Source organism: Bacteroides sp. 214 (assembly GCF_010501015.1).
In the GTDB taxonomy this organism is placed as follows: domain Bacteria; phylum Bacteroidota; class Bacteroidia; order Bacteroidales; family Bacteroidaceae; genus Bacteroides.
The window spans coordinates 403,699-461,369 of sequence record NZ_QVML01000002.1 but is presented as its reverse complement, the minus strand read 5'-3'; the positions used below and the strand labels follow the sequence as shown (position 1 = coordinate 461,369).

Sequence of the window (57,671 nt, the reverse complement as noted above, 5' to 3'; positions counted from 1 at the left end):
TCTTTTGCGCCTTTAGGGTAATACTCATTGAAATCCGTTGAGTGATTAAATTCGCACTTAACAACGAACTGCTTAATATCTCCGCTCATTTGAAGATTAGTAGCAAAACTGCCTTTGGGTGTCGCCCCGGTTACAGCATCCGGTAGCGGTTCGTTTTTAGTCGGAAGATAAAGCCCGTCAGCATACTGCTTACCTTGTGAATAACTCCAACAGGGGAGCGACTCTTTACGCCTGTTTCCTCCGGCAGCAGTCCATGACTGCTTTGCCAACTTCTCGCTAACATAGATTGTGGAAAGGAAATTTCCTTCCAAATCCTCTGTCCATATAGCTATCTGTGGGGCATTCTTCTTTTTGATAAACCAGAAGATAGGAAAGTCATGTAACCACTCGTTCCCTTGTTCTATGGCGACTTTAATATTACCGTTGCCAAATTCCGAATGAATAGTATTCTGTCCGCTGCAACCCAATGTCGTTATTGCTAAAGCCATACTTAAAATTGCTTTTTTCATTGTTGGTTATTTTATCATTATATCTATCAATACATCAATTCCTTTAGCTATCTGATCCCAACCTTTATCACTTTGAATATCAATGCCGTTATACATCTTACAGTTTTCTGCGAACATGGCTAAATAGACAATTCCTGCATCCATAAGAGCAGATATAGCTTGTAATTGCTCCTTATCTACCTTTGCGAATCCGGACATCACTTCCATAAATTGCACTCCGTTTTTTTCTCTTTGGGCGCGGATTTCTACTACGAAATCTTTATCGGAAGAAAGTTCCCACCTTTTTAATCTTTTAAGCGCAATATTATCCCTGTATTCAGCTATTTCCCTGCGATAAAACATTTTCAAATAGACTTTAATATCCGAAACATCCGGTCGCTCCAATGGTGTATTAAGCCAAAAATCATGCTTCTTCATGTAAGCATAGATTAAACCATCGAGAGATTCAAAATAGCGGTAAATGAGAGTTTTGTTTACTCCCGCTTGCTCTGCCACTTTCCTTACTCCAAGCGATTCAAAACCTTCCCCTACAATAAGTTCTCCAACCGCATTAATCAGTTTTTCTTCGGTCATATCCCGATCTCGTTCTATTTTCGTCATTTTGATTCAATTTTGTATCCAGCTGGATACAAAATTAAGTAACCATTTGGACACAACCAAATTTTTTTGCAATTATTTTAAAAAATAACTTGTGTTTTATTGAAAGGAGTGCTTTATAGCTGATAAGCTAAAAGCATACAAATGATGTTTACTTCCTTTCAAATCAGAGTTCCGCTCTTGTTCAAGGTATTATTGTGTATGACAAAAGGATTGGAGTTTGACCAAGTAATCATCCCACAAGTAACTGACAGGAAATGCAATTCGGATATTGACCGGAGTATGTTTTATGTTTCAGCAACAAGGGCGATGCACAAGTTGACATTGACTTTTGTTGGAATGAAAAGTAAACAGTTTTAATGGCTTTAAATATATTTGAGAATATTGGCAATATGGGGATAATTTCGTACCTTTGTATTCATTAAGCGTTCTTAATGTATTGTTGAAAACGAAGCTAATCAGCGAATAATGATAGCTGGTTTCTAAATCGTTACCTGTTTGCAATATCAATCTTGCAACACGCTGAAATACATTCGATTGGAAGACTTTACATGTCTTGCTGTGTGAAATGTCAGATTTTTAGTGATTCCACACAAATCTCCGATTTCTTTCAAGTAGGAATTTGTCTTTTGGTTGCTCAAAACAGGTAAGATTCTCCCCTCCGGCAGTTTTCCTTTATATTTTTCTAAAATCATCTGAGGAATTTTAAGCAGAGGGACATTTACAGAAGTGTTGGTTTTTTGACGTTTAGTCATTATCCACAGATTCCCATCAAAAGAAGTACGGATATTATCCTGTGTCAGATTCTTTACGTCAATATAAGCCAAACCGGTGTAGCATGAAAAAATGAAAATATCACGAACCTGCTCCAAACGCTTAGTGGAGAATTTTTTGCTCATAATGGTTTCCAGTTCCTCCTGCGTCAAATACCCTCTATCGACTTTCATTATACGGATTTTGAAATTCGCAAAAGGGTCTGTATGAATCCAACCGTTATTTTTTGCCGTAATGATAATTGATTTGAATCTCTGGATGAACTTTGCCGTAGTATTGGCATTGCACTTACAGGTAGTAAGTAAATACACCTCAAAATCGGATAAAAACATGTGATTAACCTCTTTCAAAGAAATGTCAGAAAGGTTGTATCGCTCTTTTATGAAGTCTGAAACATGCTTCAATGTGCGTTCGTACTTTTGGTAAGTCGCTTTAGTCTTGCTTATCCCGATGAGCTTAAATACATCTTCATTCTGCCGTTTGAATAACTCCAACAGCATTTGATGTTTGATTTCAACTCCGAAGAAAGTGTTTTTGATTTTTTCGGGGGTAACATTAAGTTCTTTCTCTTGCAGGTCGCGATAGATTTTTGTCATCGTGGTTTTAATGCTATCGAGAATAGCATTTACTTCCTGCACTTCATTTGATTTGCCGATGGCTTTTCCGGCTTTCACATTCCAATAGTCGGGCTTGACCTCGACCTTTGCCCCAAATTGGACTGCTTGACCATTGACGGTAATCCGCCCCATAATCGGCATGTTGCCGTTTGCTTTTTGCCCATTCCTTTTCAGATAAAAAAGGATGCTGAATGTACTTTTCATATACCTAATAATTTATGTTGCAAAGTTACTTGCAACGAGTTAAACATTAAGTACATACACACCGCCAATACTGGACAACACACTGCCAATTTCGGACAAATCGTAACCTATTCTTAAATCGTCGGAGTAGGTTACGAATTAGCAACACAACTCTGTCTGTTTTTGGCAAAATGTTGGCTTTCTGCCCAGACACCTAAAAAAAGAAAAAAGCCCTACAACCTTTAAGTTTGTAGGGCTTGTCTTACCTTTGTCGCCTCTTTTCCGAGGCTTCTGGCGGTCCGGACGAGAAGCGAACATCGCTATCTTATGCACTACAAATCAGTATTTTAGTAGGTACATCTTCTTCGCAGGTTACGATTTAGCGAAAGACTTTTTCGTTAATTTCGAGCAATGAAAAAAGTCATGTAACTAACTGAATATGTAGCATTTGTCCTGCCAGTGGCAGCTCTTGGCTTACCTTTCTGCGGAGGGTGCGATATATGAACACCACGCCTTTATCTACTGTAATTCAGCAATTTATAAAACCGTTTTGCATTGCAGGTTACGATTTAGCGAAACTTTTGGCTAATTCTATGTAATGAAAAAAGTCCCACAATCTATTGATTGTAGGACTTGTCTTAGCTTTGTCGCCCGTTGTCTGGGCTTCTCAGCGGAGAGAGAGGCTCATCGAACCTTGTTCTAACTGCTTTATAAGCAAGACTTATAAAGTCGTAAATCTTTGATGTTAGCGATTTTCCACTTTCTGCTTTTCAGCGTTTTTCGTTGAAATTCACACTCCACAAAGATAGAAATTCAACTCGATATCTCAAGTATATTTTTTTCTTTTTTATCTGATAAACATCCCACCTATGGAAAGAACGAATAAGGCAACACTTTTACGGAAAATACTACCCGGAGCGTAGCAGAGGTGTGGAGATTTTCCGTAAAACCCGCAGGGCTTGGTGTTGACGTTTCGTTCTTGGAATATACCTTTGTGTTCAGATAAATTAGAAAAAGTCTGCATACGATAATCCGTTTTTTGGATAAGTTGCTTTTCTCTTGTATGCTAAAGACATAAGTGTATCGGACATAGAGCCAGAATTTCCGAGATTTATGGTATAAATCTCTACATTTTAGCAATATTACTAGTAATAAGCATTTCAACACAAGTTGCATTGAAATGCTTCAAAAATCTTTATCTGATTATTTGCTTTGATAGCACGGTGTTTTCTTTTTTCTGCATATTCAAGCAATACTTGAGAACAATCTTACGGACAAGGATCAACTTCTTATTAGCAATCGATTCGATAACACTTTTATTCTCATTGCAAAATTCTTCACATACATATATGCCCACTATAAAAAAATACAGTTCGTTGTCGTTTTATCGATGAACTTTTGTATTTTTGCAAAATAACAAATTAGAAATATCATGTTGATAGAATTTAGAGGTTCGAACTTCCGTTCTTTAGGCGACGAGCAAGTCTTAAGCCTAGTGCCCTCATCCAAGCATTCAGAATGTGTTGATTCAACTATTTTTACAAAAGAAAAATATGAAGCACTAAGTGTTGTTTCTATCTATGGCGCTAATGCTTCGGGAAAAAGCAATTTAATAAAAGCAATGAAGCTTTTTGATAGAATAGTTCATTTATCTGCGCGTTCTTCTTCTACCACAGTATTACCTTATGACCCATTCCTTTTAAGAGAAGGATATAACCTCAAACCAACAGAATTTGAAATAACATTTATTACAGAGAATAATATTCGTTATAGATATGGCTTTTCATTTAATCAAAAAGACATTTTATCAGAATGGTTATATCGGAAAAAAATTGGACGAGAAGTTTCTCTATTTGTTAGAGAAAATGACATTATAGACGTTTCATCAGGGTTCAATGGAGCTTCCAAACTTATAGAAGCATCTATTGAAGCCACACGAAATAATGCATTGTTTTTATCTACATGTGATATGCTGAATGTTGAAGAAGCTAAAAATATATTTCAATGGTTCAAATATTTCAATGTGGTCGATGGGCTTGAAACTGAAATAGAAGAAATTACAACGGTAAATTTATGGGAACAAGAAGAGTATAGAGCTAAAATAAAAAACTATTTATTGGCTCTTAATCTCGGATTTAAAGATATAAATATAGCAACTAAGAAATTTGAAGAAAAAGATTTGCCTGAGAATATAGACAAATCAACAAGACAATCTCTTATAGGGCAATTAGAGGGATCGACTGGGTTCTTGGTTAAAACAATTCATCAATTATATAATGAATTTGGAAAACAATCAATGCAAACTATTGAATGGGATATGGATAAACGCGAATCGTCGGGAACTAAAAAAGCATTTCACTTAAGTGGTCCTATCCTATGGGCTTTGACAAATGGTGGAATATTAATCATTGATGAAATCGAAGCCAAAATGCACCCCATAATGACTTTAGACACAATAAATCTGTTTCTATCTGCTGAAACCAATCCGAATAAGGCACAGCTGATTTACACTACTCATGATACAAATTTGATGACTTATTTGAACATAGGAAGAGATCAGATATATCTCACAGAAAAGAATAATTGGGAGTCAACAGAATTATATTCTCTCTCTGATATTCAATACAAAGACCCAAAAAAAGAACACCCCGATACAGATAGAGAAAAACGATATTTAGAAGGTCGCTATGGAGCGATTCCAGTGTTTGGCTCTTTTCTATCTATCCTTAACAAATAAAAAAATGGCAAGAAGAGGAAAGATAACGAACAAGCAAGAGCGTGACGTGATAGAAAGACCTGTGCGATATAAAAAATATTTGCAGTTTTTCTTAATAGTTTGCGAAGATCAAAATACAGAACCTACGTATTTTAAGCAGTTTATCTCTCTATTTCCCGAAAATACCTTGTTCTTAAAAACAGTAGGAACCGGTCTTTCCCCTAAAGGAGTGGTTGAACGAGCGATAATAGAACGCGATAATTTTGAAAAGGTAACATTAAAAGAAATTGATTTTGTTTGGGCTGTTTTTGATAAAGATGATGCTGACCTTGTTGGTGCTAATGGAAGTATGGCTAAGAAAGAAAACTTTGAAGAAGCTTTTACGGTTGCAGCAAAGGAGAGTATTGAAATAGCATATAGTAATGAAGTATTTGAACTTTGGCTTTTGTTACATTTGAAAAATGTTAGTGCTTCTGTGGCAATTCCAAGGCAAGATATCTATGCTGAATTGGAACAATCAGTAAAGAAAACTACTCCCTATCAAAATTTTGTTTATCAGCATGGCAATTCGGATATTATAGATATAATTGCAAAAATAGGAAATGAAGATGCGGCTTTAAAACGAGCCGCAAAAATACTTGAACAGCAAAAAGATAAAGAACCAATAGACGCAAATCCAAGCACTAAAGTTCATTTATTGGTAAAAGAATTACGAGATTGGATAGGTTATTATAATTATAAGCCTTCATAATTACATCTTAACTCCCTTATTTTCATACACATCCGACTTGATGCCGGGTCTTTTATAGTAAGTTGTAGCCTGCTTTACTTCTTGATATTTCTGCCTGAACCAGTCAAGAATATTTTGTCCGTTGATGGATAGTTTCAGCCTGTCGGAATCCTTACTCTCCTTAAATAGCTGCAATTTCGCATTCTGCACGCTAAATGGTTGGTCGTGTTCGGGCGAATGGAGTTTGCCCGTAACTGTAATTACATCTCCCTTAAACAGCTGCTTAATTGCATCTATTGTCAATCCAACCGCTTTACATAGCTGTGCAATCCGTAAACGTTCGCTTAAATGCGGGAATACATTAAATAACAGGTTTATGTCGCCTTGTGCTTTATACGGCTCATAATCCTGCTTTAGTTGCTCTATGCGGGTTTGGAGGTCTGTTATTTCCTCTTCTTTTTGTTGGGTATATTCGTGCATATTCAAGAACTTCTCCCGTGCTTCGTCCTTGCGGTCGTACATATCCCGGACTTTCTCGTAAACCTCTTGCTTTTGATCTTGGAGATATTCGATATCTTCTTTCAACTCTTCGTTTATGGCAAATAAATCTCGATAGTATTGTGGAGTGGTAATATGGCGGGCTTCAGAGCCTTTGATTCCCCGCCCTAATCCGTATTTCTGCATCTTCTCAGCATAGGTGTCCTGAAATCGTTCGAGATTTTCACGGGTCATCACATCATCGGCGCATAGTCGGACGGTATTGGTAGGCTTCTTACGGTATTTTCGCTTGCCGGATTGCTCTTGTTCCTGCACTTCGGTCTTTTTCTTTTCACGGATTTTTCTTCTTTCACCGGTAACAATAGGAACTACGGTAGCGTGAATATGTGGTGTTTTCTCATCCATGTGCAAAACAGCGGACACGAGGTTATCTTTCCCGAACGTTTCTTGTAGCCATTCGATATTATCTTTACACCATTCATCGAGCTTTCCCATGTTTTGTATGCGCTGCATATCTTCAGGAGTGCCCGACAGCATAATTTGTAAGGCACGCACCTGATTATGGCTAATCTTGCGCTTTATCCCAGCATTCTCGATACGATGCTGTATCGCTTGGGTGCGATTATCTACTCCGTCCGGAAACTCGATAAACTCTTTATTCAGGTGAGTTCTTTCCGGATTGGCATTTGCCGGACTAACCGTCCTCTCAATGTGGGCGGTTGTTCCGCTGTCATTGCCTTTCGGCTTTTGAATATGTAAGACGACGAATCCCATAATTCTGATGGATTAGGAGGTGATGCCGAAAGGTGCGGTTTGCAAAACCGCCGGGGTGTCCAGAGGGTTTTCCTTTGGCTTATTGGGGCATTTTTAGCAGTAGTGAAACGAATGCGTAACGAAAATGCCCTAATAAGCTACGGCTTTTTAAAAAGCCCATTGGAGTAGCTGCGGTTAAACTGTTAGCAGCCTTTCGACATCGCCGGATGATTACTGTCCCGTGGCGATAGTTTGTTCAGTAAATTTGCTATTGACCAGAGCCATATCCCGTTTGATGCTTTTGTCGAGAACACGAGCGTAATGGCGGGTCATATTCGTATTGGAATGGCCGAGCATTTTGGCTACGTTTTCTATTGAAACACCGTTGGCAAGAGCGATTGAAGTCGCGAAACTGTGTCTTCCGGTGTGTGCGCTGACCTCCTTATTGATCCCGCATATCGTAGCCAATTCTTTCAAGTATGCGTTATACTTCTGATTACAAAGCATTGGAAGCAGTACGCCCTTATTAACACATTCCGGATAATCTTTATATTTTTCCAATATTAATCGAGCAGGGTCAAGCAAGGGGATATTACACATATTCTTTGTCTTTTGGCGAGCCTTACGTATCCACATATCGCCATTATTGTCACGGACAAGATGTTCTGCCCGTAAACCTTTCAAGTCCGAAAATGCCAATCCGGTGAAAACAGAAAAGATAAAAACATCCCGTACTTGTGCCAATCGGGGAATGGTAATAACTTTGTCTATCATCGCCTTTATTTCGTGATCTTCGAGAAAATCTCGCTCAACTTCTTCTAATTTGAAGCGGATATTAACAAACGGATCTTTGGTGATGTAGTCGTTCGCTAAAGCTATACGGATAATCTTCTTGAAATTCTTTAGGTATTTAATAGCTGTATTATGACAGCACTTGCGTTCCGTTCGTAAGTAGAATTCGTAATCTGTAATGAATTTGTGGTCTACATCAGCAATAGGAACATCCTTCTTATTGTATACCAAGTCGATAAACTCTGCTGTATGTTTATAGGAAGTTTCATAACGTTCTACTGTGGCGGGCGACATTCCGTTGCCTGCCAATTTATGGCATCGTTCGTTATGTTCACGGAAAACATCAAGGAGCATAATAATAGGCTTGTTATTACGACCGAGATACTTGTCAATAATCTTTTGGGCTGTAATCTCTTCTCTGTCGATTTCCATTTCACGGTATATCTGCATCAGGCGCAGACGAATAGTGTCAAGCCGGGCATTAAGCTCGTCATCCATACGGCTGTTAGCGATTGACCGCCCGGCAACAGCACTCCAATTTTTTGGATTTACTTTGAGGTTTACGGATAGGACAACACGCTGCCCATTAACAGTAACACGCAATAAGATAGGCGCTTGCCCGTCTTTTGCAATCCTTGTTTTCTGAATGTAATACAGGATTTTGAAGGTTGTTCTTCTCATACTTTTTACGTTTTTAATTTGATTGTAAAAGTATGAACTCCGAACGAAACGTACGCTATGCAAAATGCAGCAGATCAGCGAATAAGAACCCAATCGCTAACACTTTGAGTCGTTCTGATTGTGTTAGCTATTTTGCAGGTTTAAGATGCTCAAATTCGCTCTTTTTTGCTAACTGCCGGAAAAGAAAAAACACCGTAATCGTTTGATTTACGGTGCTTTGCTTGATTTTGCCTTTCGGCTTAGCGGAGAGAGAGGGACTTGAACGTTTTATAAAACACATTAAAATTATTGATGCAATTGCATTGCAAATGCACGTAAAACACAGTGATAAACAGATATTTAGTAAAAATAGATATTTTTTGATTTAAACGGATTAAATTTGATTAAACTAAAAATTGTATGTACTTTTGTATGCAGCAACAACAATATAAATATCGTATCGTATGGAAAAGTACAAGTATGGAATCAAATTTCGCTTGGAAAAAAGGCGAGAAAACCCCAAGGACAAGGAAAGTAAGTTGATAACAACTAATTTGCCAATCAATGCAGACATTACATTTAATGGCATGCGAATATTCTATTTTACGGGACACCGAATTGATGCCGAAAAATGGATTGATAAAGTTGTGGATGGTGTACGTGTCCAACAAGTCAAGAAAAATAATTTCAATCTAAAAGGTGAAAGCGCATCGGAAATAAATGCACGGTTGCGCCGAATTAAAATAGCTGTTGAAGACGTGTTTAATCGTTTGGACGTGAATGGCATTCCACCAACAAAGAACAATGTCCGGGATGAACTAAAAAAAGAATTAGACGAAGAAACAATGTCCCGTAAAACATTGCTTGAATATTACCAGATGCTTGTTGATTTGCGTGAAAAGGAACTTAAAGACACCCCAAACCGGGCGCAATGGAAGAAAGGAACATTGACCAAACACAAAACTATGATTCGACATTTAGAGGGCTTCAAACGTCAATTATACTTTGAAGATGTTACGGAAGAACTCTTATCAAAGTTTGAATCATATTTGATTGGGAAAAACCTTTCAAATTCTTACGTTCACAAGTCGATGAAAGACATTAAGACATTCTTAAATTGGGCAACACAAATGGGTTATAACCGGGTTTTGACATACCAGAACTACCAACAAAAATTCAAAGACGAATCCGCAAGCAACAATACCAATTTATTTGCCTTGACAAACGAAGAATTGAAGACCTTGCAACGTTTGGAGATTTCACGCCGTGCGCTTGACCGTACACGTGATATGTTTTTATTTTGCTGTTTTACAGGACTAAGATTTTCCGATGTATACAAGTTGGAATGGAAAGACATTGCAGATGGTCGCATTGATATTGTTACCCAAAAGACCAATCAGCATATAAAAATCCCAATGAATAAGACACTTCAAAAGATTGTTGCTAAATATCCCAAATTAGAAAAACGGGTTTTCCCAAGCATTTCAAATCAAAAATACAATGACCAATTAAAAGAACTGGGCAAAATAGCCGGATTTAATGAAGAATGGGTAAAAGTGAAACAATGTGGAAATACAGTAACAAGGGAAAAATCACCCAAATATGAATTTATGTCATCACATGTTGCAAGAAGAACTTTTGTAACTTATGCTTTGCGTAGCGGATGGCAGCCGGAAGTTATTAGAGCTATCACGGGACACACGACATCAAAAATGATGATGAATTATGTTAAGATGGATATGGATGCCAAACAAGAATTTATGAATCTTCTTGACCATGATGAAATCGAAGAAACCGTTTTTGATTATGACATAACGGATGAAGAACGAAAAACACTTGACATTCCGGTCAAGGATGAATACTTAGAGAACATAAGCCATAATAGAGAATTGGCAATATCTCATTTAGGAATGTTATTTCAACGGCGCGGTGATATTGAAAAATCCGTTGATTGTATGAATCAACTTCCAAAGTCCGAACAAGTCAAGTTCATGCAAGCATTAATTTCTATGAAATTTCAAGGTTTGAAGGATGGAAAAAGTAAATAAAAGCGATTACACAAAGTTGAGCGGTGAAGCGTTGTTTTATTACTTCACCACCGACCATCCGGACAAGGAATATTCAAGTATAATATCCCTACTGCCAATTGCAATAGGGGATATTAAAAAGGTTTACAACTTACTTGAACAATCAGTCAAGGAAAACAAGGTCTTTGTCGCCGTATATCCGGGAGTGCCGGAACTAATGAAAGGAATTGATATTTCCAAGATGGAATATATCGGGTCAATTATTGATGGTGCTTTGTACTTAAAACAACGATGAAATGAAAATATACATATCCGGGAATACAAGTGGGGTTGCTATTGACGTGGAACAACGATTCCACAAGGCAGAAGAACTTTTATCAGCAACCACACAATGCGAAGTCTTCAATTCTTATGAATTGGGGTTCTTAGATATATCGGAGTTGCCAAAAGAAGATGTTGTCGAATGGTTCAAACTCTTACTGTCATGTGATGCCATCTATTTGATAGATGGTTGGTTTCAGTCTTCCGATTGCATTACAGAAAGGGGAATCATGCAAACAATGCAAAAGATGGTTCTATACGAAAACCCATCACCCGTTTATGACAGCTTTGATAAAACAGAGGAATTACGGAATTGCTTACATGTTCGCTTGGGATATGGGTTTGATTTCTACCGAAATAAGGGACGTACAAATGAAGAATTTTTTGCAAAAAGTTTGTTTTGTCATTATTGCTTTGAGCATCTAAAAATCAAAAAGAACCATATAGCAAAAATCTTAAATCAAAGCCACAGTAACATATTGCATGCCCTAAAGCTGCATGATGATTTGTTGTGTTGTTCTCAATATGTAGAAATGAAAAATGAACTCGAAAGCGTTTATTTGAAACAATAGATAAAATCCGAAACAAAAAAATGTGTCCGCCACAAGGGTAATGCCATGTGAGCGGATTTTTTTATGGTTCAAATTTGAATGTTTATCTCCGGTCAAAGTAGTTGTTCTATTTAGTAAACTTATTAAATCGCCCCTTGGCTTGTATGGTAATTGCTTGAAAATCTGAACCCAAGTGTGAATAACTCAAACGTATCTTCATTGTTCAATATTAAATAGTTTGATATAAGCGACCTAAATTTGCATCAAACAAATAGTTTATCAATATGAATTTAGAAGCAACAATAAAGGAGTATGTGAACGAAGTTGTAAATGACGTTGTGAAAGCAACTTTGGCAGAACGTGAAACACATGAAGCCAAAAAGCAAGAACAAGAAACAACTTTGATTCGTGGAATTAGTGGCTTAGCCAAGTTCTTAGATGTTTCAGTGCCTACCGCGCAGAAAATAAAGAATCAAAAACTATTTCCTTGTACACAGTGGGGGCGGATTCTGATTTTCAAGTCGGATGAAGTTCTTGCGGGTATGGCTAATAGAAAAGGTAAACGTTAATTTTCAAATTCAATTCGTATGGAATCAGAAAAAAACAATCAAGTTCATCTTTCGGCAACGGAAGCGTTGCCGGGAACACAAGCGGGTTCAGACCTACAATGTGTTTATGAAGCCCTTGCATCGGGGCAAATTCTCACAACATTGGATGCGGTGTTCTCAAACCACACGGTTTGTTTAACGAAGTACATCAGTTTATTACGGAACAAGTATGGGATTCCCGTGAAAGACCGATGGGTAAAGGTAAGCAAACGAAAGCGGGTTAAGGAATTTTGGATTGACCAATAAGCGTTCATGGCAACCTTAATTCGGACACGCAACACCGGATTATGCAATAAAAGGGTTTCGCAACAATGTTTTTTTGAATTATTCATCTTAAAAATAATTGTTGCCATGAGAGCAAAAAAATCAAACAAATTAAGGACGGCAGCTTGTTGGTGGGTGCTACAAGCAATTCATTTCCATTGCGATAATTTGCAAGGGTTGGTTGTATACACCTTAAACACAAGCAATGCCAAGGAAGTATGATGGACGGTTGGATTAGCTTACATAGAAAGATTATGGACAATCCCATGTATTTGTCTGAACCATTCACCCGGACACAAGCATGGATTGACTTGCTATTGCTTGCAAATCACAAGCAAGGATATTTCTATGTAAGGGGCAACAAGGTGATTGTGGAACGTGGACAGCTTGGAACAAGTTCCCGGACGTTGGCTTCTCGTTGGCAATGGTCAAGGGGTAAAGTTGAACGGTTCTTGGTTGAACTTGAAAAAGAGGGGCAAATAAAGCCACAAAAAAACAATGTAACTTCCTTAATTACAATATGTAATTATGAAGAATACCAAAAAACAGAACCACAGAACAAGCCACAGACAGACCGCAAACAGTCCACGGAAAAGCCACAGACAGACCCAAACAATAAAGGAAATAAGAATAATAATGAAAATAACAATTCATATTCTTATAAGAATATGTCCGAAAATGACTTTTCGGATGATTTCGATTCTTCCTTTGAAAATATAGAGAATGATGATTTAAGTAATGGTTTTGGTTCATCTGAACCAAGTACCCACGAATACCAAGAAAGTTTGCCACGAGGCAAAAAAGAGGGCAAAAACATAGATTTCAAAGCAATCATTGAATTGTACCATACAAATTGCCCGTCTTATCCGCGAATTATCAAGTTATCGGATACCAGAAAACAGAAAATCAGAATTAGACTTGAAGAAATGAAGTTTGATTTGGCTTTGCTTGAAAACATTTTCAAGTCAATGGAAAAGTCGAAATTTTTGCGTGGCGACAACAAGAACGGATGGAAAGCAACTTTTGATTGGGTATTCGAGAATCCAAAGAATTGGGTGAAGATTGCAGAGGGCAACTATAATGACAAAGCCCCGGCGGGCGGTTCGCCCAAAAGCGTGAATGATATATGGGACGAATAAATATAAAATCAACAAAAATGGAAAATGAAAGCAAATTGCCGATATATGAATATGTCGGAACTCCACAAAAATTTGTGGAATGGATTAGAACAAATATCCATGAAATTTCTAAAAAATGCGGTTGGGGTAAAGTAACCGGCATTTATCAAAAAGATTTAGAACTAAAAGGGCAAGAAAATCTTGTGATAGTCCACACAGTTGTACATGAAGATGATGTTGAAACACATTTAATGTGTGAAGTGTGTACACCTGAAAATGATGGATTGCCTTTTTCGGCGGTTTTAGAATCGTTCACGGCTATGGGTGCAATACAAAAGTTCAATCGGCGCGATGGTCGAATTGTAATTGTTTCACCCTCAATTTCTGAAAGGATGGTGAACGAAGTACATGCGCGGAATATTCCCGTAAATTTTCTGATGATAGATAGTGAACATTGTGTGTATTGGTCAATGAAAAAATAACAACTAAAAATAATTTCAAGATGAAAAAAGGAAAAGAACAAGAAGTGTATACGATTGAAAACGAATCAGATGTTACGTTTTATGTGCAAAAAGCACCCGTAAAAACGATAGATGCCAAAACACAAAAAGTCGTAAAGAAAGAAGAAAAAATATTCTTCTTAATAGGCTCAATCGAAGATAAAGAACCACATGAATTTGGCAGTTTGAACGGCTATATTGATGTTGGGATAACAAAGAATGAAGCTGAAAAGCTGATTGAAACATTGCAAATGTTATGCAAATCAATCAAGGGATAACTTTACAAAAACTGACGATATGGCAAAAAAACGACTTTCAGATAAAGAATTTTGGACTGTACTTCGAGAGAATGCCGGATTGTATGCCAGAACGGCAAGGGCAATCACAAAGATTTTTGGTATTCCATACACAAGACAGTCCGTAAAAGCACGTGCCGAAAAAAAACCTGAATTGTTGGATGACATCTTGGAAGAGAATTTCGACATCGCAGAAGAGGGATTGCATTCCTTGATGCGTTCCAAGAATGAAAGTGTCCGCTTCCGGGCGGTTGAATTTTTCTTGAAGACAAAAGGCAAGGAAAGGGGGTATGTTGAACGAACTGAATTGACCGGGAAAGATAGCAAAGATTTATTCGGGCAATTATCCGATGATGAATTGGACGCGCGTATTGTGGAACTTGAAAGAAGACTTGAAAAGTAATGAATACGGTTTCAAAATAGGGGTTGTTGTCGGTGTAGGATTTGAACTTTCATTTGTAATCCGCTGATTTACACACGACATATTCAAAATTGACAGAGTTAAACAACATAATAACATACAATAATTGATATGAACTTAAAAAATATTTTCCAAAGAAAGGCGACCGTCCATTATAAAGTTGACATGGACAAAGTAATTGAATTTGTTACCAAGGGTTATAAATTGGGCGATTTACACGGTCTTCCACATTGGCAAAGAGTGGAACGAAATGGTTCTATTTTGGCACAACCGGGCGTGAACCCATACGTTGTCAAATTATTCGCCTATTTCCATGATGCTTGTAGGGAAAGCGATGGACGGGACATTGAACATGGTATTCGTGCCGCTAAAATGATTGAAAGTTTACGAAGTACGTTGCTTAAAAACTTGACCAATAATGAGTTTTTGCAATTGATGGCAGCATGTGAACTTCATACAACGACAATTCGCGTTGGCGACTTGACGATTGACACTTGTTTTGATGCCGATAGATTGGATTTAGGGCGTTGCGGGATTGTGATTGCCCCTAATAGAATGGCAACATCCAAAGGGCGATTTTTTGCCGAAAACATTGATTTATTCAATACCACATATCACAATGATGGTCTTTAAAAATAAACACTTCTTTATACATCCAGAAAACAGGCGGTTTGTTATTCGTATTTCAAATACAAATCCAAACGAAATGTTTTGTGTGAGCAATTGGGATTTCAAGGCACATAGTGTCCAAGAAACAAGTCCCAACGGGATATATGGGATTTATTTGCCATTATTCACACAGGGATTTGATTGGTTTTTGCGATTGCTTATATCGTGTTGTACTGATGCCAACAACATTCGCTTCATTCTATTGGAAATAGACAAAAATGATGTGATTTACAGCAATTTGAATGAAATATCATTCCGAAAAGCCAATATTCTTAAAGTGCTTACCATTGAATCTTTATTATCTCTAACTCAAAAGGTTCATTTGTTTGACTATAAGCATATAAAAGGAATGATTGATATTAGTGTACAGGCATCAAAATACTATGCAAATAATGACATGGATATGTGGATTGCACAAATGAATCTATCATATAAACAGATGTATAGGAAGTTGGAATCAGAACATCAACAACAAAAAGCAATGATTGAAAATGCAAAAAAAGAAGATAACACGAAGCGTTTTGAATTACTGTATCAGAACATGAAGCAAATTCAACTTGAACGTAGATTGATAAATTCATTGAATGATTGCATTCCACAATAAATAAAAAATATGGAGCAAATTATAATCACAAGACCAGATGGTTCACTTGTTCCCATGCAGAACAAGCGAACCGCAACAAAAATCAAGTCGGCAAAGCAAAATATGGCTTTGCTTGCGGAAGATGTTGTGAACATCAATGTCGAATCACCTTTCAAACAAGAATACGGCATTGGTGATTCCATTACCATATTCGGGCGTATCTACAAGATGAACCGATTGCCCAAGGTGAAGAAAACAGGAAACTTTGGATTTTCATACGACCTTGAATTTGAGGGTATCCAATACGACTTGATGCGTGCAACGTATGACTTGACCATTGACACAACCAACAATCAGTTGCAAGACGTACAAGCGGACACCCTGATTGGTGATTTGCGCCGATTTGCAACCGTCCTTGTTTCAAATGCTAACAGGGTGATGCCGGGCAAGTGGCGGTTGGGTGATTGTCCTGATACGATTGAAGACGTGAACTTGGTGTTTGGTGAATCGGACAATTGCTTGTCGGTTCTTCAAATGCTGTGTGAACAATTCGGTTATGAATTTGAAATCGAGCAATCAAACGGTGTTTATATCATCCATTTCAGAAAGTCCGGGCAAACATTCCCATTCACGTTTGAGTATGGGAAAGGCAAAGGACTTTATGCACTTGACCGTCAAAACGTATCATCGGCAAACATAGTTACACGATTGAAAGTGTATGGTTCAAGTAAGAACATCACAAACAAGTACCGTGCGCAACGCCTTTGTCTTCCGGGAAAGACGAAAGCACAATCATACATTGAAAAGGCTGATGCCGTTGCAAAATATGGCATTTGGGAAGATAAAAAGTATTTTGAAGATGTGTTTCCAAGACGAACCGGAACGGTTACAGCTTTGGGCGATTCAGTATTGAAGTTCGTTGACAATTCCATGTTTGACTTGAATGCCAAAGAAGCGGACGGCGTTACAACCAAATACTTGTTGAACGGCGTGTCGGCAAAAGTTCACTTCAATACGGGAAACCTTGCCGGATATGACTTTGATGTGCATGAATACGACCATGCAACAAAGACATTCACATTGGTAAAGTTTACCGATGAACGTGGTGATGTATTCCCAAGCGAAAGTTCAGCCGCATTTCAATTCGGTGTTGGAAACGAATACAAGTTGTTAGACGTTGCCTTGCCGGAAGAATACGAAGTTGAAGCGGAAAACGACTTGGCAAACAAGGGTGAAACGTATTACGACCAGAATTGCCAACCAAAAGTGCAATATGGCTTATCAATCACCGAAACTTTCCTTGAAAAGATGGTCGGAGGTGGAACAACCGGCAATCTTATCATGGTCGGCGACTACATACCGGTGAAAGATGATGATATTGACGTGGACAAATCGGTTCGTGTTCGTGCGTTTTCCCGCGACTTGTTGCATGAATATAGTTACACCCTTACAATATCAGATACGGTTGAAAAAAGCGTAACAAATAGGGTTATTTCGGAACTTATCGACATTGATAAGATTATAACCATAAACAACCTGAAAGACCCGACACAAGCGCGTGCAAATTGGCGTTCTTCACGTGAATTGATGAATATGGTATTTGACCCAGAGGGCGACTATTACACCGAAAAAATCAAGCCAAATTCAATTGATACGCTCGCATTATCGGTCGGTGCAAAGTCCATGCAGTTCGGACTGACAAATACGGTGTTGCAACCCAACTACAACGGAAATAAGAATCTTATCCGTGTTCAAGGCGGTGTCTTGACACATTACACTATTGATGAAGATTCGGCGCGTTCGTGGATATTGGCAGACAACCAAACCACATTGACGGGCGACACAACACCGTACTACATTTATGCAAAATGTCAACGCTCAGGTGATGCCGGTTCAATCATCTTTTCGACCGAACAAATCCAAGTTGAACAAGATGCCAATTTTTATCATTTCTGGATTGGCGTGGTCAATTCGGTTGATATTGAATTGGGTGTCCGTTCAATCGCCTTGTCGTATGGGTTCACCATGATAAACGGTCGGTTCATCAAGACCGGGCGCATTGAATCGGCTGATGGAACTACTTACTTTGATTTGGACAATTCCGAAATCGGCGGTCGAATTGTATTCACGTCAAATGGTCAAGAAAAGACACTTGAAGAATTGGGGCAAGAATCACTTGAATCAAAGGATTTTATCAACAACACATTGCCCGGTATTCTTTCGGAAATTCAAGCGCAATTGGATGGTCAAATTGAACAATTCTTTGAAACATACGACCCGACCACAAGCAATGCACCGGCGAATACATGGACAACCACAGCCGACAAAGAAAATCATCTTGGCGACTTGTTTTATAACACGGCAACCGGAAAGGTTTGGCGATGGGTTAAAGAGGGCAACACGTACAAGTGGCAAGAATTGCAGGATTCAGAATTGGCACAAGCACTTGCATTGGCAAACGAAGCACTTGCATTGGCAAAGGACAAGAACCGTATATTCACCACCACCCCAACAACCCCTTATGAAGTTGGCGACCTTTGGGTTCAGGGGGCAAGCGGTGGAATATACCGATGCAAAACCACCAGATTGACAGGGTCTTATTCTTCCGGCGATTGGGAACTTGCTTCAAAATATACGGATGATTCAGGTTTGAACACTTTTATCAATGGAACGTATAACACCCAAATAAACAATTTGGTTACTCAAATTGATGGAAAAATTGAAACGTGGTTTCAAACATCCGACCCGTCAACATCTTGGACAACGACAGCCGTAAGGGATAAGCATGTTGGCGATATGTGGTATTCAAGTAGTACAAAGTTGTTGAAGCGATATTCTAAAAGTGGAACAACATTTTCATGGACAACAATTGAAGACCAAAAGGCAATTGATGCGTATGCTGCGGCAAGTACCGCCCAAGACACCGCTGATGGCAAGCGGCGTGTGTTTGTTTCAACACCATATCCACCTTATGATATTGGCGACCTTTGGGTGAATGGAGTGGATTTGCGCCGATGTGCGACAAAAAGAACGTCCGGCAGTTACAACGCAAATGATTGGGTAATTGCCGTGCATTATGATAACACAAAGACAACCATTGATGGCGGAATTGTAACGTCCGGGACGGTTCAATTGGCGGGTTCTTCTGGTTCTATCTTGGCGGGTATCACAGGACAAGGAACGGCAGCAACATCCATAAGAATTTGGGCGGGTGCTTCGTTTGAAAATAGAGCGACCGCACCTTTCAGGGTGTTGCAAGATGGTTCGGTTATTGCTTCAAAAGCTACAATTGAGGGCATTATAAACGCCTTATCTGGATACATTGGCGGTTTTCAAATTGCTTCCGGGCGAATTGGTGTTGCCGAATCTGATGCGGGCGGTTCAAATGCTGGTCTTTCAATACTATCTTCATTGTTGAAGTTCTCGGATGCTTATTCTTGGACAGGGATAGGAACAAACGTTTTCCCGGCATCAAGTGGAATGCGGTGTTTGGCAAGACATGAATTGAACATGGAAAACAATTCCTATTCATCCGGGACGGCACTTTATACACGTGCAAAATTTCCGAATGATAACATGGATTATTGGTACACAAGACGTTCTCTTTGGAATAGCGGCAACATGTTTAGTGTCGGCGGACATGCTTTGTTTGATGATAAGTACATTGGGCAAGCATACAATGATATATTGGAAGTGTCTTTCGATAGAACACATTCTTTCGTGTTTACATCAATTCCATCGGCTACGTTTACGGTTCGTTTACCAACAAAAACGCAAGTAACCAATAAGGTCGGGAATATCGCCGTGTCATTCTTGGTTCACATCACCATTCCGACCGGTGTAAGTAATAAAATCCGCGTAACAAGCCAAACGGGTGGACAGATATACAACAACAATGGTGGTACGGTTTCATACATCGAAATGGCAACCGGCGACACCCTTGTTTTGCGCTATTACAATGGCGGTTGGTATCAAATATCACATAGAAATTAATTGGATGGTTCAAGTCCTTATCCGTCTATGGCAAAAAGATATATCGGGTTAAATATCAGATGTTTATAAAAAGATAGGACTTGATTACATACATTTTCACAAACAATTTTAAATTTTTAATTATGGTACAAGAAAATTATTTCGACAGAGAGCAGCGCAGAAAAGAACAAATTCAATCTGCAAAGAATGAAGTTATATTATTGGAAAGCCAATTGAAAGAACTTCAAGAAAAGCGTGAAGAATTGAGAGCAAAACGATTCAATTCGGGTGATGACATTCATGTTTGCAAAGAATTTATGGATGCCAACCGTGCCGCTACTTACAAAGAAGCGGAATTAAGGAGAGCAATTGAAAACGTTAATGCAGCAAGTCTTTTGCCCGATGAACTTGATGAAGTAATGTCAAAAATGAACATCTAATTTAAGCAAGACACGGCATTGTTGAAAATACTTTGCCGTGTCCCTTTTATACAATTATGGGAATAAAACCAAATTTCACACGTCAAGATATTCAAAAGTCTTTTGAAAAACTTTTGGATGAAATCGAAAGAAAGCAAATTCGGTGTTTGCAGATGCTTGGTGAAAAGTGCTTAACCGAAGCACGGTTGAATGGTAGTTATCAAGACCAAACGGGAAACTTGCGGTCTTCAATCGGATACATGGTTTTCCATAACGGGATGGCAATACATTCGGTTTATGACCAAGTGAAAACGGGTTCAGAGGGTGTAAAAGCCGGTGAAGCATTAGCGAAAAAGATAGGAAGCGAGAATCCACAAGGCGTTTGCCTTGTAGTTACCGCCGGAATGAATTACGCCTTGTATGTGGAAGCAAAAGGGTTCAATGTTATAACATCCGCCGAACACCTTGCTGAACGTGAATTGCCAAGAATGCTTGAAAAACTGATTGGAAGTACATCTAAGTGGTAGAAATATGCAAGAAAAGATTTTATATGCAAAAATGTTGCATGAACGTTTGCTTCGAGAAAGCCGAAAGGACTTGTTGCGCTTCACTCTTTCCACCATGCCGACTTTTAGTCCGGCAGACTTTCATGTTCGTTATTACTCTAAATTGACCGATTTTGCACATGGTAAGATAAAGAAACTTATGGTGTTCATGCCACCACAACATGGCAAATCAGAGGGTTCAACAAGACGTTTACCGGCATTCATTGTCGGCGACCGACCAGACACCAAGGTTGCCATTGTATCATACAACGCACCAAAGGCGCGTAAATTCAACCGTGAAATCCAACGCATCATTGATTCACCTGAATACCATGAGATATTCCCAAATACGTGTCTAAATACAAACAATATCATAAATGTTTCTGGGGCGTGGTTGCGAAACGCCGATGAATGTGAGATTGTCGGTTATCGTGGTGGCTTCAAGACGGTTGGTGTTGGCGGCGCATTGACAGGTGAACCGGTCGATGTGTTGATAATGGATGATATTTACAAAGATGCTAAAACGGCATGGTCGCCGGTTGTCCGTGAAACCGTTTCCGATTGGTATGACACAGTTGCGGAAACACGCTTGCATAATGACAGCCAACAACTTATTGTCTTCACACGTTGGCATGAAGATGATTTGGCGGGTACTCTATTGCGCCAACAAGGAATTTACGACCCTATTGAAAACCCAAATGGATGGGTTGTTGTCATTTATAGGGCAATCAAAGAGGGTGCGCCGACAGAATACGACCCAAGAAACGAGGGTGAAGCACTTTGGGCGGAAAGGCATTCACTTGAAAAGCTGCAATCCATACGATTGAGAAACCCACATGTGTTTGATTCACTATACCAACAAGACCCCAAGCCGGTCGAGGGGCTTATGTATGAATGTGGATTTGTAGAATATGGTATCAGACCGGCAACCAAGTATTGCATCCGAAAAGCGTATGTGGATACCGCCGACACGGGCGCCGACTACTTGTGTGCAATCATCTACGATGAAACAGAGGTCGGAAACTACATTGTGGATGTCATGTACACCCAAAAGCCAATGGAATACACCGAACCAGAACTTGCACGGTTGCTTACAAGACACACGGTTGAAGAATGTATTGTTGAATCAAACAACGGTGGTCGTGGATTTTCACGGGCGGTTGAAAAACAATGCCGACTTATGGAAAACATGAAAACCAAGTTCAAGTGGTTTCACCAGACAGACAACAAGGATATTCGCATTTATTCCAATTCGGCAGCCGTTCAAAATCTTACTTTCATGCCACAAGGTTGGGTGAAGTTATTTCCAGACTTTGCCAAAGCAATCAATGGTTATTTGAAGATAGGAAAGAACAAGCACGATGATGCGCCGGATGCACTCACGGGAACGGTCGAGAAACGAAAGAAACGAGCCAAACAGGACGTTGCAGGTCTTTTTGGCTACTAAAATGTATTATCATAACACAAAAAAATATGAAAATAGAAAATGTTTTTAAATTAAAGGGAGCAAATGAAGTTATCAAAGAACTCAAATTGCACCGTTATAATCCACACCCAAATGTTGCAAGTGCAAAAAAGGTGCTTGACCCGGAACAACATAAAATCAATAATAAAGTGTTCCGCCCGGACAAGCGTGTGAAGATTGACGGTGAAGACGTATGCGAAAATCATCAGTCATTACCCAATGGATATATTGGCGGAAAGAAAGAAACAGCATACCGAATCGAAAAGGTTGCACGTATCAGTTTGGCAATTCAAAAGTTGGTTATCAAAAGGGCGATTGCCTTTCTGTTTGGAAATCCGGTTGTCTATGATGCCGAAACACAAAACGACAACCAAGAATTGGTGATGAAAGCCTTGAAGCGCATATTGCATGATGTAAAGTCAAACAGCTTGAACCGAAAGATAGCACGTGCCATGTTTGGGTTTAAGGAATGCGCGGAATTATGGTATCCAACTGAAAAACCAAATTCAAACTATGGGTTCAAGTCGCAATTCAAGTTACGTTGTGCCTTGTTTTCACCCGCTTTTGGTGATACGCTTTACCCCTACTTTGACGAAACGGGCGACATGACAGCCTTTTCACGTGAATTTTCACGCAAGGATGTTGAGAAAAAGCCAATCACCTATTTTGAAACCTATACAGACACCGAACATTGGATGTGGGTTCAGGGTGGAAACGGCTTTGAAGTGGTTGACGGATACCCGAAGCCAATTGCCATCGGAAAGATACCAGTTGTTTATGGCTATCAAGACGAATATGAAACACAAGACATTGATTCATTGATTGACCGCCTTGAAGTGTTACTTTCAAACTTTGCCGATACGAATGACTACCATGCAGCACCCAAAATCTTCATCAAGGGTGAATTGAAAGGCTTTTCCAAGAAAGGCGAATCGGGTGCAATTATCGAGGGTGAAGATGGTTCGGATGCCAAGTATCTTTCTTGGGCAAATGCACCGGAAGCCGTCAAGTTGGAAATTGAAACGCTTTTGCGCATGATATACACCATCACCCAGACACCGGACATTTCGTTTGAATCGGTCAAGGGATTGGGCGCAATATCTGGAATTGCCTTGAAATTGCTTTTCATGGATGCGCATTTGAAAGTGCAAGACAAGCGTGAAATCTTTGACGAATACTTGCAACGCCGTACCAACGTGATTAAAGCATTCATTGGTCAATTCAATACATCCTTGGAAGCTGATTGCGATGAATTGGAGATTGAACCCGAAATCATCCCTTACATGCTTACAAGTGAGATTGACGAATTGAATTATTGGCTTACTGCAAACGGAAACAAGCCGGTTATTTCCCAAGAAGAAACAGTCGAAAAAGTTGGTCTTACCAAGAACCCGCAAGCGACATTTGCCAAGATTCAGGAAGAAACGAGCAATGAAAACACCTTTTCGATAGGTGAATTTACGGAAGCATGATGAAAAACATGACGGCACAAAATTGCACCGTTGGAAAATGGTTCTATGAATTGACATACCAAATTTTTATGGTGTGCTCAATTTTGAGCCACGAACCCGAATCATATCGTATTATGTGGTAAAATACCAAAATAGTGTACATTTTCGTGTACAATTTATATAATGTGCTGATTGTAAATATCAAATGTGGAGAAACGGGTTCTAAGACCCTCTTGAAAATTGTCTTTGGTGTATTATGATAATACACTAATTGATTGATTATCAGAACAAAGATAAAACAAATTTCTGAAACAACGTTGATTTTTTAGAAAGATTGTTGGAACTTTGCCCATGAATTAAAACAAAAATCAACATGAAAACGAATATCGATTTGAACAAGCCTTTGTGGCAACTTACAGTTGGCGAATTTTTGGAACTAATGAATCAAACGCCAATAGTTGCAACTGATAATACACCGAAAGAAAAACGCCTTGTGTATGGAATTTCGGGCATTGCCCAATTGTTTAATTGTAGTATGACAACGGCAAATCGGATAAAGTCAAGCGGAAGAATAGACCGTGCAATATCCCAACATGGTAGAATGATAACGGTTGATGCTGAACTTGCATTGGAACTAATGAAATCAAATAATTTATAAAATGAAAAAAGAGAATTTAACAATCAGCCCCGAAACCCATGCTTTTGTCGAATGTATGCACACATTAAACAATCATTGGCAACAAACAATGGATGCTTTGCGGAAAACTTATACCGAAGAAACATCTTGCGAATTAATAAAAAACGAATATAATCCAGCATTTGAACAATTGAAAAGCGTACTTCAAAAATTTCTTCTACAGTCTATTGAGCATAATATGGGGGTAATTGGATTCAATGAAATATAATTCAACTAACGTTTTATATTATTCAGTTAGTAATCTAAAAAAAACAGCTTATGAAAACACAACAAGCGATTGATGGCATTTTATCCGACTATGGTTCACAAGAAATCGAAGAAAGATTGAATGAAATCTTCAATGGTTATTTAGGTTCTGACAACGGGCATCTACCGCAAGAACTGCAATTGAATCATCTTTTAATTCGTTCAATCATCAACATGTTTAGAGCATGCTGCAAAGAATGTGAAGATGAATAAAATTGTTCCGCTATCAGATTAAAGCCATCAACCCAATAGGTTGGTGGCTTTATTCTTTATCATCCTTATTCAGTACCTTTGCCCGTCAAATTTTAAATAATATAAGTATGTTAAGAAAAACATTTATCTTGATGGCGACTTTGGTCGCCTTTTGCTCATGCAGTAATGAAAACGGCATTGAAGACATGCCAGATACCGAAATGGTACAAGTAAATTTCAACGTGAAAGCATTGGATGTGGATGTGCAACCGATGAACTCACCAATGTTAAGGAGTTCCAGCACACGGGCGGATGCAAGTTCAGTATTGACAATTATCAATTACTACTTGAAAAACACCGTTACGGGAAAAATCTATTCAGGCGAACAAAGGATTTCAGATGTCGGAAGTTCTGAATTTGGGAACATTTCTTTGTGGATACCCACCGGAACTTATCAATTGGTATTCTTTGGCTATGGAACGGACAATTCGGCAGGTACAGCAACCATGTATGTTGAAAAGGACTATAACAGGGCGATGATAAATCTAAAAAACAAAGATTCGTTTTATTTGAAGACAGAAAAGACCATTGGAGCGGAAAACGACCGAGTCGAAATAAACCTTTCTCGCTTGAATAGTAAGTTGGTTGTGAAGCTAAATGATGCCGTTCCATCGGACATAAAAAAAGTAAAAGTCAAGATGTCATACTATCCGGTTTTTAATACTCAAAACGAAACCGTTACCCATGAGGGTTCTTCCGGGATTGCATCCGTTATGGAATCATATCTAACAATAGAAAATGGAAACGTGAATGAATTTGGATTTTATTTGTTACCACAAAGTGGGCGCACTCTTACATTGTCAGTTTATGACGAAAGCAACAATGAATTAGGGGCTTGCTCCATAACAGTTTCATTTTATCGTAATAAAAAGACCATCGTTGAGGGTAATTTATTTGATGTGATTACACAAAAGCCATTTGTTGTTACCGTTTCGGATGAATGGGATGAAGATGTGATTGTCCCAATCCAATAATCGCTTTTTTTTGTTACCTTTGCCAAAGAATGGTATTTCTGCCATTCCATACGAAAATACTTCAATTGTTGTTGCGACAAAAAGAAGTACGAAAGCCCGGCATTGTTCGGGCTTTTGCCTTTCTTAAATAAAAGGAAGATTAACGGTGATTTTGTATGTAAGATTGTATGTTAAAAGAAAAAATCCCTTGTAATCGTTTGATTTACAAGGGATTTACTTTATTTGCTTGCGGAGAGAGAGGGATTCGAACCCCCGGTACCTCGCAGTACAACGGTTTTCAAGACCGCCGCAATCGACCACTCTGCCATCTCTCCAAAACTCTCAAATTAAGAGTGCTTTTCGTCAAAAGCGATGCAAAGGTACAAAGGTTTTTTAATTAAGCAAACTTTCTCAATAAAATTTCAACTATAAATTGTATTTTTGCCAGCGAAACCGATAAGGTATAAGCAAATGATATACCCACACAATTTTGAACAGAAGATAGGGTTTGACCAAGTCAGACAGCTATTAAAAGATAAATGCCTTAGTTCTTTAGGAAAGGAACGCGTAGAGAACATGAACTTCCTTGTACAATACGATGACATTGATGAACGACTCAACCAAATAGCCGAATTCGTACGTGTTATACAGGAAGAGGACAATTTCCCTGACCAATATTTTTTTGACGTACGACCTTCACTAAAGCGTATACGTGTGGAAGGAATGTATCTTGATGAGCAGGAACTTTTTGATTTAAGGCGCTCGCTAGAGACTATACGTAACATCGTTCGGTTTCTGCAAAAAACGGAGGAAGAAGATGGCGACACCCCCTACCCTAGCCTGAAAAAATTGGCAGGAGAGGTGGAAGTTTTCCCACAACTCATCATCCAAATTGACCGCATCCTCGATAAATATGGTAAGATAAAAGATAATGCATCGCCCGAGTTAGCTCGTATCCGTAAGGAGTTGATGACCACCATGAGTGGTATTTCTCGTTCTTTACATAACATTCTTCGCCATGCACAAGCCGAAGGTATTGTTGACAAAGATGTAACTCCTACCATGCGAGATGGCCGGTTAGTAATACCTGTTGCCCCCGGACTGAAGCGAAAAATCAAGGGAATTGTACACGATGAATCCGCAAGTGGGAAAACAGTTTTCATTGAACCATCAGAAGTGGTGGAGGCAAACAACCGTATTCGCGAACTGGAAGCTGATGAACGACGAGAGATTATTCGCATCTTGACTGCTTTTACCGACAGCGTTCGTCCGACAACACCAGAAATATTGCAATCGTATGAGTTCCTTGCCGAAATTGATTTCATTCGTGCAAAAAGTCGCTTCGCTATACAAACCACAAGCATTAAGCCGATACTGGAAAATAAACAGCTGGTAGATTGGACAATGGCTGTACACCCATTATTGCAAATGTCTCTTGCACGTCATGGGAAAAAAGTGGTTCCGCTGGACATTGAATTGAATACAGAACAACGTATTCTTGTCATATCAGGACCCAATGCCGGGGGTAAATCCGTTTGCCTTAAAACAGTGGGGCTATTGCAATATATGCTACAATGCGGTATGCTCATTCCACTGCACGAACGTAGCCATGCAGGTATATTTCAACACATTTTCATGGACATAGGCGATGAGCAATCCATAGAAGACGATCTCAGTACTTACTCCTCTCACCTCACCAACATGAAGATGATGATGAAGAACTGCAATGAGCAAAGTCTTATCCTCATAGATGAATTTGGTGGCGGTACCGAACCGCAAATTGGAGCAGCTATTGCCGAATCGGTACTGAAACGTTATAATACAAAGGGCACGTATGGTGTGATTACCACACACTACCAAAACCTTAAGCACTATGCCGAAGACCATGAAGGCATAATCAACGGAGCTATGCTTTACGACCGCCACTTGATGCAGCCACTCTTTCAGCTGCAAATCGGCAATCCCGGAAGTTCATTTGCAGTAGAGATAGCACGTAAGATTGGGCTACCCGAAGAAGTCATTGCCGATGCTTCGGAAATTGTTGGAAGCGAGTACATCAATGCCGACAAATACTTGCAAGACATTGTACGCGACAAGCGCTACTGGGAAAACAAACGCCAGAATATTCGTCAGCGTGAAAAACAGATGGAAGAAGCCATTGCCAAGTACGAAGCCGAGAGCAAAGAACTGAAGGAAGCAAAAAAAGAAATTATCAGACAGGCAAAAGAACAGGCTGAACAACTGTTGCAAGAGTCTAATGCCAAGATAGAAAATACCATTCGCTCCATTAAAGAAGCACAAGCGGATAAAGAAAAAACCCGCATGGCAAGACAAGAACTTGTCGACTTTCGCCAAGCTATCGAGAAACTCTCTGCTGATGAAAAGGAAGAGAAGATATCTCGAAAAATGGAGAAATTAGAAGAAAAGCAAAACCGCAAAAAAGAAAAAAAACAAGCACCTACTCAAGCCAAAGAGCAAACTGTTAAGATACCGCCTATTAGTGTTGGTACACTGGTAAAACTCAAGGGGCAATCATCTACCGGAGAAGTCCTTGAAGTGAGCGGAAAGAATGCAACGGTAGTATTCGGCAACATCAAAACAAACGTAAAACTGGACAGGCTGGAACACTCTGCTGCTGTTCCTAAGAAAATGGGAACAGTAAAAAGCACCTTTGTTAGCAGCGAAACACATGACCAAATGTACGAAAAGAAGTTATCATTCAAACAAGATATCGACGTACGCGGCATGCGCGGTGATGTAGCTTTGCAAGCTGTAACATACTTTATAGATGATGCCATACTAGTTGGTATGGATAGGGTGCGCATCCTACATGGAACAGGGACAGGTATTCTCCGTGTGCTTATTCGCCAATATCTGCAAACCGTTCCGGGCATCAAACACTTTGCCGACGAGCATGTGCAGTTTGGTGGCGCGGGCATAACAGTGGTAGACTTGGCGTAGACCGCAAACATTTGGCCTCCTGTTTTTGTTGTATGTGTATCAACACATAACAGCATTATGGGGAAATCAAAAAACAATCTACTTTTAGAGAAGCTGGTTTACACCGGAACAAGTGAAATAGAGCCACATCTGACACTGGTTAGCTACAACGAGCACGAATTGCAAGAAGCCAAAGGGAAAAACATCAAAAGCATTATTGACTCAATCAAGTGCGACTGTGTCAACTGGCTTACCACTTGTGGAATGAAGGATACAGAAGTAGTGCGAGAAGTATGCGAGCATTTCGAAATAGACTTCCTCGTATTACAAGATATTCTAAATGCCAATCATCTCACAAAAATAGAGGAACACGATAAGTATATCGTATTTATCACAAAAATATTCCGACCAAACGAAAATATAGAAGAAGAACTTACGCAACAACAAGTAGCAATTATTTTAGGAAGCAACTTTGTGCTTACGTTTTTAGAGAAAGAGACGCAACTGTTTGATGATATCTCCACAGCCATCAAAAGCAACACATTACGCATCCGCCAAAAGCAAAGCGACTATCTGTTTAGCGTTGTAATAAATAGTGTTGTAGGAAACTATATAAATATTGTTTCTACTATCGACGATTCGTTGGAAGATCTGGAAGAAGAATTGCTCAAAATCACCAACGCCAAAGACATTGGTATACAAATACAAAGTCTGCGTCGCCAATATATGCAGATTAAGCGTGCTGTTCTGCCACTAAAAGAGCAATATAGCAAACTACTACGCTCTACCAGTACATTAATACACAAGGTAAATCATCCTTTCTTTGACGACGTAAACGACCATTTACAATTCGTGCTACAAACCATCGAAATCTGTAGAGAAACACTCTCTTCGTTAGTAGACCTTTATATTTCCAACAATGACTTAAAGATGAATGAAATAATGAAGCGGCTTACAGTTGTATCTACAATTTTTATTCCGCTGACCTTCCTTGTTGGGGTATGGGGGATGAATTTTGAATTTATGCCCGAACTATCGTGGAAACATGGATACTTATTTGCTTGGGGATTAATGTTACTTGTAGGAGTAGGTGGTTATTTGTTTTTCAAACGCAAAAAATGGTATTAGGACAGAATCCATACACGGCTTCATCAATAAGCAATGAAAAAGGTCAACCTAGTTTATAACTAAAGATAAACCGAGTCAACCAACTCTATTAATAAGACTGAAAGTAGTCAACTAAAAACATTAACAGATACACGGTAGGTTGTGCCAAAGCGTTGGCACTGTTGTGCCACTGTTGATGCACTGTTGTGCCAATGCGTTGGCACTGCTGTGCCAATACAATGGCACAACCTACCTGGCTGTATGGCAAAACCAATACAGCATAGTCACACTAAACGTTACGTTATTTCAGAAAAACTATTGGATTGTTTCTATTTTATCTATTCGCCCTTGCTTATAAGTGCCTTGTCGAAGTAGTTTTCCGTCTTTGTCTGTTTCTTTAAAATCCCCATCTCTTTGTCCTTTCACAAAAGAGCCTTCAAAGCGATTTCCGTCTTTGTCAATAAGCACACCTTTGCCTTCTTCAAACCCGGCAAAGAAACCGCCTTTGTATTTTGTTCCGTTGGCAAGGGTTAACGTACCTTGTCCATGCGGTTGATTTTCTTTCCATTCGCCCTCGTACACATCGCCATTGCTCCAACGATAAATGCCGTATCCTTCGCGCTGATCGTTTTCCCAATAACCATCATACTCTGTGCCGGTAGCACTGGTCATGGTTCCTTTACCGTCGCGCATGCCTTTTTTGAATTGTCCTACATATTTATCGCCGTTTACCTCATAGAAGATTCCTTCGCCGGTACGTTCTCCATCAACATAAGAACCTTCGTAGCGTTCGCCCGAATGAAAGACATAAATTCCCTTGCCATGCTGTATGTCATTTTTCCAATCGCCTGTATAAGTATCACCATTTACATAATCGAATGTTCCTTTGCCGCTGCGCAAGTCTTCTTTCCAAGTTCCTTGGTACTTAGAACCATCATCCCAGATAAAAGTTCCTTCGCCTTCTTTTTTATCAGCTTTCCACGAACCGGTATAGCGAGCGCCATTACGCCATGAATAAATTCCATATCCTTCGCGTTTATCATCTACCCATTCTCCTTCGTATTTATCGCTATTGTGGTAGTACATAATACCATGACCTTGTTTTGCATCGTCTAACCAAAGCCCATCGTAGCGGTTATTGTCCAGCATATAGAACACGCCTTTTCCATTTTTCTTACCTCGTGCCCAGTTTCCTTCGTATCGTTCACCTTCGGTTCGTGAAAAAACGCCATAACCTTCGCGCATACCTTTCGCGTATTCGCCTTCGTATATGTCTCCATTTTTAAAGATGGTTTTCCCTTTGCCATTCGGTTTACGGCTTTTAAGTTCACCGGTATAGACAGCACCGTTTTTGAAGGTATATGTACCGATTTTGCTTTGCGCAAAAGTAGCTGAGTTTACTGTAAGCAGGCAGACTATTAGGATATATATGTATTTCATTCTGTTCTTTTTAATTGAGAAGTAAATGTTTAGAACACAAAAATACAATTTATCGCTAATTTGTAATCAATTCTTGTGGTTTTTAGTTAGACTTTTTTCCTACGACAACCTCTTTTAAGCTCTCTTTACATAAATACCGACAGGCCAAATCGCGCAGTTCTTCAGGGGTTACATCCTTTATCGCATTGACAGACGAAGAGAAATAATCGGCTTGCAAACGGGTTGTTTGAATAAACATCCACGCATCCGACAACGAGAAAGGCGACTCATAACTGCGGCACGTATCACCCAGCATATAGTTCTTAACGACAGACAGTTCTTGTTTACTTACCAAGTCGTTTTGCAATCTATCTATCTCCGCATAAACTTCGCGAATGAGTGGTTCCACATAATCATTATCTGTTTCGGTCGCTATAACAACAATTCCTGTACCGGGATAAAAATACTGTCCGGCAGAAATACCATAAGTGTAGCCCTTTTCTTCGCGAATATTCGACATCAGCCTACTTCCGAAGTAACCGCCCAGAATAGTAACCAGCACACGCAGCTTCAAGTAGTCGGGATGCGAGCGTGTTATCGAAAGTAGCCCCAGCTTCACGGAACTTTGCAATGCTTCTGGCTGTTCGGTAAATATTCGCTTCTCTTTTATTGTAAATAAAGGAGAAGAGGGTTCTTCAGAAAGAGAGTGTCCCGAAACAAATGGCATGCTTCCAAAAGCATCTTCTACACGCTTTATAATTTCATCCGTAACCTTACCCGATATGTAAACGGAACAATATTCCGCCCGATAAGTTTCTTGATAAAAACTACGTAAAACAGCAGGTGTTATTCTTCTGAAATCATCTTCGGTTGCAAATGTTCCGCAAGGGTGCTGATCACCAAATAATGAATGCAAGATACTGCGATGCGAAAGAAAATCAACCTTTGTTTGGTTTATCAAATATTGCTGCACATTGCTTTCAACTACTGTATTCAATTCCTTTTCCGGAAAGAGTGGTTCTTTCACTATAGATTCTACCACCGCCAATGTTTCCTCAAAACACTTATTTAGGGAGTAAAGTGTAACATAAGAGAATTCCGCCGAAGTTGCCAGTTCAAGCCAAGCGCCATAATAATCCAATTTCTCGGCTATTTCAGCCGCAGTAAGTTGTTTTGTCCCTTCGCGCAACATTCTATTTGTAAAGAGTGCCTGCAGTTTCTGCGTTTGCTGCCAGCTACCACCTTCAAACAACAAGTCAAGGCGCACAACGTCCTGACTACCTGCTTGCAATACATTCAGAGGAATACCATTGGATAGGAATAATCTTTCGGGACGTATTATCTCAAAGTTATCGAGTTGCCTAATGAGTGGTTGTCTTGTGCGGTCTAAGTTCATTTATTCCTTTAATTATATAAGTTCTATTCATCTCTTCGGACTTCAGCACCTTATCGTCAAAAAGCAACAAGTCTATATCGAGTATAACCTTGCCTTGTGCCTTGTCTTCGGGAGTCCTTCCCGCTTTAATTTCCATGCTTTTTAATATAGAAACGACCGTATCCTTATCAAGCTGAGTGCGAAACTCAACCAACTGATTGAAGAACAAAGCACTATTCGCTATTCCTATCGGTTCGGTCTCTTGTACAGAGCCAAACGTCATCTTACAAAACGCTTCTCTGAGCCACTTGGCAGCAAGAGCCAGGTTTTCTTTTCTATTGTAGTTGCTACCTATGCAGATAAGGCAAGTATGCATAGAAATTAATTAAACAAGTCGTCTAATTCTGTTCCTTGATATTGTTGCACTTCGGAAACATCTTCTTCGCACGGCTTAAAGTCCTCAGGCACCTGGAACTCCTCTGCCTGACTATATCCCAAGGTTTCATCTCCATATACTTTTTGCATATATAGTCCCCAGATAGGCAATGCCATAGCTGCCCCTTGTCCGTATGTCATGTTATCAAAGTGAATATCACGATCTTCGCCACCTACCCATACGCCCGACACAAGCGATGGTGTAAATCCCATAAACCAAGCATCGGAGTGGTTGTTGGTAGTCCCGGTTTTACCCCCCATTTGTACTGTTAGCCCATAGTTGCGACGGGCACGCCCTCCTGTACCTTCGTTTATAACCGAACGAAGCATATCAAGCATCTTATAAGAACTGTTGGCGCTCATCACCTCTTCCATTTCGGGTGTAAAGTTAGCTATGATATTCCCTTCATTGTCCTCAATACGTGTAACAAACAGTGGCGCTACTCGTATACCTCTATTGGCAAAAGCAGTGTATGCACTAACCATTTCGCCCACAGATATATCGCAAGGTCCTAAACAAAGCGAAAGAGTAGGCTGTATATCGCGATTCAATATGCCGAAGTTGTGAATTAGCTTTACTAGCGCATAAGGATTTAGCTTATTCATCAGGTATACCGAAATCCAGTTGCTAGAGCGTGATAGGCCCCATTTCAGTGTTACCATTTCACCATATCTATCACGCATGGAGTTACGTGGTGTGTATGGTTCACCTGTTTCGGTAATAAAAGTATATTCTACATGGCGTACTTCATCGCATGGAGTAAAACCATTTTCCATAGCTTGCGTATAAAGGAATGGTTTTATTGTTGAGCCTACCTGCCTACGCCCCACCATTGCCATATCATATTGGAAGTAGGGATAATCGGGTCCTCCCACATACGCCTTTACATGTCCGTTTACCGGATTCATCGACATAAAGCCTGTACGCAGGAAGTGTTTGTAATAACGAATGGAATCCATAGGTGTCATAATAGTATCCTTAGCTCCATTCCACGAAAACACCGACATTTCTATGGGTGTATTGAAGGCCTCTTCTATTTCTTTTTCTGTAGCGCCCGATGTCTTCATTACGTTATAGCGTTCGCTTTGACGAACAGAACGTTGTAAAATAGCATTTACCTCCTCTGTAGAAATATCTTTAGAGAAAGGAGCAGTCTTGCTACGTCGCTTTTCGCGAAAGAAATGTGGTTGTAGGTATCCGGCAAGATGTTCTTTTACAGCCTCCTCAGCATATTGTTGCATACGCGAATCAATCGTGGTGTATATTTTCAATCCATCCGTATAAACGCTGTAATTCTTTCCGTCTTTCTTTTTATTCTTAGCGCACCAGCCATAGAGCGGATTGGTTTCCCAAGCCAAAGAATCTTCATAATATTTCTGCATTTGCCAGCCACGGTATTTCTTCTTATCAGGCTCTTTGGCAGTCATTACACCACGCAAGTATTCGCGAAAATAAGTTGCAACACCTTCTTTATGGTCAACAGGATTATATTTTAGTTCCAGTGGAAGTGCTTGTAGGGAGTCGCATTCTTGCTCGGTTATGTAACCAGCTTTGCGCATTTGGTCGAGCACCACATTTCTACGTCCTTTGGAACGTTCGTTAAATCGACGCGGATTATAGAGCGAAGGGTTTTTGCACATACCAATCAGTGTAGCAGCTTCTTCTATTTTTAATTCTTTGGGAGTAGTGTTGAAGTAAGTATAAGCAGCGGTCTTGATTCCCACTGCATTATTCAGGAAGTCAAATTTATTGAGATACATCGTTAGTATTTCTTCCTTGGTATAATAGCGTTCCAGATTTACGGCGATTACCCATTCGTTTGGCTTTTGCAGCAGACGTTCGCTCAGATCGGTAGCTACTTCTTCTGTATAAAGCTGTTTGGCTAGCTGCTGACTAATGGTACTTCCACCACCGGCATTCTTTTGCATCAAGATACCACGTTTAATAACCGCGCGGGCAAATGCTTTTAAGTCGATACCCGAATGGTTGGCAAAGCGCACATCTTCGGTAGCAATCAGCGCATTGATTAAGCCCGGTGATAATTCATTATATGTCGTATTGAGTCTGTTTTCTTTACTGATAGACCAAGAACCAAGTACTTTTCCGTCTTCCGAAAAGAGCTGTGTAGCATATTTATACGTTGGATTCTCTATTTCTTCTATAGAAGGCATGTAGCCAATCCATCCTTTGGATATACCCATAAACATCAATACAACAGAAAGGACTATCAACAAAAAGAGTATCCAAAGCCCGATTACTACTTTCTTTATCATTATACAGGAGTTTTTAGTGTGTTCGCAATGAGCGCATTGCGCACAAAATTAGCACAAAACTTCATAACACACAATAAAATGAGAAATGGAAGTGATTCTTAACCGAAATTAAAAACTGTTTTGAATTTAGAAGCTGTTTTGAATTTCCACAGAATAATTACTATAAGATGCTTTGGCTTCGCCGACCGTTGGTTCGTTTTTTCTTTAGCACTCTTTTTGTCTGTTTCTTCTCTTTTTGCGGCTCAAATAGCCCGCTATTATCGCCTTAAAAAGAAAACAAACAACCTAAAAATAGCACCAAATAAAAGAACGAGCAAATTCAAAACAGCTTCTTATTTGAGAAGATAAATTGCAATTAATTTGCGACTGTTTTTTGATTAACTTCTGACTGTTTTTTGAACTGTTTCTGACTGTTTTATGATGAAGAAAACACTGGGAAAATACAAGAGGTATTCTATCTAATTTTACGCTTTGTGTAATAAGGATAAGCTAAAGCAATAAAAAAGAACAATGAAAGTGCGGCAAGCAACATACAATAGTGAAATGTAGCACCCAATGAAGCATGTTCTCGTAAGTAGCAAGCCAGCCCCACACCCACAGAAATGCCTATTTTCCAGGAAAGCAGATAGGTATAATTAGCCGTTGCACGCTCGCAATGACTGGACATATTAATAAACATCAACAGAAAATCGGTGGTAACAAATCCTAACCCCGCCCCAAATAACACAGCAGAAACAACTAACCCTGCCAAGGTATTGAAGATAATAAAAAGCGAAACTGCTATTACAATCAACAGCAACCCAATGAGGATTCGCTTACGCAATTCCTGCCCAACAAAAACTTTTTTAGCAAAGAGCATTGATAACACAAAACCAATACCTACCAATAAGAAATAAGGTACACTCCACGTATCAAGTAAAAACACATCACGTACCTTGAAGTGTATTAATGGGAAGAGCATGGCGGGAATTATTGTAATTAGTATCATATTGAGCACCAACAACCACGTCTTGGGAAGAAAGAAGCGATCCATAGAGAGTAATTTCACACCAATAGGCGCACGAAAAGGAACGTGTGTCATTTCCAGAAAAAAGAATCCTAATACTCCGATAATCAGTGCTCCTAATAGCAACCAATCAAAGCCATAATTCAAGTAAACGGCACTACCTACCGCAATGCCCATAATCATGCCAAGACGAGCATACCAGGCAAGAATTAAGTTTCCTCCACTACGGTTTTCCGAAGGAAGAAGATCAATGCCAAGGGTAATAAATGTGGAGGATGTAACACCGAAAGCTACTCCCTGAATCAGTGCCAGGAAAGAAATTCCCTCTATGCTATCTATAACATAGTAAATGGCAGTAGTGACCAACAATGTAAAAAAAGCAAAAAGAGCTAGCTTTTTACGACGAAACACATCTTGCAGGTAATTCAGTAGCGGACTTATAAGTAGCACTCCTGACAAAAGCAATAAGAAAACAACACCTGTATATGCTAGCGGACCATTCAACCTCTCGGTTATTACCACAGGTATAGTGGGCAGCAGCATGTATTGAGAGATATACATCAGCATATTGCCAAAGCATATCCGCTTAAAATTACCAGCAAGAAGTGTCATGTCAATAGCGAAATGTGTTTCGCGAATATCAATATTGTTCCTTTTCGTTAGGGAAATCGGCACTTTTCACATCAGCCACATACTGACTGACTGCATCTGTCATTACTGTATGTAGGTCTGCATAGCGTCTTAAGAATCGAGGACTAAATCCTTTGGTCATACCTAACATATCCTGAATAACAAGTACCTGACCATCTACCTGACCTCCTGCACCAATACCAATGATAGGAATTCTTACTTTAGATGCTACCTCCGCAGCTACAGTAGCCGGTATTTTCTCTAGAACAATGGCAAAACATCCCAGTTCTTCCATCAGCAAGCAATCATCAATTAACTTCTTTGCCTCACCATCTTCTTTGGCGCGCACTGTGTAAGTTCCATATTTATTAATTGATTGCGGCATCAATCCCAAGTGAGACATTACGGGAATTCCGGCATCGATTATTTTCTTTACGTCGGCTTCTATTTCCTTGCCACCTTCTATTTTGAGAGCATCACATCCTGTTTTTTTCATGATGGAGATAGCTGCTTCAAGAGATTTAATAGGATTACCCGAGCATGTCCCGAAAGGCATATCCACCACTACCATTGCTCTGCTCACCGCGCGAACAACCGATTCGGCATGATATATCATCTGATCCAGAGTCATAGGAAGTGTGGTTACATTTCCTGCCATTACGTTAGAGGCGGAGTCGCCCACCAAAATTACATCGATTCCAGCTCCATCAACAATGGATGCCATGGTATAATCGTAAGAAGTAAGCATGGAGATTTTCTCACCACGTTGTTTCATTTCAATAAGGCGATGCGTAGTTACTTTGCGCTTGTCGTCAGAAAGATATCCTGTCATATTCTTATTATTAATTTGAAAATAGGCTGCAAATATAGCTTATATTTCAACACAAGGTAAGAAACCTTGTTTATTTTTCATAATAAGGCAGTTATGGCATCAGTTATCTCTTTGTCGGTTCTCTCTTTGCTATACCCAAAGACAACTTTTCGCACAACACGTTGCTCGTCTAAAATAAAGAAGAAAGGAGCACCACCACCTGTGCGATACTGCTTAATAACCTCGTCGGTTGCACCCAGAAAAGTATAATTCAAGTTATTTTTGGCTGTGTAGTTTTGGTAAGAATGAGACTTACGAACCCATGTTTCAATGGCTACCAGGTCGAACTCTTCAGGGCTAAAGTGCTCCTTCAATTGCTTCAAGAAGGGAATAGAGGCTTGACACGGACCACAACCTATCCCTGTAAAATTAATAAGCAACACCTTACTCTTAAAATCAGAAAGTGACACAGGTTGTTCGTGCATATTGTTCAGCGTCCAGTCGGGTGCTTGCTTGCCAGTAAGGTCTTCTTTGGTTGAAGTAACACGTTTTTTTCCGCGTAATCTAATTTCATAATCTTGCGGATAATAATGATCAATATGCAAGTCTTCAATAGATAATTTATTGAACTCCACATTCGAACAAATAGTAACAGATATATCGTGCGACATTTCCCGCCTTGTTTTGTAGGGTAAGTTATCTTTCTTACTTATCCACAATTCATAAATCGAAGTAGGGTCGAGCACATATGGAACATCAGTCATGCGATAGGCTTTTCCAAAAAACTCTATTTGTTCGTCTTCATAAACCGTTAATTTAACGTAGTATTCATCACCGATATCTTCCATCTCTAATGTAATACTATCTTCGGTAGTAAGCGCATAGTCAATAATGCTTCGGGCATAGTTAAAAAACGGTGGGGTTAGTGGCCTGTAAGGAAAATGCGCTTTGGTTGTAAAGTCATCAATTAGCACTTCTTTATCATCATGAAACAGGCTTACCCTTATAGTGCCATCATAGCCAAAAAATAGTTTTGTCGTGTCGGCACAATCGAAACTTACATAAGAGGAGCCAATAGTTGTGTCTTGCGGATTGCTATACTCTTTCACATATAGGCAACGATTCATCATGGCAACCGTATCACCAGGTTGCCAAGTTTCAGATGTTTTGCAATATGTAGCAGTCTTTATTTTTTCAAGATTACTAAGAACTTCTCGTAAATAATCGTTTTTGTCTTTAGTGCCTTTACAGCCTGCTATTGCTATAGAAAGTAAAAGAAAAAGGAGAACTGGTTGTCTTGTTTTCATGGCAGAGTTTTTTTAATGATTAATATAACTTTACCACAAAACTACGAACAGCTCGTACTTAAACAAGTAGTAGCGAGTTAAATATTGTGAAGAGAGATCAACTTTTGGTATGTCATGCCCAGAAAGCTATCCAATACATAGTCTGCTTTATCTTCTATACCCTCTCTTGAATTGGTAGTAGCCATTCCTATTACAGTAGCACCCGATGCACGTCCGGCAGCTAAGCCATGAAAAGAATCTTCTATTACAAAAGAGTTAGCAGAAGTTACATTCAATTGCTTCATTGCCAACAAGAAGCATTCCGGATGAGGTTTGGAGCGGGTGAAGCTACCGGCGGAAAGAATCAAATCAAATAGTTCTTTCATTTCGGGATGAGCACGATATACGCAAGCCATCTTCGCTTCGTCCGAAGAGGTTACAAGCGCCAGTTTAACACCATTAGCTCGCAAATCGTTAATAAAGTCTACTACACCGGGAAAGTAATTGTAGGTCATTTCGGCTTCCCAAGCTCTGTTGGCTTCTACTATCCGGGCAAACTCTTCTTCACGACCCTGAAAATACTTTTCTCCTATTTGTGTATTGGTTGTTCCTTTTATCAGCGAATCGAAATGCTCAATGCCCAATGCTTCGCGCCCGGTCTTATCCCAGAAGACAGAATATTGCGATTCTGTATCGAGTACCACGCCGTCCATATCGAAGAGAACGGCTGTTTGTATTTCAAGTTTCATGATTCCTCCTTTTACTATTTATATATGGTTGCAAAGTTCCGAATTATCGCCCGAAGCTGCAAATATTTAATAACTTTGCACCGTTTAATTAGTAAATACCAGTACATGTCTCGGCAAGACACCCCCCACATACTAGGCACAGAGAGTATCGGCAAGCTATTGCTACAATACTCCATTCCGGCTATCATAGGCATGACGGTTACATCTCTGTATCATATTATCGACAGTATCTTCATCGGGCATGGTGTGGGGGCAATGGCCATATCGGGACTGGCTATAACGTTCCCTTTGATGAATCTTGTGATAGCTTTCAGCACATTGGTAGGATCGGGGGCATCTACCATCTCTTCTATACGACTGGGACAGAAAGACCTAAAAGGAGCAACAGAGGTACTGGGAAATACATTGATGCTTTGTCTTACCAACTCAATTCTATGCGGAAGCCTGTTCTTCATCTTCCTCGACGAGATTCTGGTATTCTTTGGTGCCAGCGAAGCTACTCTGCCTTACGCTCGCGACTTTATGCAGGTTATCTTGTTGGGAACCCCCATTTCCTATACCATGATAAGTTTGAATAATGTGATGCGTGCAACCGGATATCCGAAGAAAGCCATGCTCACCTCTATGCTATCTGTTCTTTGCAATATTGTTCTTGCTCCTTTATTTATCTTTCATTTCGATTGGGGCATACGCGGAGCAGCTACTGCAACCGTGCTGTCGCAGTTCATCGCATTGACATGGGTACTCTATCACTTCATTAACAAGGAAAGTTTCGTTCACTTCGACAAGAATTCCCTGAAGATGAAACTACGCATTATCCTTACTATTTTCTCCATAGGTATGTCGCCATTCCTGATGAACGTATGTACTTGTGTTATCGTTATTATTATCAACAATGCGCTGAAAACTCATGGAGGAGACTTGGCAATAGGTGCTTATGGCATCATTAACCGGTTACTTACCTTGTATATTATGATTGTGTTGGGGCTTACTATGGGCATGCAACCTATATCGGGTTATAATTTCGGAGCAGGAAATATGGACAGGGTAAAGAAAACTCTCAAGCGGGGCATCATGGTAGGTGTAGCCATCACCACTACCGGGTTTTTGTTATGCGAATTATTCCCTTATACCATTTCGGGATTCTTTACCGACAGTAAAGAACTAATCGACATCTCTGCCAAAGGTCTGCGCATCGGCGTACTGATGTTTCCAGTTGTTGGCAGTCAGGTGGTTATTTCCAACTTTTTCCAAAGTATCGGTAAGGTTAAGGTTAGTATATTCCTCTCCCTTAGCCGCCAGCTTATTTACCTGCTTCCTTTCCTTATCATATTACCAAAGCATTACGGGCTAACCGGTGTATGGGCAAGTATGCCTATATCGGATGCGCTGGCTTTTATTACGGCATGGGTGGCGTTGGGCATCTACCTGCCAAAACTAACCAAAGTAGCATAAACCAAGCCAGTAGCAGAATAACCCCGCACAACGTGCAGGAAGAATTCTGAGCGCCGGCAGACTCCGCGAAGCGTGCAGGGGGTAATTGTTGTTTTATATTGCATGTACACTCGCCACCACACTACCATCAAACAAGTGGATAATCCGGTGTGCAAAACTAGCATCATGCTGCGAGTGTGTCACCATAACAATGGTTGTTCCTTCGCGATTCAGTTCCGTTAGCAGATCCATTACCTCAGCGCCATTCTTAGAGTCGAGGTTTCCGGTAGGTTCGTCGGCAAGTATTAGTTTAGGGTTGGCAACTACCGCACGGGCTATGGCTACACGTTGTTGTTGTCCGCCCGACAACTGCTGTGGAAAATGTTTGGCACGATGGCTCAGGTTCATGCGTTTTAGCATATCATTTACCATTTGCTTACGCTCAGAAGCTTTGTAGCCAAGATACGTTAGCGGAAGTTCCACATTCTCATACACATTCAGTTCATCAATCAGGTTAAAGCTTTGAAACACGAAGCCCAGCTTTCCCTTACGCATACGGGTACGCTCCTTTTCTTTGAGAGAACCAACCTCTTCGCCCATCATTTTATAGGAACCTTCGGTGGGATTGTCGAGCAGTCCCAGAATATTCAACAAGGTTGATTTGCCACAACCCGATGGTCCCATTACGGCTACAAATTCGCCTTCCTTTACTTCTACATTTACATGGTTTAATGCCACGGTTTCTACTTCCGATGTACGGAATACTTTGCTGAGGTTATTGATTGTTATCATATTCTTGAGTTTTTAATTATTCACTTTTAATTGAGTTTACCGGATTTTCATTTGCTATCTTCCAAGCTTTAACAATTACGCAGATTGTTATAACAATAAGGATGATTAATGAAATGAGTATGTATAGCGGAACACTAAGTTCCAATAAATCGCCACTGAACTGTGCCAACCACTCTTTCCCCACAAAATAGGAACAAGAAGTGCCCAGAATTACAGCAGGTACAGCCAACCACAGAATTTCCTTGTTGAGCAGTAAGAGTATGCTCCAAGCCTCGGCACCATTTACTTTGCGAATGGCAATTTCTTTCGAACGGCGCTGAACCTCATCGTTTATATAGCCAATAAGTCCCATTAGTGTTATGAGTAGGATAGCTATAAAAGCTGCTCCTGCCGAGTCGCGAAAACGACGGGTACTATTGTACTTTTCGACTATGCGTGGTTCCTCAGGATTGAAAACGATATTCGTTTGCGGAAAGGCTTCTGCCATTGCTTTATTCAACGCAAACAACGATTGCTCAAAAGGTTCACGTAGTTTTACATTCAGTAAGCTGTTCCAATCGGGAAGATAGGTTAGCATCAACGGTTTTTTTTCAGTAAACAGTCCATTGTCTACAATGTCTTCGATAACACCAACTACCGTACCAGCCACATCGTGCTCGCTCGATACTCTTCCCAGCGCACTGCCCTCCCAAGGCATCATGCCAACATATATCTTATTAACCAACACTTCGCCCGGTGCTTGTATATTTCTACCTTCGAGAATACGTATACCATACAGTCCCACAAAGTTCTCATCAACGGAGTTGAAGCGTGTTGAGAAAAGCATACGTCCACCAATTGTTACTCCAGAACCACTGTAGCCTATGCCTACGCCTTGCATAGAGAAACTGAGATTTTCTACCATAGGAAGGTTCTCTACCATTGAACGCACCACATCCTTATTTCCACGAATAGTAGCTGTGGCAACATTCTTCACACTATAACCTAAATCGTAATTGAGTAGTTGCTTATACTGAAGAAAAAGTACTACCAACACACCAAACACAAATGCTACACCAGCAAACTGGACAAAAAGCAACACACGTTTCCATGACGAATTGCGGTTGATATAACGACGGAACACTTGCGTTACAGGTATATTTGAGAACATCCGACCCGGAATAACACCGGCCAGCAGGAATACTAGTAGAACAATAGAGGCAGGTACCCAAAGTGTTTGCCATGCAAAGAGGTGAACAACCTGCACATCAATCCAATCTTCTATTGGTCCCCTTAAATTTAGAATGAGCAGAGCAACCAATAATAAAGAGAAAAGAATAAGAATACCTGTTTCCCACAAAAACAGACTGAAGACCTGCGAGCCAGTAGCACCGTTTGCTTTATGTACACCCACACCTTTTGCCCGTCTAGCCAATGAAGAAATGGCAATCAGCACGTAGTTCAGAGCAGCAATCAGTAAAATGGCTATAGCCAGGAATGTGTAATTAACAACGATACGTTTTACGTCCGGATTATTTCTGTGTACATCAAGAATATTCTGTATATAAGCACGTATCCCAAAGCCATATTCTTCAAGATTAAAAGGCACATACTCCTCAATCACCGCATCAATACGCGCATTGATACGCTCAACAGAGTCCTTGTTTTTCAATCGGATATATCCTTCGTATGAGTCGCCACCATCCCAACCATAATATCGCCATTTATATTTATGAAGTGACGCCATGCTAACCACAGCTTCGGGGCGCATATAGTTATTATTGCCAATCGATTTGTATGTACCGCGCACGCTAAACTCTACCCCTCTAAACATTAACGTTCGTCCGACAACCTCGGTAGTGCCGAATATTTGACGAGCCATGTCATCACTTAAAAACATCATATCGGGTGCTGCGAGTTCTTCGGGACGTCCGGATGTTACAGGTATACCCATTGTTCGAAAAAAAAGCGTATCAACCACTTCTGTTAAAGCCTGAAACTCTTTCGCACCCAAGTTGAATGCTTGATCCCACAACAAACAAGTAGTTGTGGCACTTACAACTTCATCGGGAAACGCTTCCATAATAGCGGCTGCCGTCGGTCCAAAAACAATACGGCTTTCTTTCATACTTTCCACACCACTTCCATAGTATTTTACTTTTATTACGGCTAACCTTGAGGGGTCCTCATAAACCGTATTCCAGGAATACTCGTAGGCAATACGCGCAAAAAGAAGAATCCCCACGAACAAGCCCAGTGTCAAGGAGATGATTTTAACAACATTCGAGCTTTTGCCGCGAATCAGTGTTCTAATAGTGTAATAGAATTGTCTCATATATTTGCTAAATTAACTGTTTATTTCTATTCTTTCCAAATACAGAATGCGTGCCACAAGTATAACAAACAGAAAATCAACACAGTAACAAAAAGTCTTTTGGTGTTCGGTGTCTGTTTTTTAGACATCTGTTGTCTAATTATTAGACACTTTGTAGGAGTTTCGACGAGAATCTTTTATTTTTGACGGTAGAATGCGAAAAACATGAATAAAAAAAGAACCATTATTGTAGTAGATGATAATAAAGGAGTACTAACCGCAGTGCAAATGTTACTTAAAAGTCATTTCGAGCAAGTAGTTACCCTCTCCTCGCCTACTACATTGCTTGCCTCTTTGCGCGAGGTCAATCCAAGTATTGTACTGCTCGACATGAACTTCACCGCAGGTATTAACACCGGCAACGAGGGGCTGTTTTGGTTGCACGAAATAAAAAAACAACATCCCACGCTTCCCGTAGTACTCTTTACTGCCTACGCCGATATAGAGTTGGCGGTGCGCGGCATCAAAGAGGGAGCGGCCGACTTCGTAGTCAAACCGTGGGATAATCAAAAACTGATAGAAACGCTGGATACTGCCATTCTTCCTCAAAAAAACATCAAAAAGAGGAAACAATCAATTGAACAACCTGCATCATCAATGTATTGGGGCAGTAGCCATGCAATGGAGAATCTTCGCCTCTTAGTCGAAAAAGTTGCTGCGACGGATGCCAACATCCTCATTACCGGCGAGAACGGAACCGGCAAGGAGATGCTTGCACGAGAAATACACAGACTATCCAAACGCAATAAAGAAGCATTAGTAGCTGTTGATATGGGTGCCATTACCGAATCGTTGTTCGAGAGTGAATTGTTCGGTCACACAAAAGGCTCGTTTACCGATGCCCATGCCGATCGACAAGGAAAGTTTGAAACCGCCAATCACAGCACACTTTTTCTCGATGAAATAGGTAACCTCCCTTTCCACTTACAAGCCAAACTACTCACCGCGCTGCAACGTCGAAGCATCATCCAGGTAGGAAGCAATGAGCCAATTCCGATAGATATTCGTTTGGTGTCGGCAACCAACCGCAACCTGAATGAGATGGTTCGCAAAGAGGAATTTCGCGAAGACTTACTCTACCGTCTCAACACCATTCATATTGAAATTCCACCATTGCGCGAGCGCAAAGAAGATATTATTCCACTAACAGAATTGTTTATTGACCGCTTTTGTAAACAATACGACAAAGGAAATATCACGCTTAGCAGTGCCGCAAAAGAGAGAATAATCAAACACCCATGGTATGGTAATATACGCGAACTGGAACACGCTATCGAGAAAGCTGTTATCATAAGCGACACACCCACCATCCCCGCCGAGTTATTCACACTGCCACTCAAAACAACAATGCCCGAAGAAGCAGCCTCCACCCTCGAAGAAATGGAGATGAAAATGATTCAGAAAGCAATAGAAGGCTGCAACGGAAACTTATCCGCCGTTGCGGCACAACTTGGCATTACACGGCAAACGCTCTATAATAAGATGAAGAAATTCGGCTTATGAAGAAGCTATACCTATATATAAAAGAGAGTTTCTGGTTGTGGGCACTTATCCTTGTATTATGTGCCGGCACTGTGGTATTTCTTTTTTTAGATAAGCGCTACGAATGGTGCACCATTGCAACAATCGCCTTGTTCTTTTCTGTACGATGGCTTTATCTGCTCTACCGCAAGAACACAAAAAGAATAACCTACATGCTCGAAGCTCTCGAGAATAACGACAACACACTACGCTTCGTTGGAGAACAAACAAACAGTAGTGACGCAAGCATTAGTTATCTATTAAATAAAGTTTCGCAGATTCTATTCGAAGCTAAGACCGAAACCATTCAACAAGAAAAATACTATGAACTTATACTGAACAGCATAAACACTGGAATCATAGTACTTGATGATAACGGAGCTGTTTATCAAAAGAATAACGAAACATTACGTATTTTCGGATTAAACGTATTTACACACATACAGCAATTAGCCCCAATAAACGCCTTGCTTGTCGAGAAAATAGCAGCAATACAACCGGGAGAAAATATCCAATTGCAATTTACAAACGAGAGAGGAATCATTCATATTTCGGTAAAAGCTTCGGATATTCACATTGCAAAGAAGCACTTACGCATTTTAGCCCTGAGTGATATTAATAGCGTACTGGATGAAAAAGAGATTGATTCATGGATTAAGCTAATCCGGGTTTTAACACACGAAATAATGAATTCCATTACACCTATCACTTCTTTGAGTGATACAATGCTTTCGCAAGGAATAGCCGATATAGAAGAAATCCATAAAGGATTGGAAACTATCAGTGCTACAGGAAAAGGGCTTATCTCTTTTGTTGAATCTTACCGCAAGTTTACCCGTACACCTACGCCCGAACCAACATTATTCTACATAAAACCCTTCATGGAGCGTATGATAAAGCTGACCCAGCACCAGCTTGCCTGCGAGCACATCTCATTCAACCTTTATGTAACTCCCGATGATTTAATTCTCTATGCCGATGAGAACCTGATACAACAAGTCGTTGTAAACCTATTAAAAAATGCCATGGAAGCAATCAACAACAATCCCGATGGAGTTATAAATATCAACGCCTATTGCACTACAAAAGAAGAAGTTGTTATTGACATCAGCAACAATGGGTTACCCATACCATTTGAAATAGCCGAACAAATATTTATTCCATTCTTCACAACAAAAGAAAAAGGTAACGGAATAGGGTTAAGCCTATCCCGTCATATCATGCGGCTCTCCAAAGGAAGTTTAACGCTGCTACCTACAAATAGCAAAGGAGAGACGGTGTTTAGGTTGCAGTTTAATTAGAATAAGATAGGCATATCCGATCGAGAATCGTAATCGGCACTGGTAGCATAAAGGTCGATCACCTGACGATAAAGCACTTTTTACCATCAGTAGCAGTTGTTCGGAATTTCCGAGCAACAAAAGTACAAATATCACACAAACCCCCAAACCAACATATTACAAAACGTTAATTCGGATTTGGAAATGTCATACAAAAAAGCTATCTTTAGTATAGCAAAGATATACAGATAGTATATACATAGAGAGGCGGGAAACCACGGGGTTTTTCGCCTCTCTTTTTTTACGGAATCGACTAAAAACGGTTACCGCTTTTAGTCGAAGTGGTAACCACCGACACCCAAAGTGGTAACCACTGCGCTCTTAGTGGTTACCACAAAGTCTAAAACGCTGCATCGGAAAATAAAATTCTTCGCACTGCCATTTCTGCAATATAACCAAAGTAAATGCTATCTTTTTTACAGAAACTTTAAAGTTAATAGTCTATAAATAAATCAAGTTAACACACCCATTCAAATAGTTATATTTTCACACATATCAATCAGCATTTATTCAATATGAAGCAAGTTTACGAGAGGAAACATTCATAACTATCCGACAAAAAACTTACAACCGAAGGAATCACCGCCATTTTTGAAAAATAAAGCCCAAAAACCTGCGATTGTATTAAATAATACCAGTTAAAGACCAATTTGTTACACTTAAAAACAATCAAATTCGCTTTATTTGTACTTCATTATTTAATACATGTAAAACAATACAAATATGAAACACCTCTTTTTGAAATCAAAGAAAGCGCATATTCTTGTTGCTTTCATTTGTTACCTTATGGTATTTTCGTCGGCAACAGCACAACGCATGCCCAGACGGAATTTAATGCGCGAGACTAATCCGGAATTTTTCAAAACCGAAGAAGCACGTCGGGTAGGCGACCAAGTATTAGCTTATCAACGTGTCACTGGTGGATGGCCAAAGAATATAGACATGGCTCGCAAAATGAGTAACGAAGAATTAAGGAATGTTCTGAAAGAAAAAACAAGACAAGACGACTCTACAATCGATAACAATGCAACAACGATGCAGATGATTTTTTTGGCTCGTCTTTACCAGCAAACAAACGACACACGCTATCGTGATGCTTTCGCTTCGGCATTGGAATATTTATTAAGCGGGCAATATGACAATGGTGGATGGCCGCAATTCTGGCCAAACCCGCAAGGCTATCAAACACATATTACTTTCAATGATGATGCTATAGTCAACACATTGGAATTATTCGATGATATTATAGCAGCAGAATCTCCCTATGATGGCAACCTTGTTGATAAAGCAATGCGCAAACGACTGTCGAAAGCTTTTGATAAAGGAATAGAAATCATCTTGGCAACACAGATTATAGTAAACGGAGAGCGTACCGTGTGGTGTCAGCAACACGATCGTGAGACATTGAAACCAGCATCGGCACGCGCATACGAATTGCCTTCCTATTGCTCGCAAGAGAGCGCCGGCATTATCAGATTATTAATGACGCTACCCAAGCCCAATGCACAGGTAAAAAAAGCTATTCATGGAGCAATGAAGTGGTTTGACACCTATAAACTAACCGGCTTACGCGTTGAGCGCACAGGCGGATGGGGAGAACAAACGGAACGCAACACTCGCTTAGTAGAAGATCCACAAGCAACTCCTATCTGGGGACGCTATTATGATTTGGAGTTCTGTGAGCCATATGTATGCGACCGTGACGGAATTCCACGTCGCCGATTAGAAGAAATCGGGGTAGAACGTCGTACCGGATACAGTTGGTATGGCGACCGCGCGGCAGAATTATATAGCATCTATGAAACATGGAGCGCCAAATACGACCCCAAGAACAAGGTAGAAATAAGCCTAACCACCAAGGGATGTAACGAGAATGGACTTATCGAAATGTATCGCCGTCCTGTAGTAGACCGTGCCGCTTTTGATGTCATTGTTAAACCGGGCGAAAGCATTCAAGCCGCTATTCAAAAAGCGCCGGAAACGCCAACCGAACCTTTCAAGATTTTAATCTTAAACGGTACTTACAATCAAAAAGTGATTGTAGATCGTCCCAACATTGTACTGGTAGGCGAGAATAGAGACAGCACGATAATTGTTTTGGCAGAAACAGCCAGAACACGAACCATCAAAGAGTACAACGGACGCCCTGTTGGCAACGGAGTAATTGTATTGCAAGAACCTGCGGCCGACTGCGTTATCAGCGGTCTGACTGTCTATAACAACTACGGAACAACCATCGAAAATACCACCACCCATCAAATGGCTATCTTCGGGCGGGCTACACGTACCATAGTCATCAATTGCAATGTGTGGGCAGATGGCAACGACGCACTTGCGCTCTGGGCACCCGAAAGCAATGGTATGTACTATCATGCCGATTTGTTCCTTCGTTGCCCGGGAGTAGATTTCTTATGCCCCCGCGGATGGTGTTATGCCACACGCTGCCGGTTTTATGGTGATAGCCGCGCAATGATTTGGCACGATGGCCGTGGCGATAAGAGTAAAAAATTAGTGATTACCAACTCTTCCTTTGATGCCAAATCGCCAACGCTTCTTGGACGCTACCATCATGATTCGCAGTTCTTCATCGTCAATTGCAAAATGTCCGAACAAGTGCTCGACTGTAATATCGGATATGCCTATTCGGATAAAGTGCTCGATCCATGTCCGTGGGGACAACGAACCTATTATGCCGCATCTTACCGCGAAGGTGGGAATAGTGGATGGATGAATAATAATCTGCAAGAATATCAAAAAGATTTAGCTAATTTCAGTATCACGGCACAATGGACGTTCGGTGGCAAATGGGATCCGGAGCGACGAATCCGTGATCTTTGGAATGTCTTGGCATACTAAGATAATAAACAAAACACGAAGGGGTGTGTCAAAAATCCAACACTTTCGACACACCCCCTTTCTCTTTTTACAACTCTACTCCCCTGAACCTTTTACAAAATATTTTTGTTAATTTTGCACCATTACATTTACCCTAAAAAATATATTATATGCTTTTTACTGCCGAGAACATTCTCTTGATAGGTTCTGTATTATTATTTGTAAGTATCGTTGTAAGTAAAACCGGCTATCGCTTTGGGGTACCTACGCTGTTATTATTCCTCGTTGTAGGTATGATTTTTGGCAGTGATGGCTTAGGCTTACAGTTTAATAGTGCTAAAGAAGCACAATTTATCGGAATGTTGGCATTGAGTATCATTCTATTTTCGGGTGGTATGGACACTAAGTTTGCCGAAATAAAACCCATATTGGCTCCCGGTATTGTACTCTCTACAGTAGGCGTTTTGCTCACGGCAGTTTTTACAGGGTTCTTCATTTGGTTTATAACCGGCATGAGTTTCACCAACATCGAACTGCCCCTGCTCACCTCTTTACTGCTTGCTGCCACAATGTCGTCTACGGACTCTGCTTCCGTTTTTGCTATTTTGCGTTCACAAAAGATGAATCTGAAACACAACTTACGTCCCATGTTAGAGCTAGAGAGTGGTAGTAATGACCCGATGGCATACATGCTTACCATTGTATTGACACAGGTAATTCTGTCGGGAGGAATGCAATTGGGTGGTATTTTGGGATCTTTCTTTATCCAGTTCATAGTAGGTGCTTTGGCTGGTTATCTATTAGGAAAACTTGCGGTGTGGATGCTCAATAGGTTGAACATTGATAACTATTCACTCTACCCTATCCTATTATTAGCGTTTTGCTTCTTTACCTTCTCCTTTACCGATCGCCTCTACGGAAATGGTTATTTAGCCGTTTACATTGCCGGTATTATCGTAGGAAACAGCAAAATTCCATATCGCAAAGACACTGCAAAATTCATGGATGGATTAAGCTGGCTCTTCCAAATCATTATGTTCCTTACCTTGGGACTGTTGGTTAATCCACACGAATTACTGAGCGTGGCACTTGTTGCTTCTTTGATTGGTATTTTTATGATTCTTGTAGGTCGTCCGCTTACTGTGTTTTTATGCTTGTTGCCCTTCAAGAAAATAACCACAAACTCGCGCATTTTCATTTCGTGGGTAGGGTTGAGAGGCGCTGTTCCAATTATTTTCGCCACCTATCCGGTAGTTGATAATGTGCCCGGTTCCAATATTATTTTCAACATAGTGTTCTTCATAACTATTCTTTCGTTAATAATACAGGGAACTACTATTCCATTTTTTGCCCGGAAATTAAACCTCTCCATGCCAATTCCTAAGACAGGCAACGACTTTGGCATTGAGCTTCCCGAAGAAATTGACAGTAAATTACTCGACATGACCATTACTAAGGAGATGTTGGAAGATGCTGACACACTGAAAGACATGAACCTACCTAAAGGCACTCTTGTTATGATGGTAAAACGTGGTAATAATTTCTTAGTCCCAAATGGCACTATGAAGCTGCAACTGAAAGATAAACTACTCTTTATCTCCGAAAACAAAAAGATAGAAATGGACCCGGACGCGGAATAATTAACGCCGGGCAACTATGTTAAGAAATTGTTAAATAACAGCAAATACACCCATCCAAACTTATACAGTGTTATTTTTGCCCAGTTTTAAAGAAAATGTGCAAGTAAATAATGGATAAAGAGATGGAATTCATTGAGTATATCCAGCGAAGTATTACGCAAAACTGGAATCTCAATGCGTTGACTGACTATAATGGAGTAACCCTTCAGTATAAGGACGTAGCGCGTAAAATAGCCAAGTTCCACATAGCAATGGAAATGGCAGATATTAAACCCGGTGATAAAATAGCTATTTGCGGACGCAATAGTGCCCATTGGGCAGTAACATTCTTAGCTACCATAACCTATGGAGCAGTTGCCGTGCCTATTCTTCACGAGTTCAAAGCCGACAATATACACAACATCGTTAATCATTCGGAAGCCAAACTTCTTTTTGTAGGCGATCAGATTTGGGAAAACCTCAACGAGGATGCTATGCCGCTACTATTGGGCATTATCTCTATTCCCGATTTTTCCATTTTGATTTCGCGCTCGGAACAACTGACTTACGGACATGGGCATCGCAATGAGATCTATGGCAAAAAATACCCCATGAGTTTTCGACCTGAGGATATTTCGTATACCAAAAACAAACAAGACGATTTGATCCTTATCAACTATACATCGGGCACCACCGGTTATTCTAAAGGTGTTATGCTGAATTATCGCAGCATTCGTTCCAATGTATTGTATTGCGAAGAGATGTCTCCCTTACAACCCGGCGATAAAACAATTGCCATCCTACCGATGGGACATGTTTTTGGCATGACGTACGACTTCCTCTTCGGCATATACTCTGGTGCACACATCCATTTCCTTACACGTATTCCTTCGCCCAAAGTTATTGCGCAAGCCTGTGCCGAGATTAAACCACGACTCATTTGCTGCGTACCTTTAGTAGTAGAGAAAATTATCAAGAAAGATATTTTGCCTAAACTGGATAGTAAAATAGGAAAATTATTGCTGCGTGTTCCAATCATCAGCGACAAAATAAAAAACGCGGCATGTCAAAGTGCAATCGAAATATTTGGCGGCAATTTCTACGAAATCATTGTGGGTGGCGCTCCACTTAACAAAGAAGTAGAAGAGTTCCTGAGAAAAATAGGATTTCCATACACCGTAGGTTATGGCATGACTGAGTGTGGACCACTCATTTCGTCTTCTAAGTGGGAGAACCACAAACTCTTTTCGTGTGGTACGCCTGCCAGCCGGATGCAAGTGGAGATTGATTCGCCCGACCCCGAAAATATTCCCGGAGAGATTATCTGTAAAGGAGACAATCTGATGGTAGGTTATTATAAAAATCCGGAAGCGACTGCGCAGGCAGTTGATAAAGATGGTTGGCTACACACCGGCGACCTTGCCACAAAAGACGCTAATGGACATATTATTATTCGCGGTCGTGCTAAGAGTGTACTCATGAGTGCCAGCGGACAAAATATTTTCCCCGAAGAAATTGAAAGCAAGCTGAACAATATGCCGTTTGTTTCCGAATCGTTGGTAGTTATGCAAAACGATAAGATTGTAGCGCTTATCTTCCCCGACTTCGACGAGGCATTTGCCAAAGGATTGCAACAACCGGATATTGAGAAAGCAATGGAAGAGAACCGTCTTGAAATCAACCAGACATTGCCCAAATATGCCCAAATAGCGAAGGTAAAGATACACTTTGAGGAATTTGAAAAGACAGCTAAAAAGAGTATAAAACGCTTTATGTACCAAGAGGTAAAGGAGTAATTTTCTTAAAATGTATATATTGAATAAAACAAATTCTTAAGCTATGTTATAAAACACACTCTTTTACTTGGAGAATTTGCAAATACAATTATAGTACGTATATTTGTATTGTGTTTTTCATAGTATTAGATTTAAGGTTAACAAAGATTGGGATCAGGCGTGATCCCTTTTTTTATGGCTATACGTGAAGTAATAAAATCCACAAAAACAAACAAAGATTAGGATAAACAAACAAGAATTGCTAATATTGTATTCCGTAATACCTATTAATTAAAGTAAAGACATTATGCGATCTTTCAAACAGAGCACCTTACTCATGCTGGTTGGATGGATGTTTCCTCTTACACTCTTCTCCCAGCGAGCCTTAACCGTAGATGATTTAACCCAATGGCAACATATAACCAACTATGCAATCTCTAACGATGGCAAATGGGTTGTAGCCAATATTGCTCCGTGGGAAGGAGATGGCTTTGTACAGCTATACAATCAAAAAGGAGAAGAAAAGGCAAAATACTTCCCAGCAAAGTCCCCTACTTTCTCTGCTTCTTCCAAGTACTTAATCGTTACGCAGACACCCCCGAAAGAGACGCTCGACTCTTTGAAGATAGCCAAAACAAAGAAAGATAAAATGCCCCTGAATAGTTTGATTATCCGCTCGCTAAGTGGTGGAGAAGAAATTATTGACTCTATCAGGGCATATAAACTGGCAAGCGAAGCCGATTGGATTGCTTATCAACCTGCCGGAAAAGACTCTGCATTGGTGGTGCGAAGTCTGGATGGTAGCACCGTACAACGCTACCCTACTGTTACAAACTATGCTTTTGCAAAAAAGAGCGGTATATTATACTATATAACAAAAGGAGACACGCTGGGAACAGAAGCCGGTATATATCTATTTAACCCTGCTATTCAAACTTCTAAACTGACAAAAGCAGGCAAAGGCATCTTCAAACAACCAACATTCAATGAGCAAGGTGATGCATTGGCGTTTCTCTATTGTGCCGAAAAAGATTCATCTTATCACGCAATGGATCTCTGGCTATCGCAAAACACAGATACAGCAAAGCTTCTTGTTGACCGTAGAAACACGGCTATACCTGCAGAATGGGTAATAAACGAAGAAGGAACACTACTTTTCTCAAAAGACAGTAAACGTTTATTTTTTGGCACATCGCCCGAACCGAAACAAATAGACAATAAACAGCTGGCAGAATATCGCCCGGATGTGCATGTGTGGAGCTGGAATGAAGAGGTACAATATACCGTACAGGATTTCAACAAGAACCGGGATTTGAAGAAAAGCTATCGCGCTGTTTATAATTTCGACACAGGCAAATTACTCCAGTTGGCAGATGAACAGTTACCAGGGATTCTGCTTCCCGATAAAGGAGATTTCGCATTACTTTCTACCAAACGTCCCTATGCAACCGAATCCATGTGGAAAGGTCACGAATACAAAGACATATATAGCGTATCCTTGAAAGATGGCAGCAAAAAAACTTTATTGACTGGTGTAAACGCCGATCTGCACATCTCTCCCGAAGGTAAATATGCTGCATGGTACGAGCTTACGGATAGCTGTTGGTATACAATTGATTTACTGACCAACAAGCAATATCAACTGACTACTCCCGCTACATTTCCTGCTTGGGATGAAGATAATGATGTGCCCGATTATCCCTATGCACACGGAGAGGTTGGCTGGACACCCAATGACAAAGAATTACTTATTTATGACCGGTACGATATATGGAAGTTTGACCCTACAGGCGCTACCGCACCTATTAATTTAACTGTAAACGGTCGCGCTACACAAACACGTTATCGCTTGATGATGCTCGATAAAGAAGAAACATCCATTGATCTTAACAAGAAACAATTATTAAGAGGTTACAAAGAAGTTAGTTGCGGAAGTGGTTATTATGAAGCACATCTTGCCAGACCTAAAGCTCCAAAGGCACTGATAGAAGGAGATTTCATGCTACGGACGATTACCAAAGCCAAAGATACAGACAACCTGCTCTATACGGTTGAAACTTTTGAGCGTTATCCCGACTTACTGCTTTCCAACCTTAGTTTCAAGAAAACCATACAGCTAACCAACCTCGGCAAGCAGCAAGACGATGTAAAATGGGGTACGGCAGAGCTTGTTTCGTGGACTTCTCTCGATGGGAAAGAGCTACGAGGTATAGTGCACAAGCCTGCTGACTTTGATCCGTCAAAGAAATATCCGCTTATCGTAAACTTCTACGAACGCAATTCCGAGACATTGCATAACTACCGGATGCCACAACCTGGTCGATCTACTATAGATTATCACCAATACAACAGCCACGACTACATTATTTTCAACCCAGATGTTGTGTATGGTACCGGACATCCGGGTGAAGACTGCTACAACTGTGTGATGCCGGGAATTGCATCTATTGTTGACAAAGGATATATTAACGAAAAAGCGATTGGCGCGCAAGGTCACAGTTGGGGCGGCTACCAAGTGGCTTATCTGGCTACACGCACCAACTTATTTGCAGCAATTGAATCGGGTGCACCGGTGGTAAATATGTTCAGTGCCTATGGTGGTATTCGTTGGGGAACAGGGTTGAACCGCTCTTTCCAATACGAACATACCCAAAGTCGCATTGGCGGAACACCGTGGGACGCTTTCGACTTGTATGTAGAAAACTCGCCACTCTTTACCATGAATAAGGTAGAAACCCCCATACTGATTATGCACAACGACAACGACGGACACGTGCCTTGGTATCAAGGTATTGAGTATTTCATAGCCTTAAAGCGTTTGCAAAAACCGGTTTGGCTGCTCAACTATCCGGGAGAGGTTCACTGGCCGGACAAGATGGCTAATCGCGTGGACTTTCAGAAACGTATGTTCCAGTTCTTTAATCATTACCTCAAAGGTGAAGCGATGCCACGTTGGATGAGCGAAGGCGTAAAGGCTGTGGATAGAGATTTTGATTTAGGGTATTAAGAAGCTGTTTCTAAGAAAACAAACCTCCTTATTTCTTTGAACAAAGAAATAAAACTGTACATTTGTTGAACATAATTAAAAAACTCAACGACATGGAAGATTATACAATACAGGCTAATGCCAAAGGTTCACGCAACATACAGGTATCCGACAAGAATCTGGGAACAATCGAAAAGTATTCTTTGTTCCAACATCTGATAGATAGCAACGGCATTGTAGATGATTCTGTACTTGAGAAACTGCGTCTCAATGTTCGCTCATTAATTGCTTCGCAAGAAGAAGATAGTAAAGATTTGCTCGACTTGTGTATCGATGTCATTTATCACAATGACATGAAAGCATTCGGGTTACAGCAATTAATTAAGTTGTACTTGGAATGGTTACACAATGATGAAAACGATTGATACTACTCTACAAAACAAATACAGCCAGTTAATACCGGCTATAGAAGCTATTTGCACTGCCAAGCCAGGCGAAAAGCTACAAATAATTATGAACGAAGAAGCCGCATTCAAAGACATAAAGGAGTACCTGTCCGAGAAAAGCATAGGTTTCCGCGAAATATATGACGAGAACAAACGTACGCTCCAATTTAAAGTTTAACTATGTCACCAATTAAAGAAGAGTTAAAGAAGTTTCCTAAAACAACTCTTGCAAAAATAAAGTCTATATACGGCTCTATCGATAAGTTCTATGCCACCGTCTACCTAATAGCGCGCAACGAACATCAATGCCAAACCATGCCTGTTGCTGCCGCAGAACAACGACTGCGCACA

Annotated in this window: 49 protein-coding genes, 1 tRNA gene and 1 pseudogene (2 of these 51 only partly in view); 35 read left to right on the top strand and 16 right to left on the bottom strand. The window is 40.2% G+C overall.

The window, feature by feature from the left end; all coding sequences use genetic code 11:
* On the bottom strand, window positions 1–509 hold the 5' portion of the coding sequence (locus tag D0T50_RS03605) for a hypothetical protein (protein ID WP_370520866.1). 220 nt of this gene lie to the left of the window's left edge; 509 of the gene's 729 nt are visible here — the first part of the coding sequence; it begins with the start codon at window positions 507–509; its stop codon lies beyond the left edge, outside the window.
* 6 nt (window positions 510–515) lie between these two features.
* Window positions 516–1,082, bottom strand: coding sequence for a TetR/AcrR family transcriptional regulator (locus D0T50_RS03600; RefSeq protein ID WP_163222066.1), 567 nt, complete (start codon window positions 1,080–1,082; stop codon window positions 516–518).
* Window positions 1,083–1,243: 161 nt separating this feature from the next.
* Here D0T50_RS03600 and D0T50_RS03595 point away from each other — a divergent pair.
* A pseudogene (locus D0T50_RS03595) lies at window positions 1,244–1,466 on the top strand (ATP-binding domain-containing protein); the annotation flags it as partial.
* Window positions 1,467–1,612: 146 nt separating this feature from the next.
* On the opposite strand, the gene D0T50_RS03590 reads toward D0T50_RS03595, so the two are convergent.
* A complete protein-coding gene (locus tag D0T50_RS03590) occupies window positions 1,613–2,701 on the bottom strand; it encodes a site-specific integrase (protein ID WP_163222064.1) in 1,089 nt (362 codons plus the stop codon).
* Window positions 2,702–4,112: 1,411 nt separating this feature from the next.
* Here D0T50_RS03590 and D0T50_RS03585 point away from each other — a divergent pair.
* Entirely contained in the window at window positions 4,113–5,417 is a 1,305-nt protein-coding gene (locus D0T50_RS03585) for an ATP/GTP-binding protein (RefSeq protein ID WP_163222062.1), read from the top strand.
* A 4-nt stretch (window positions 5,418–5,421) separates the two neighbouring features.
* Window positions 5,422–6,147, top strand: a complete 726-nt coding sequence (locus D0T50_RS03580; protein WP_163222060.1) for an RloB family protein — start codon at window positions 5,422–5,424, stop codon at window positions 6,145–6,147.
* On the opposite strand, the gene mobV is transcribed toward D0T50_RS03580, so the two are convergent.
* Together mobV and D0T50_RS03570 are read right to left on the bottom strand one after the other, a co-directional pair.
* Window positions 6,148–7,398: a MobV family relaxase gene (gene mobV, locus D0T50_RS03575; protein WP_163222058.1), complete on the bottom strand. Its 1,251-nt coding sequence runs from the start codon at window positions 7,396–7,398 to the stop codon at window positions 6,148–6,150.
* A gap of 210 nt (window positions 7,399–7,608) precedes the next feature.
* Window positions 7,609–8,850 (bottom strand): site-specific integrase, encoded by a 1,242-nt coding sequence (locus D0T50_RS03570; protein WP_163222056.1) that lies wholly within the window; start codon window positions 8,848–8,850, stop codon window positions 7,609–7,611.
* A 443-nt stretch (window positions 8,851–9,293) separates the two neighbouring features.
* Between D0T50_RS03570 and D0T50_RS03565 the strand changes: the two genes are divergently transcribed.
* From D0T50_RS03565 to D0T50_RS03470, 20 genes are all read left to right on the top strand, one after another.
* Window positions 9,294–10,877, top strand: coding sequence for a site-specific integrase (locus D0T50_RS03565; protein WP_163222055.1), 1,584 nt, complete (start codon window positions 9,294–9,296; stop codon window positions 10,875–10,877).
* On the top strand, window positions 10,861–11,151 hold the full coding sequence (locus D0T50_RS03560) for a hypothetical protein (protein ID WP_163222053.1): 291 nt from the start codon (window positions 10,861–10,863) through the stop codon (window positions 11,149–11,151). The genes D0T50_RS03565 and D0T50_RS03560 overlap by 17 nt, the downstream gene beginning before the upstream one ends.
* A gap of 1 nt (window position 11,152) precedes the next feature.
* Window positions 11,153–11,749, top strand: a complete 597-nt coding sequence (locus tag D0T50_RS03555; RefSeq protein WP_163222051.1) for a DUF4406 domain-containing protein — start codon at window positions 11,153–11,155, stop codon at window positions 11,747–11,749.
* Between the two features lie 263 nt (window positions 11,750–12,012).
* Window positions 12,013–12,297 carry a DUF3853 family protein gene (locus tag D0T50_RS03550; protein WP_163222049.1) on the top strand — a complete coding sequence of 95 codons (285 nt, stop codon included), beginning with the start codon at window positions 12,013–12,015 and terminating at the stop codon, window positions 12,295–12,297.
* Window positions 12,298–12,315: 18 nt separating this feature from the next.
* Window positions 12,316–12,582, top strand: coding sequence for a hypothetical protein (locus D0T50_RS03545; protein ID WP_163222047.1), 267 nt, complete (start codon window positions 12,316–12,318; stop codon window positions 12,580–12,582).
* Window positions 12,583–12,818: 236 nt separating this feature from the next.
* Window positions 12,819–13,739: a hypothetical protein gene (locus tag D0T50_RS03540; RefSeq protein WP_163222045.1), complete on the top strand. Its 921-nt coding sequence runs from the start codon at window positions 12,819–12,821 to the stop codon at window positions 13,737–13,739.
* Window positions 13,727–14,200: a hypothetical protein gene (locus D0T50_RS03535; protein WP_163222043.1), complete on the top strand. Its 474-nt coding sequence runs from the start codon at window positions 13,727–13,729 to the stop codon at window positions 14,198–14,200. The genes D0T50_RS03540 and D0T50_RS03535 overlap by 13 nt, the downstream gene beginning before the upstream one ends.
* A 20-nt stretch (window positions 14,201–14,220) precedes the next feature.
* Entirely contained in the window at window positions 14,221–14,496 is a 276-nt protein-coding gene (locus D0T50_RS03530) for a hypothetical protein (RefSeq protein WP_163222042.1), read from the top strand.
* 19 nt (window positions 14,497–14,515) lie between these two features.
* Window positions 14,516–14,917 carry a hypothetical protein gene (locus D0T50_RS03525; RefSeq protein WP_163221327.1) on the top strand — a complete coding sequence of 134 codons (402 nt, stop codon included), beginning with the start codon at window positions 14,516–14,518 and terminating at the stop codon, window positions 14,915–14,917.
* 129 nt (window positions 14,918–15,046) lie between these two features.
* The gene (locus D0T50_RS03520; protein WP_163222040.1) at window positions 15,047–15,568 is read left to right on the top strand and encodes a hypothetical protein; all 522 of its coding nucleotides are present in this window, start codon (window positions 15,047–15,049) and stop codon (window positions 15,566–15,568) included.
* Window positions 15,555–16,208 (top strand): hypothetical protein, encoded by a 654-nt coding sequence (locus D0T50_RS03515; RefSeq protein WP_163222038.1) that lies wholly within the window; start codon window positions 15,555–15,557, stop codon window positions 16,206–16,208. The genes D0T50_RS03520 and D0T50_RS03515 overlap by 14 nt, the downstream gene beginning before the upstream one ends.
* Window positions 16,209–16,217: 9 nt before the next feature.
* The gene (locus tag D0T50_RS03510; protein ID WP_163222036.1) at window positions 16,218–20,180 is read left to right on the top strand and encodes a phage tail protein; all 3,963 of its coding nucleotides are present in this window, start codon (window positions 16,218–16,220) and stop codon (window positions 20,178–20,180) included.
* A gap of 122 nt (window positions 20,181–20,302) precedes the next feature.
* A complete protein-coding gene (locus D0T50_RS03505) occupies window positions 20,303–20,599 on the top strand; it encodes a hypothetical protein (protein WP_163222034.1) in 297 nt (98 codons plus the stop codon).
* A 56-nt stretch (window positions 20,600–20,655) separates the two neighbouring features.
* Entirely contained in the window at window positions 20,656–21,105 is a 450-nt protein-coding gene (locus D0T50_RS03500; protein ID WP_163222032.1) for an HK97 gp10 family phage protein, read from the top strand.
* 4 nt (window positions 21,106–21,109) lie between these two features.
* Entirely contained in the window at window positions 21,110–22,570 is a 1,461-nt protein-coding gene (gene terL, locus D0T50_RS03495) for a phage terminase large subunit (RefSeq protein ID WP_163222030.1), read from the top strand.
* Window positions 22,571–22,596: 26 nt separating this feature from the next.
* The gene (locus D0T50_RS03490) at window positions 22,597–24,060 is read left to right on the top strand and encodes a phage portal protein (RefSeq protein ID WP_163222028.1); all 1,464 of its coding nucleotides are present in this window, start codon (window positions 22,597–22,599) and stop codon (window positions 24,058–24,060) included.
* A 352-nt stretch (window positions 24,061–24,412) separates the two neighbouring features.
* On the top strand, window positions 24,413–24,697 hold the full coding sequence (locus D0T50_RS03485) for a DUF3853 family protein (RefSeq protein WP_163222026.1): 285 nt from the start codon (window positions 24,413–24,415) through the stop codon (window positions 24,695–24,697).
* Window position 24,698: 1 nt separating this feature from the next.
* On the top strand, window positions 24,699–24,944 hold the full coding sequence (locus tag D0T50_RS03480; protein ID WP_163222024.1) for a hypothetical protein: 246 nt from the start codon (window positions 24,699–24,701) through the stop codon (window positions 24,942–24,944).
* A gap of 50 nt (window positions 24,945–24,994) precedes the next feature.
* On the top strand, window positions 24,995–25,195 hold the full coding sequence (locus D0T50_RS03475) for a hypothetical protein (RefSeq protein ID WP_163222022.1): 201 nt from the start codon (window positions 24,995–24,997) through the stop codon (window positions 25,193–25,195).
* Between the two features lie 131 nt (window positions 25,196–25,326).
* The gene (locus D0T50_RS03470; protein ID WP_163222020.1) at window positions 25,327–26,208 is read left to right on the top strand and encodes a fimbrillin family protein; all 882 of its coding nucleotides are present in this window, start codon (window positions 25,327–25,329) and stop codon (window positions 26,206–26,208) included.
* Between the two features lie 229 nt (window positions 26,209–26,437).
* On the opposite strand, the gene D0T50_RS03465 is transcribed toward D0T50_RS03470, so the two are convergent.
* A tRNA-Ser gene (locus D0T50_RS03465) sits at window positions 26,438–26,522 on the bottom strand.
* A gap of 136 nt (window positions 26,523–26,658) precedes the next feature.
* Here D0T50_RS03465 and D0T50_RS03460 point away from each other — a divergent pair.
* Window positions 26,659–29,148: an endonuclease MutS2 gene (locus D0T50_RS03460; RefSeq protein WP_163222019.1), complete on the top strand. Its 2,490-nt coding sequence runs from the start codon at window positions 26,659–26,661 to the stop codon at window positions 29,146–29,148.
* Between the two features lie 57 nt (window positions 29,149–29,205).
* Window positions 29,206–30,255, top strand: coding sequence for a magnesium/cobalt transporter CorA (gene corA, locus D0T50_RS03455; protein ID WP_163222017.1), 1,050 nt, complete (start codon window positions 29,206–29,208; stop codon window positions 30,253–30,255).
* Window positions 30,256–30,549: 294 nt separating this feature from the next.
* Here corA and D0T50_RS03450 read toward each other — a convergent pair whose 3' ends face one another.
* The 8 genes from D0T50_RS03450 to D0T50_RS03415 all read right to left on the bottom strand — a co-directional run bounded on the left by D0T50_RS03450 (window position 30,550) and on the right by D0T50_RS03415 (window position 40,219).
* Window positions 30,550–31,674, bottom strand: a complete 1,125-nt coding sequence (locus tag D0T50_RS03450; RefSeq protein ID WP_163222015.1) for an MORN repeat-containing protein — start codon at window positions 31,672–31,674, stop codon at window positions 30,550–30,552.
* A gap of 82 nt (window positions 31,675–31,756) precedes the next feature.
* A complete protein-coding gene (locus D0T50_RS03445; protein ID WP_163222012.1) occupies window positions 31,757–33,049 on the bottom strand; it encodes a pitrilysin family protein in 1,293 nt (430 codons plus the stop codon).
* Window positions 33,015–33,404: a 2-amino-4-hydroxy-6-hydroxymethyldihydropteridine diphosphokinase gene (locus D0T50_RS03440; RefSeq protein ID WP_163222010.1), complete on the bottom strand. Its 390-nt coding sequence runs from the start codon at window positions 33,402–33,404 to the stop codon at window positions 33,015–33,017. Before D0T50_RS03440 ends, D0T50_RS03445 begins: the two co-directional genes overlap by 35 nt.
* A gap of 5 nt (window positions 33,405–33,409) precedes the next feature.
* Window positions 33,410–35,737 carry a transglycosylase domain-containing protein gene (locus D0T50_RS03435; protein WP_163222008.1) on the bottom strand — a complete coding sequence of 776 codons (2,328 nt, stop codon included), beginning with the start codon at window positions 35,735–35,737 and terminating at the stop codon, window positions 33,410–33,412.
* Window positions 35,738–36,191: 454 nt separating this feature from the next.
* Window positions 36,192–37,355 (bottom strand): MFS transporter, encoded by a 1,164-nt coding sequence (locus tag D0T50_RS03430; protein WP_163222006.1) that lies wholly within the window; start codon window positions 37,353–37,355, stop codon window positions 36,192–36,194.
* Window positions 37,356–37,383: 28 nt separating this feature from the next.
* Window positions 37,384–38,205, bottom strand: a complete 822-nt coding sequence (panB, locus tag D0T50_RS03425) for a 3-methyl-2-oxobutanoate hydroxymethyltransferase (RefSeq protein WP_163222004.1) — start codon at window positions 38,203–38,205, stop codon at window positions 37,384–37,386.
* Between the two features lie 77 nt (window positions 38,206–38,282).
* The gene (locus tag D0T50_RS03420; RefSeq protein ID WP_163222002.1) at window positions 38,283–39,491 is read right to left on the bottom strand and encodes a peroxiredoxin; all 1,209 of its coding nucleotides are present in this window, start codon (window positions 39,489–39,491) and stop codon (window positions 38,283–38,285) included.
* A gap of 77 nt (window positions 39,492–39,568) precedes the next feature.
* Entirely contained in the window at window positions 39,569–40,219 is a 651-nt protein-coding gene (locus D0T50_RS03415) for an HAD family phosphatase (RefSeq protein ID WP_163222000.1), read from the bottom strand.
* A 105-nt stretch (window positions 40,220–40,324) separates the two neighbouring features.
* On the opposite strand from D0T50_RS03415, the gene D0T50_RS03410 reads away from it, so the two are divergent.
* A complete protein-coding gene (locus D0T50_RS03410) occupies window positions 40,325–41,674 on the top strand; it encodes an MATE family efflux transporter (protein WP_163221998.1) in 1,350 nt (449 codons plus the stop codon).
* Between the two features lie 93 nt (window positions 41,675–41,767).
* On the opposite strand, the gene D0T50_RS03405 is transcribed toward D0T50_RS03410, so the two are convergent.
* Both D0T50_RS03405 and D0T50_RS03400 read right to left on the bottom strand, forming a co-directional pair.
* Window positions 41,768–42,445 (bottom strand): ABC transporter ATP-binding protein, encoded by a 678-nt coding sequence (locus D0T50_RS03405; protein ID WP_163221996.1) that lies wholly within the window; start codon window positions 42,443–42,445, stop codon window positions 41,768–41,770.
* Window positions 42,446–42,461: 16 nt separating this feature from the next.
* A complete protein-coding gene (locus D0T50_RS03400; protein ID WP_163221994.1) occupies window positions 42,462–44,759 on the bottom strand; it encodes an ABC transporter permease in 2,298 nt (765 codons plus the stop codon).
* A gap of 204 nt (window positions 44,760–44,963) precedes the next feature.
* Between D0T50_RS03400 and D0T50_RS03395 the strand changes: the two genes are divergently transcribed.
* From D0T50_RS03395 to D0T50_RS03355, 9 genes are all read left to right on the top strand, one after another.
* Entirely contained in the window at window positions 44,964–46,301 is a 1,338-nt protein-coding gene (locus D0T50_RS03395; RefSeq protein WP_163221992.1) for a sigma-54 dependent transcriptional regulator, read from the top strand.
* Window positions 46,298–47,620: a PAS domain-containing sensor histidine kinase gene (locus D0T50_RS03390; protein WP_163221990.1), complete on the top strand. Its 1,323-nt coding sequence runs from the start codon at window positions 46,298–46,300 to the stop codon at window positions 47,618–47,620. Before D0T50_RS03395 ends, D0T50_RS03390 begins: the two co-directional genes overlap by 4 nt.
* Before the next feature lie 855 nt (window positions 47,621–48,475).
* Window positions 48,476–50,515: a pectate lyase gene (gene pelA, locus D0T50_RS03385; protein ID WP_239058200.1), complete on the top strand. Its 2,040-nt coding sequence runs from the start codon at window positions 48,476–48,478 to the stop codon at window positions 50,513–50,515.
* A 149-nt stretch (window positions 50,516–50,664) separates the two neighbouring features.
* Window positions 50,665–52,134 (top strand): potassium/proton antiporter, encoded by a 1,470-nt coding sequence (locus tag D0T50_RS03380; protein ID WP_163221987.1) that lies wholly within the window; start codon window positions 50,665–50,667, stop codon window positions 52,132–52,134.
* Between the two features lie 110 nt (window positions 52,135–52,244).
* Complete coding sequence (locus D0T50_RS03375) at window positions 52,245–53,909, top strand: long-chain fatty acid--CoA ligase (RefSeq protein WP_163221985.1); 1,665 nt, start codon at window positions 52,245–52,247, stop codon at window positions 53,907–53,909.
* 286 nt (window positions 53,910–54,195) lie between these two features.
* A complete protein-coding gene (locus D0T50_RS03370; RefSeq protein WP_163221983.1) occupies window positions 54,196–56,895 on the top strand; it encodes a prolyl oligopeptidase family serine peptidase in 2,700 nt (899 codons plus the stop codon).
* 92 nt (window positions 56,896–56,987) lie between these two features.
* On the top strand, window positions 56,988–57,299 hold the full coding sequence (locus D0T50_RS03365) for a hypothetical protein (protein ID WP_163221981.1): 312 nt from the start codon (window positions 56,988–56,990) through the stop codon (window positions 57,297–57,299).
* Window positions 57,286–57,498 carry a sulfurtransferase TusA family protein gene (locus tag D0T50_RS03360; RefSeq protein ID WP_163222204.1) on the top strand — a complete coding sequence of 71 codons (213 nt, stop codon included), beginning with the start codon at window positions 57,286–57,288 and terminating at the stop codon, window positions 57,496–57,498. Before D0T50_RS03365 ends, D0T50_RS03360 begins: the two co-directional genes overlap by 14 nt.
* 2 nt (window positions 57,499–57,500) lie before the next feature.
* On the top strand, window positions 57,501–57,671 hold the 5' portion of the coding sequence (locus D0T50_RS03355; protein ID WP_163221979.1) for a hypothetical protein. The gene runs 174 nt beyond the window's last position; the window shows 171 of its 345 coding nt (coding positions 1–171); the start codon lies at window positions 57,501–57,503; its stop codon lies off the right edge, out of view.

Excerpts from the sequence above, each read along its gene's own strand:
- D0T50_RS03415 (WP_163222000.1), bottom strand. The coding sequence starts at position 40,219 with ATGAAACTTGAAATACAAACAGCCGTTCTCTTCGATATGGACGGCGTG.
- D0T50_RS03560 (WP_163222053.1), top strand. The coding sequence starts at position 10,861 with ATGGAAAAAGTAAATAAAAGCGATTACACAAAGTTGAGCGGTGAAGCG.
- D0T50_RS03460 (WP_163222019.1), top strand. The coding sequence starts at position 26,659 with ATGATATACCCACACAATTTTGAACAGAAGATAGGGTTTGACCAAGTC.
- D0T50_RS03450 (WP_163222015.1), bottom strand. The coding sequence starts at position 31,674 with ATGAAATACATATATATCCTAATAGTCTGCCTGCTTACAGTAAACTCA.
- D0T50_RS03360 (WP_163222204.1), top strand. The coding sequence starts at position 57,286 with ATGAAAACGATTGATACTACTCTACAAAACAAATACAGCCAGTTAATA.
- D0T50_RS03430 (WP_163222006.1), bottom strand. The coding sequence starts at position 37,355 with ATGACACTTCTTGCTGGTAATTTTAAGCGGATATGCTTTGGCAATATG.
- pelA (WP_239058200.1), top strand. The coding sequence starts at position 48,476 with ATGCCCAGACGGAATTTAATGCGCGAGACTAATCCGGAATTTTTCAAA.
- D0T50_RS03435 (WP_163222008.1), bottom strand. The coding sequence starts at position 35,737 with ATGATAAAGAAAGTAGTAATCGGGCTTTGGATACTCTTTTTGTTGATA.
- D0T50_RS03565 (WP_163222055.1), top strand. The coding sequence starts at position 9,294 with ATGGAAAAGTACAAGTATGGAATCAAATTTCGCTTGGAAAAAAGGCGA.
- D0T50_RS03395 (WP_163221992.1), top strand. The coding sequence starts at position 44,964 with ATGAATAAAAAAAGAACCATTATTGTAGTAGATGATAATAAAGGAGTA.
- D0T50_RS03380 (WP_163221987.1), top strand. The coding sequence starts at position 50,665 with ATGCTTTTTACTGCCGAGAACATTCTCTTGATAGGTTCTGTATTATTA.
- D0T50_RS03400 (WP_163221994.1), bottom strand. The coding sequence starts at position 44,759 with ATGAGACAATTCTATTACACTATTAGAACACTGATTCGCGGCAAAAGC.
- D0T50_RS03570 (WP_163222056.1), bottom strand. The coding sequence starts at position 8,850 with ATGAGAAGAACAACCTTCAAAATCCTGTATTACATTCAGAAAACAAGG.
- D0T50_RS03470 (WP_163222020.1), top strand. The coding sequence starts at position 25,327 with ATGGCGACTTTGGTCGCCTTTTGCTCATGCAGTAATGAAAACGGCATT.
- D0T50_RS03390 (WP_163221990.1), top strand. The coding sequence starts at position 46,298 with ATGAAGAAGCTATACCTATATATAAAAGAGAGTTTCTGGTTGTGGGCA.
- D0T50_RS03550 (WP_163222049.1), top strand. The coding sequence starts at position 12,013 with ATGAATTTAGAAGCAACAATAAAGGAGTATGTGAACGAAGTTGTAAAT.
- corA (WP_163222017.1), top strand. The coding sequence starts at position 29,206 with ATGGGGAAATCAAAAAACAATCTACTTTTAGAGAAGCTGGTTTACACC.
- D0T50_RS03540 (WP_163222045.1), top strand. The coding sequence starts at position 12,819 with ATGATGGACGGTTGGATTAGCTTACATAGAAAGATTATGGACAATCCC.
- panB (WP_163222004.1), bottom strand. The coding sequence starts at position 38,205 with ATGACAGGATATCTTTCTGACGACAAGCGCAAAGTAACTACGCATCGC.
- D0T50_RS03365 (WP_163221981.1), top strand. The coding sequence starts at position 56,988 with ATGGAAGATTATACAATACAGGCTAATGCCAAAGGTTCACGCAACATA.
- D0T50_RS03375 (WP_163221985.1), top strand. The coding sequence starts at position 52,245 with ATGGATAAAGAGATGGAATTCATTGAGTATATCCAGCGAAGTATTACG.
- D0T50_RS03480 (WP_163222024.1), top strand. The coding sequence starts at position 24,699 with ATGAAAAAAGAGAATTTAACAATCAGCCCCGAAACCCATGCTTTTGTC.
- D0T50_RS03525 (WP_163221327.1), top strand. The coding sequence starts at position 14,516 with ATGGCAAAAAAACGACTTTCAGATAAAGAATTTTGGACTGTACTTCGA.
- D0T50_RS03590 (WP_163222064.1), bottom strand. The coding sequence starts at position 2,701 with ATGAAAAGTACATTCAGCATCCTTTTTTATCTGAAAAGGAATGGGCAA.
- D0T50_RS03445 (WP_163222012.1), bottom strand. The coding sequence starts at position 33,049 with ATGAACTTAGACCGCACAAGACAACCACTCATTAGGCAACTCGATAAC.
- D0T50_RS03510 (WP_163222036.1), top strand. The coding sequence starts at position 16,218 with ATGGAGCAAATTATAATCACAAGACCAGATGGTTCACTTGTTCCCATG.
- D0T50_RS03545 (WP_163222047.1), top strand. The coding sequence starts at position 12,316 with ATGGAATCAGAAAAAAACAATCAAGTTCATCTTTCGGCAACGGAAGCG.
- D0T50_RS03500 (WP_163222032.1), top strand. The coding sequence starts at position 20,656 with ATGGGAATAAAACCAAATTTCACACGTCAAGATATTCAAAAGTCTTTT.
- D0T50_RS03410 (WP_163221998.1), top strand. The coding sequence starts at position 40,325 with ATGTCTCGGCAAGACACCCCCCACATACTAGGCACAGAGAGTATCGGC.
- D0T50_RS03585 (WP_163222062.1), top strand. The coding sequence starts at position 4,113 with ATGTTGATAGAATTTAGAGGTTCGAACTTCCGTTCTTTAGGCGACGAG.
- D0T50_RS03370 (WP_163221983.1), top strand. The coding sequence starts at position 54,196 with ATGCGATCTTTCAAACAGAGCACCTTACTCATGCTGGTTGGATGGATG.
- D0T50_RS03520 (WP_163222040.1), top strand. The coding sequence starts at position 15,047 with ATGAACTTAAAAAATATTTTCCAAAGAAAGGCGACCGTCCATTATAAA.
- D0T50_RS03600 (WP_163222066.1), bottom strand. The coding sequence starts at position 1,082 with ATGACCGAAGAAAAACTGATTAATGCGGTTGGAGAACTTATTGTAGGG.
- D0T50_RS03535 (WP_163222043.1), top strand. The coding sequence starts at position 13,727 with ATGGGACGAATAAATATAAAATCAACAAAAATGGAAAATGAAAGCAAA.
- terL (WP_163222030.1), top strand. The coding sequence starts at position 21,110 with ATGCAAGAAAAGATTTTATATGCAAAAATGTTGCATGAACGTTTGCTT.
- D0T50_RS03440 (WP_163222010.1), bottom strand. The coding sequence starts at position 33,404 with ATGCATACTTGCCTTATCTGCATAGGTAGCAACTACAATAGAAAAGAA.
- D0T50_RS03475 (WP_163222022.1), top strand. The coding sequence starts at position 24,995 with ATGAAAACACAACAAGCGATTGATGGCATTTTATCCGACTATGGTTCA.
- D0T50_RS03515 (WP_163222038.1), top strand. The coding sequence starts at position 15,555 with ATGATGGTCTTTAAAAATAAACACTTCTTTATACATCCAGAAAACAGG.
- D0T50_RS03580 (WP_163222060.1), top strand. The coding sequence starts at position 5,422 with ATGGCAAGAAGAGGAAAGATAACGAACAAGCAAGAGCGTGACGTGATA.
- mobV (WP_163222058.1), bottom strand. The coding sequence starts at position 7,398 with ATGGGATTCGTCGTCTTACATATTCAAAAGCCGAAAGGCAATGACAGC.
- D0T50_RS03485 (WP_163222026.1), top strand. The coding sequence starts at position 24,413 with ATGAAAACGAATATCGATTTGAACAAGCCTTTGTGGCAACTTACAGTT.
- D0T50_RS03405 (WP_163221996.1), bottom strand. The coding sequence starts at position 42,445 with ATGATAACAATCAATAACCTCAGCAAAGTATTCCGTACATCGGAAGTA.
- D0T50_RS03490 (WP_163222028.1), top strand. The coding sequence starts at position 22,597 with ATGAAAATAGAAAATGTTTTTAAATTAAAGGGAGCAAATGAAGTTATC.
- D0T50_RS03530 (WP_163222042.1), top strand. The coding sequence starts at position 14,221 with ATGAAAAAAGGAAAAGAACAAGAAGTGTATACGATTGAAAACGAATCA.
- D0T50_RS03505 (WP_163222034.1), top strand. The coding sequence starts at position 20,303 with ATGGTACAAGAAAATTATTTCGACAGAGAGCAGCGCAGAAAAGAACAA.
- D0T50_RS03555 (WP_163222051.1), top strand. The coding sequence starts at position 11,153 with ATGAAAATATACATATCCGGGAATACAAGTGGGGTTGCTATTGACGTG.
- D0T50_RS03420 (WP_163222002.1), bottom strand. The coding sequence starts at position 39,491 with ATGAAAACAAGACAACCAGTTCTCCTTTTTCTTTTACTTTCTATAGCA.